Raw genomic sequence first — 56,834 nt, 5'->3', positions numbered from 1 at the left:
TGGCGAGCATCGGGTGGCTGACCGTGTGGGCGCCGACGGTGACGGCCGGGTCGGCGGCGAGGTCGCGCAGCTCTGCCCAGGACAGGCACAGATCGGCGGCGAGGCGCCCGGGCTGGAAGCCGGCCTGCCTGCAGAGGGCGGCGATCCGGTCGAGGAGGTCGGCCTCGTCCCCGCGGCGCAGGTCGCGGTACAGGGCTTCGAAGGCCAGCGCCTTCTCCTGCGGGCTGCGCGCCGGAAGGTCGAGACTCCGCGCGCCGACGTCGATGCGCACCCGGTCCAGGCGCGCGATCGCCTGCTCCAGCTCGATCCACCAGAGCCGCCCGGCCTGGTCGGCGAAGCCGCTGGTGACGAACAGGGTCCACGGTGCGCCGTGGCGGGCCAGCACGGGACGCGCGTGCTCGACGTTATCGCGGTAGCCGTCGTCGAAGGTCAGGACCGCGAAGGGCGGCCCGTAATCCGGTGCGGACAGCCGCTCCGGCACCGAATCGAGACCGATGATCTCGAAGCCGCGGGCATCGAGCTCGCGCAGGGTCAGGTCGAGGAACTCGGGGGTGATGCCGAGCAGGCGGTTCGGCGCGAAGGCCGGGACCGGGTCGGGGCTGACGTGGTGGAAGGTGAGGATCACGCCGAGGCCGCGCGCCGCGGGGCTGAGCCAGCGGTCCGCCCCGAGCGCCTGGATCGCGCGGAATCCGGACGCGAAGACCCGATGCTTGGCACGCGACGACAGCATGGCCCTGAACCGTTCGGGCCCGCGGCCCAGCTCGGCACAGCCTTGGCTTCCCCTGGTAAATAAAGCCGAAAGCATGCGTGGCGGCAGCGAAAGCAAGCTATCGTTAGCCACGACTGTTCTTTGGCGGACCGTCCGGCGCCGGGATCGCGCCATCAGCGATCGCAGTGACGGGCTGTTCAGCCGCTTGCCGTCAGGGTGCGCGCGGCACGGGATCGCGCGCGGTCCCCGGGAGATCGGGTCATGGCGGTCGGTGTCCACGTAGCGGGAACGGACATGGTCGATTCGCGCAGCGCCGGGAGCCTTGTCGCGGAGATCATCCCCGATCTGGCCGCCGCGGAGGCGCTGTGGCGGCGTCTGGAAGCCGATCCGGCGAGCCTCGGCACGCCCTACCAGCGGTTCGACTGGATCAGCGCCTACCTGCGGGCGACGGGACAGGCCGAGCACGCGCGCGTCGCGGTCCTGCGGGATGCCGACGGACGGCCGCGCATCCTCGTCCCGTTCACCCTGAGCCGGGAGCACGGGCTGCGCCTCGCGCGCACGGTCGGCGACACGCACGCCAACTATCACCTGCCGCTCTTCGCCACCCGCGACGCGGCGGCCATCGGGCCCGGCAGCATCGTCGCGGCGCTGATCCGCGCCGGCCGCGCGGACGGGATCGACGCCTTCGCGCTGAAGCATCAGCCGCGGATGTGGGAGGGGACGGCAAACCCGCTCGCCGCGACCGGCGAGGCGGAGGCCAGCGACGGCTACGGCCTCATGCTCGGGCCGGACCCGGAGGCGACCGTGCGCCGGGTTTTCAGCGCGGACGCCCGCAAGAAGCTGCGCTCCAAGGAGAAACGCCTCGTGGAGGCGCACGGCGCGATCGCCTACCGCCGCGCCGAGACCGCCGACGAGGCGGGGCGCCTGCTGGCGGCGTTCTTCGCGCAGAAATCGGCCCGCTTCGCCGGCATGGGCGTGGCCGACCCCTACGCCGATCCCGCGATCCGCTCCTTCCTGACGGCCGCGTCGACCGGCGCCGAGCCCGCCGTGGAGCTGTACGCCCTGTGTCTCGCCGAGAGCGGTCGCGTCCTCGCCACCTTCGGCGGGGCCGTCAGCGACCGGCGCTTCAGCGGCATGATGACGGCGTTCGACGCCGACCCCGAGGTCGCCCGTTACAGTCCCGGCGACCTTCTCCTGCAGCACCTGGTGCGCGACCAGACCGCCCGCGGCCGGCAGGGCTTCGACCTCGGCGTCGGCGAGGCGCGCTACAAGGCCAGTATCTGCGACGAGACGATCAGCCTCGTCGAGACGATCATCCCGGTCACCCTGCGGGGCCGGGCCTACGGCGCCCTGCGCCGCGGCCTGACGCGGACGAAACGGCGGATCAAGCGCGACCCGCGCCTCTACGCCGCCCTCAGGCGGCTCCGCACCCTGCGCCGGTCGTGACCGGCGCGCGGCCTAAGCGGCGTTGAGGCGCAGCTCCGCCCGAGCCTCCTCGACATTGGACGCGGCCGGGCGATCCTGCGCGACCAGGATCTGCCCCGCGCCGGCCTCCTCGGCGAGGGCGTAGAGGTCGGCCAGCGCCGGATCCTCGGCATCGGCGTTCGACGCGATGACGACGCTGTCCATGAAGCCGGCCACGAGCTCGAGGAGGTCGACGGCCCCCGGCGCGGCGTGGAGCCGGAAGACCACCCAGTCGTAGGCCTCGGCCATGGCCTCGAAGGTCAGGGCCAGGGCATCGGGCTCGTCGAACAGGACGGTCGACTCCAGCAGCCCCGCCTCGATCCGGTGCTGGCCGCCGTCCCGGCGTGCCTGGATCACGTCGAGGAACGCGGCCTCGCCGGCGATGAGATCGGCGAAGCCGAGCCGCGCCGTGCCGTCGTTCGGCAGGTTCAGGTCGACAGCGACGAGGCTTCCCTCGCGACCGAGGGCGCGGGTCAGGGCCTCGGGCAGCGTCGGGACGCCGCGACGGGCCTCGGTCTCGACGATCAGGACGCGGCGACCCGCCTGCGCCTCCGGTGCGCGGGGCGCCGCCGCGATGCGCGCGACGAGCGGCGCGAGATCGAACGTGTCGGGGGAGGGGATCGCCGCGACCGCGGCGGGCGCCGCCGACGCGGCGGCAGCCGCGCCCGACGCCTCGGACCAGCGGGAGGCCGGCGTCGCCTCCGGGAAGGTGAAGGACGGCCGATCCAGCACCGGCTCGCGGCGCCGCCGATCGTCTGCCGGATCGCCGTCGCGGTCGCCGGCGGCGCGGCCGGACTCGGCGAGCAACGCGCTGGCGATGACCCCGCCGATCGAGAGCATCAGCGTCAGCAGCGTCGCGAAGGCGACGATCGGCAGCTTCTTCGGGAAGGACGGAACCTCGGGCGTCACCGCGCGGGACACGATGCGGGCGTCGGCGGGGGTCGCGGCCTCGCCGTCGCGCGCCGCCGCCTCGCGGTAGCGGCCGAGATAGGATTCGAGCTGCTCGCGCTGCGCCTTCGCCTCGCGCTCCAGCGCGCGGAGCTGGATCTCGCTGGCGTTGCCGCGGACGACGACGTCCTGCTGGCCGTCGACGGCGGCCTGGAGGCTCTCGACCCGGGCGCCGGCGATCTTGGCGTCGTTCTCCATCGTGCGCACGACGCGCTCGGCCGAGGCCTTGATCTGGGCGTCGAGGTCCTCGAGCTGGGCGTGCAGCTCCTTGATCCGCGGGTGAGCCGGCAGGAGGGTCCGCGACTCGAGGGCGAGCTGGGCGCGCACGGAGATCCGGTTCTCGACGATCCGGCGGATGACCTCGTTGTTGGCGACGTCGGGAATCTCGAAGGCGCGCCCGTCCTTGATCAGGTCCTTGATGGCCTTCACCTTGCCGTCGAGGTCGGCCTTCAGGCTCCGCGCCGCGGAGAGCTGGCTCGACAGCTCGCCGAGCTGCTGGGCGTTGAGCGGCCGCCCGGCCAAGCCGGTGCTGCCCACGAGGCCGTTCTTGGCGCGGAACGCCTCGACCTTGGCCTCCGCCTCGGCGACGCGCTTGCGCAACCCGTCGATGTTGCCGCCGAGCCAGGTGGAGGCGTAGCGGGCGGTGTCGACCTTATCGGCCTCCAGCGAGCCGATGTAGAGCTTGGCGATGGTGTTGGCGGCCTCGGCCGCAAGCTTCGGGTCCTTGGCGCGGAACTCGATCGTCAGGATGCGCGACTTCCCGGCGGGGAAGACCAGGAGGTGGTCGAAGTAGGCGTCGAGCACCCGGTCCTCGGCGGGGCGGTCCAGGGGATTGGGACCGATGCCGAGCATCATCAGCACGCGCTGCACGGCGCCGATGCTGCCCGCGCCGGGATCGAACTCGGCGTTGCCGACGAGCTTGAGCCGACGGATCGCCTCGCGGGCGAGATCGCGGGACATCACGACCTGCACCTGGCTCGCCACCGCCTGCTCGTCGATCGGCGCGAGCTGGTCGCCGCGCTCCTGCGCGGTGCGGGCGAAGGGCGGGTCGCGGCTCTCGAGGAGCACCTTCGCCTCGCCGGTGTAGCGGGGGCTGACCACGTTGACGAAGACGCTCGCGCCCAGGGCGACCACCAGGGTCGGCCCGACGATCCAGCCGATCGAGCGCCGCAGGATCCGCGGCAGCTGCGCGAGGCCGAGGCCTTCCTCGGCGCGCGGCTGGGATCCGGGCACGGCGTAGGTCGAGCGTTGACGGATCGTGGACATGCGGACGCTCTGAACGCGGAGACAGGCCGGGCGGGCATTACTGCCGTCCCGCCGCCATTAGTGGATGTTAAGGTTGCTCAAGAGTTAAGGGCCGCGCGGACCGGTGACGGCGCCGCCTCCGTCGGGCGGTGATCAAGTTTCATTAACCTTAACGGCCTACATCACCCCGCAACTGCATCCATGACGGCGATGGTGATGAACCGGCGCGCTCTGCTCCTCGCACTCGGCTCGACTCTGGCGCTCGGCGGCTGCCTGCGGCCGAGCTTCCGCACCGACCAGCTCGATGCCACCGGCACCGGCTCGATCGCCGCGCGGTACACGCTGGCGGCGGGCGACAAGCTGCGGGTGATCGTGTTCGGCCAGGACAACCTGTCCAACATATACGCGGTCGACGGCGCGGGGCGCATCGCCATGCCGCTGATCGGGACCGTGCAGGTCGGCGGCCAGACGACCGCGCAGGCGGCCAAGGCGATCGAGGCCAAGCTGGCCTCCGGATACGTGCGCGAGCCGCACGTGACCGTGGAGGTGGACGCTTACCGACCGTTCTACATCCTCGGCGAGGTCACCACGTCCGGCCAGTACCCGTTCGTCAACGGCATGACCGTCGAGACGGCGGTGGCGATCGCGGCCGGCTTCGGCCCGAGGGCAGCGCGCGACTACGCCGTCCTGACCCGCGACGCCGGCGGCTCGCTGATCTCCGGGATCGTGCCGATGACCTACGCGGTCCGGCCGGGCGACACGATCGTCATCAAGGAACGCTTCTTCTGAGCGGCGCCGCGCCGGTCACTGCCCGCCCTGCCACGGGTTGATTACCCGCATGGCGGTCTTCTGCGCGGGGATCGGCGTCGCGACCTCCGGCATCGGCTGCCGGGCGCGGGCCATCATCCGCCGCGCCTCCTGCGCGGGCACGGCGCCGACCGGCGTGAACAGACCGGCCAGGACCTTCCGCGTGCCCCGGCTCACGAAGCGCGAGTTCTGGACCGGCTCGAAATCCCGGATCGCGTGGCGCTTGTCGGGACTGCCGGTGAAGACCCGGGCGCCGGAATTCAGCACCACGATGTCGCCCGGCCGCAGCGTCTCGTCCTTGAGCAGCGCCGCCGTCGCGCCGCCCTTCATGTCGATGGGGGTCTGGCGCTCGCTGATCTCTCGCTCCTTGACGCGGATCTTGAGCGGGAGCGCTGCGTAGCGGGTCTGGAAGCGGCGGCGCGCTGCCCCGAGCCGCGGGGTCGCGTGGCGGCCGAAGGTGCGGCCGTCGAAGGCGGGGGCCGGGGCAGGGGCCGGCTGAGCCTGCTGCGGGGCCGGCCGGGCGCCGAACAGCATCTCGAGGAAACCGACCTCGGCGGCCTGGGCGCGCAGCGCCGACCCGGCGAGGAGACCGCCGGCCGCCATGACGGCCAGCAAGCTGCTCGTGCGAAGCCTCATGGCACCCTCCGGAAGCGACGCCCGACGTGAGCATCCGACCCTCAACCGCAAGGCGTACTGGAGGGTTCCGGATGATTTAGAGTCTGCTTAAGAACGCCCGGCGGCGATCCGCCGGCGCGGGATTCGACGTCCCCGCGGTGAGGAGCCCGGCGCGCCCGAGCGCGCAGGGACGCGTTCTAGCCCGGCGCCGACTGCTCGCCCTCGCCGATGCAGTCGAGGGCGCGCTCCACGGCACTGACGGCATCGAGCAGGTGCTGGACGGTGCGCTCGACCTCGATCGCCGGACGCCCCATCGCGGCGGCGCGGGCGCTCACATCCTCGAGCTGCTCCAGCAGCGCGAGGAGATCACCGGCCACGGTCACAACTTCGCAGCGAGCGAGGCGGGTGACGGTCGGGCGCGGACGGAAGGGCAAGACGTTGCTCATCGCGGAGGGTTGTCGCCCGAAACGACCGGGATTCGCCAGGGGGAGGGGGCCGAACTCAACACGATTGGCCGGCCCTATCCGCCGCAATCCCGGTCTGTGGTGGATTTTCCGTGGCCGGCGCGCATCGGAGGCGGCAGAACGGATTTACATCTTGCGCGCGACCTTGACGGAGGCGCCTCCGCGCTGACCATGCCGCGAGACGTCCCGTGAGGGCCGCTCCGGCCGTGGCCGGTCGCGGCCCGGCCACGGCCCGCTTTCAGGATACGCGATGCGCTTGACCCTTCTCGCCCTCTCCGCGCTGACCCTCGGCGGCCTCTGCGCGTGCAGCACCAGCGACGGCCCGGATTCCCGCAGCGGCCTCGCCGAGACCTTCAACCTCGACAACTATCGGGCCTCGGGCAACACCAACGGCACGCAGACCCGCCGCGACGTGAACCGCGCCTACACCCAGCCGACGCTGCCGACGATCGGCAACCGCGGGATGTGAGGCGCGCGTGACGCGTCACCGCTTGGTGAGTGCGTCCGCGAAGGTGGCGATCCGGTTGCGGGCGTAGATCGGCAGGCCGGCGCTGATCGAGTTGCCGGTGTTGAAGCTGGAATTGCCCATCAGCACCTGCGCGGGCAGCAAATTCTTGAGTACCGGCACCCGGGCGTACTCGGCTTTGCGGTCGAGGACGTCGCCCTTGATCGCCAGCGCCATGTAGGTGGTGACCACCGTCTTGGTCGGGTCGTTCGGCATCGGCTGAAACACGGCCAGGAACTTGCCGAAGCGCAGGATCTGGTTGACCCAGAAGATCGTCTGCTCGAGGCCGCCGGTCACCGCGGTGTCGATCTTGGTCAGCGCCTTGAGCCGGTCGCCCTGGTCCGGCCCGAGCACCCGCAGCTCGCTCTGGAACGAAACGAACTCGGCGATCTTCTTGGCCGAGCCTTCCTCGAGCTTGTTGGCGAGCTTCACGCCGAGCGGCAGCTTGCCCTCGAGGTCGTAGCGCGACTCGATGCAGGCGCCCGCGCCCTCGCACCACGGACGGTCGGGACGCTTGGCGAAGGCGGCGGCCGGATCCTTGTTGGGCGTCACGTCGGCGACCGCGAGGGTACGGTGCTTGATCGCCGGATCCATCTTCTGGACGAAGGCGAGGTTGGCGAAGGCCTGGAGGTCGATCGCCTCGGGCGGACGCGGGACGACGAAGCGCCCCTCGGCGACGTAGACCTTCAGGGTCTCGTGCCGCGGCTTGGTCACGCCGTTCACCGTGACCGTGTAGTCCGGCTCCTTGTAGCCCGGATAGGGGGCGAGCGCCGCCGCCTCGGCCGGCCGCGCCTTCAGCCAGTCGAGATACGAGATCAGGCCGTTCTCCGGCGCCGACGGGTTGTCGCGATGGTCGGTGAACAGGATCTGGCCGGGCTTGATCGTGGCCGGATCGACGGCCGTGACCGAGGGCACCTCCTTGATCCGCTCGGGCCCCGGCGCCGGGGCAGTGTTGGCGGCGGGTGTCTGGGCGCGTGCCGGGAGGGCCGGGAGCGCGGCCGTGAGGGCGGCCGCCAGGGCCGCGGGAAGCTGCTGGCGCAACGGGATCCTCGTCTGTCGGAGAGGGCTGTCAGTAACCGGGGTCTTCGCCGAACAGGTAGTCGGGATCGCGGCGGCGCGGGCGGCGCGCGTCGTCGTCCCCGCCGAAGGGCGAGCGATTCGTCTGGCCCGGCCAGGGCTTGTAGGGATCCTGCCCGTAGAGATCCACGTCGCCCTGCGCGCGGCGGCTGCGCGGCGCGGGACGCTCGCCGAACGGGTCGAGGAAGTCGGATCGCGGCCGCTCGCCGGTCATGTTGCCGTAGTAGTCGCCCGCGACGCTCGCGCCGTCGTCGCCGGCGAGATCGCCGTCCTGCGCGTCCGGCCGCATGGCGTAGAGCGTCTCGCGGGGCACGAGGCGGTACTGGGTGTCCGCCATGCGACCGTCGCCGCTGGTGCGGAAATGCTCGAGGAAGCCGCCGCCGGCGATCCGCACGCCGCTGCGCGGGTCGATCGGCAAATCGGCGATGAACGGGCGCGCCTCGGGGGAGGGGCCCCGCAGCGGCGTCTTGGCGACGCCGTTCGCCCAGGCCGCCTGCAGGATCGCCGAGGCGATCGGCACCGAGACGTGGCCGCCGGTCTGGCCGCGGCCGAGCGTCTTGCGGGTGCCGTCGGCGTTGTCGTAGCCGACCCAGACCACGACGCTGATCTCGTTTGTCAGGCCGGCGAACCACGCGTCGTTCTCGTTCTCCGAGGTGCCGGTCTTGCCCGCGACGTAGGCCGAGACCTTCGCGAGCGCCGCGGCCGTGCCGTGCTGCGTCACGCCCTGCAGCATGGTCTTGAGCTGGTAGAAGGCCACGCGGTCCGCCGAGGCGATCCGCACCGGCTCCTTGGCGGCGTGCGTGTAGAGCGGCTTGCCGTCCCGCTCGACCGATTCGAGCGCGTAGGGCGCCGGGCGGGCGCCCTCGTTGGCCACCGCCGCGTAGAAGCCCGCGAGGTCGAGCATCCGCACCGGCTGCGCGCCGAGGACGAAGGGGTAGTAGGGCTCGCACTCGGCGTAGATCTGCGCCTCGAGGGCGATGTCGCAGACCCGCTTCAGGCTCGCCGGCGCCTTCGGGGCAATCCCGCCCTGGAGGAGCCTGGCGGTGACGAGGTTCTTGGAGAATTCGAGACCGCGCCGCAGGGTCGTCGGTCCCGAGCCGCCGCCCTCGTAGTTCTTCGGCGACCAGGAATCGCCGGCCCCGCCGATGGGCGGCAGGGTCACGGCGGAATCCATCACAAGGGTGTTCGGCTGCAGGCCGGCGTTGAGCGCGGCGAGGTAGGTCAGCGGCTTCAGCGTCGAGCCGGGCTGGCGCACCGTCTGGGTGACCCGGTTGAGCTGGCTCAGCGGGTAGGAGAAGCCGCCGGCCATCGCGAGGATCCGGCCGGTCTGGTTCTCTAGCACCAGGGCCGCGCCCTGGACGGTCGGCCGGACGCGGAGCTGCGCGCGCGGGGCGCCCTTGCCGGCGCTGACCTTCACACGGATCACGTCGTAGAGCTGCAGCTTGCCGCGGGCGATGCCGGGGTCGAGGGAGGCGGTGCGGCCGTCGGCGAGGCCGACCTTCATGCCGCCGCGCCCGGTCTCCAGCACCACGGCCATCGGCCAGTGGACGTCGTAGAGGACCGGGCGGGCGCTCTCGAGCGCCAGCAGCCACGCCGGCTTCTTCTGCGGCACGGCCGCGACCCTCTCGCCGCGGCGCGGCTTCGCGGCCGGCCCGGCCTCCGGCCTGGCGTCGGGTTTCGCGGCCTCCGGCCGCGCGCCGGGGGGGGGGGGGGCGGGCGGGGGGGGGGCCCCCCGGGGGCGCCGGGCCCTCGGGCCGGGCGGGGGGTTCCGCGCCCTCCGGCCGCGCGCCGGTGACGGCGGGCGCGGCCGAGGCGGAGCCCTCCGGTGCCGGCGTCGCCGCCTGGATCCGCCGGACGCTATCGGCGAGGTTGAGTTCCGGCCCCGTGAAGGTCTGACGGCCGGTGCCGCGCTCGTAATTGGCGAGGCCGTCCTGCAGGGCGTCCTCGACGGCGCGCTGGAGCCCGGCGTTGATCGTCGAACGGACGGTCAGCGAGCCGGAGGTCAGCGAATCCACGCCCGCGAAGGTGCGGGCCTCGCGATTGAGGAAATCCACGACGTAGAAGCCGGAATCGCGCCGCGCGGTCTCGATCGGCTTCAGCCCGAGATCGGACTTGATCGCCGCGCCCATCTCGGCCTCGGTGATCGTGCCCTCTTCCTTGAGGCGCGCGAGCACGTAGGCGCGCCGCTCCCGCGCGCGGTCGGGGTACTTGTCCGGGCTGTAGAAGTTCGGGCCCTTGGGCATGCCGGCGAGGAGCGCCGCTTCCGGCAGGGTCAGCTGCCCCACCGGCTTCCCGAAATAGCTCTGCGCGGCCATCTCGATGCCGTAGGCGCCGCGGCCGAGATAGATGCCGTTGAGGTAGAGCCCCAGGATCTGCGGCTTCGTCAGGATGCGCTCCAGACGCGACGCGACGATCATCTCGCGGATCTTGCGCTCGTAGGTGACGTCGTCGCCGACCGAGAGGTTCTTGACCACCTGCTGGGTGATGGTCGAGCCGCCCGCGGGGCGCCCCGGCGAGGCGAGGTTGGCGATGAAGGCCCGGATCACCCCGCGCTCGTCGATGCCGTGATGGGTCTCGAAGCGCTTGTCCTCGGCGGCGATGAAGGCCTTCTGGACGAGGTTCGGAACCGCCGTGATCGGCACCACGATGCGGCGGCCGTTCGGCTCCGATGCCTCGGCGAAGGGCTTGCCGGCGCCGTCGAGGATCCGGGTCATCCCCGGCAGGGCCTTGTCGCGCAGGGCCTCGGCGCTGGGCAGATCCTTGGTGGCGTTGTCGTAGAACTCGATCACCGCCTTCGCGTCGAAGGGCGAGTTCGCCGGGTTCTCGCCCTTGCAGAACTGCTTGTAGCTCGTGTTCAGCTCGGTCAGGTCGAGACCGTGCAGGATCTTCGGCGCGGCCGGACCGGCGACCGTGGACGGATCCTCCATCGCGGTGGTGATCAACTCGTCGAGATTGATGTCCTCGATGTCGAAGGCCTTGCGCATGTGGGCGCAGCCGTCGCGCAGCAGGCGCACCACCTCCGGGCCGTCCGTCGCGGGATCGAACTGCGTCCGGACCGCGTCCGGCCGGGTCGTGACCTGGCTGAGCGTCAGGGCGGTCGCGAACAGCTTGATCAGGATGGCGTTCATACGGGCCGGGTTCGGGGGACGCGACGGGGCGAGCGCGGACCTTTCGGGAGCGCGCCTGAACAGGGCGTGCACAACGCGGCTGATTTAAGGAGACGCCGCACGGCAACGCTTTGGCCGACTCCCACGTTCGTGAGGCGCGACGACGCCGGGGGGCCCATGATCAACGACCTGTGGTACAAGAACGCGATCATCTACTGCCTGTCCGTCGGCACGTTCATGGACGCCAACGGCGACGGCATCGGCGACTTCGCCGGGCTGGAGCGCCGGCTGGACTACATCCAGGGCCTGGGCGCCACCGCGGTCTGGCTGATGCCGTTCCAGCCCTCGCCCAAGAAGGACGGCGGCTACGACATCGCCGACTATTACGGCGTCGATCCGGATTACGGCTCGCTCGGGGACTTCGTCGCCTTCACGCACGCCGCCAAGCAGCGGGGCCTGCGCGTCCTCATCGACCTCGTCGTCAACCACACCTCGGACCAGCACCCGTGGTTCCAGTCGGCACGGTCCGACCCCAAATCGCCCTACCGCGACTGGTACGTCTGGTCGAAGGAGCGCCCCGCGACCGCCGACGAGGGCATGGTCTTCCCGGGCGTTCAGGAGACCACCTGGACCTACGATACCAAGGCGAAGGCCTGGTACTTCCACCGCTTCTTCAACTTCCAGCCGGATCTCAACACCGCCAATCCGGAGGTGCTGGCCGAGATTTTGAAGATCATGGGCTTCTGGATCCAGCTCGGCGTCTCCGGCTTCCGCATGGACGCGGTGCCCTTCGTCATCGCCGAGAAAGGCGCCGATGTCGGCGGCAAGCCCCGCGAGCAGTTCGAGATGCTGCGCGACCTGCGCGAGTTCCTGCAGTGGCGCCAGGGCGACGCGATCATCCTGGCCGAGGCCAACATCCTGCCGAAGCAGGACCTCGACTATTTCGGCGACGACGCCGACCGCATGCACATGATGTTCAACTTCCAAGTCAATCAGGCGACCTTCTACGCCCTGGCGGCCCACGATGCGCGGCCCCTCGTCAAGGCGATCGAGCGGACGAAGCCGCGCCCGCTCTCCTGCCAGTGGGGCATCTTCCTGCGGAACCACGACGAGCTCGACCTGGGACGCCTCACCGACAAGCAGCGCCAGAGCGTGTTCGACGCCTTCGGACCCGAGAAGGGGATGCAGCTCTACGACCGCGGCATCCGCCGCCGCTTCGCGCCGATGCTGGCCGGCGATCCCCGCCGGATCCGCCTCGCCTACTCGCTGATGTTCACCCTCCCGGGAACGCCGGTGCTGCGCTACGGCGACGAGATCGGCATGGGCGATGAGCTGGCTCTGCCGGAGCGCGACTGCGCCCGCACGCCGATGCAGTGGACGAGCGAGCACCAGGGCGGATTCTCGACGGCCGAGCGCACCGTGCTGCCGCTGATCGACCACGGCCCCTACGGCTACGCGCACGTGAACGTCGCCGACCAGCGCCACGAGGAGGGCTCGCTGCTCAACTGGATGCAGAGCATGATCCGGCAGCGCAAGGAGGCGCCGGAGATCGGCTGGGGCGACGTCGTCGCGATGGAGACCGGGCGCCCGTCGGTCCTGGCGCTGCGCTACGCGTGGCGCGGCAACGCCATCCTGTGCGTCCACAATCTCGCGCCGGAGCCCGTCGAGGTCGCGATAGCGTCGGGATCCGAGGATCGCGAGCACGACATCCTCGTCGACCTGCTCACCGGCGCCCGCAGCGAAGTGAAGGACGACGGCCGCCACTGCCTGTTCCTGGAGGGATACGGCTACCACTGGTTCCGCGTCGGCGGGCTCGACGCGCTGCTGAAGCGGCGGCCGACGTGAGGAACACCGGGGCCCGGCTCGCCCTCGGCCGGCCGACACGGTAGGACAGGCCGGAGCGAGGTGGGACATGGCCCGGACGAAGCATCATCCCCCGGACGCGACGATCGCCGACGTCCTGCCCGATCTCGCCGACGGCGAGGCCTACCTGCGCCAGGTCCTGAGCACCATGCGGATGTGCCAGAAGCATCACGGCGACGCCTCGGTTCGGATCGGCGTGACCGGCCGCTCCCCGACGCCGTCCTACCGGATCGACCGGCCGGACGAGACGGCGCCCGGCGACGGTGCCGTCGAGGCGGGCAGGGCCCTGTTCGGCGCCTATGGCGGGCGGTCCCACGACCGGTTCACCCAGGTCAACGCCGCTGAGACCCGCTGGAGTTCGCGGGCGCTCGGCATGGCGGAGATGCTGGCGCTTCACGACAGCCTGCGCCGCCCCAGGGGCGACGCGGCCTGAGCGTGCCGCGCAGCGTGCCGCACAGGGTGCCGCCCACCCGCGTTCTACGCTAAACTGGGGCGGAGGGCGTCCGGAGCGGCGCCACCAACACGCGGGACGACATGCCAGGTACGCCACGCGCCGGGATCATCCCGGTCACGCCCTTCCAGCAGAATTGCACCCTGATCTGGGATGACGCCACCAAGGTCGGCGCCGTCGTCGATCCCGGCGGCGACCTCGACCGGATCGAGGCGGCGATCCGCGAGCAGGGCGTCACCGTCGAGAAGATCCTGCTGACCCACGGGCACGTCGACCACGCCGCCGGCGCCGACGAACTGCGCGAGCGCCTCGGCGTGCCGATCGAGGGCCCGCACCAGGCCGACAAGTTCCTGCTCGATTCCCTGCCCGAGACGGCGGCCAATTACGGCCTCGGCGCCGCCCGGCCCGTCACGCCCGACCGGTGGCTCGACGAGGGCGACGCCGTGACGGTCGGCGGGCTCGGCTTCGACATCCTCCACTGCCCCGGCCACTCGCCCGGCAGCGTCGTGTTCGTGAGCCGGGACGCGCGCTTCGCCCTCGTCGGCGACGTGGTGTTCAAGGGCTCGGTCGGCCGCACCGACCTGCCCGGCGGCAACCACGAGCAGCTCATCCGCGCCATCAAGGACAAGGTCCTGCCGCTAGGCGACGACGTCGCCTTCATCCCCGGCCACGGACCGACCAGCACCCTCGGCGCGGAGCGCGTGTCCAACCCCTTCCTGCAGGATTGACGCGCATGGACAGGCGCCGCATCGGCCGCTCCGACCTGACGGTCGCGCCGTTCTGCCTCGGCGGCAACGTCTTCGGCTGGACGGCCGACGAGGCCGCGTCCTTCGCGATCCTCGACCGGTTCGTCGAGAGCGGCTTCGACTTCATCGACACCGCCGACGTCTACTCGCGCTGGGCCCCCGGCCACGTCGGCGGGGAGTCCGAGACGGTGATCGGCAAGTGGCTCGCGGCCCGTCCGGGCGCGCGCGACCGGATCGTCCTGGCGACCAAGGTCGGCATGGACCTGGGCGAGGCCGGCAAGGGCCTCTCGGCGGCCCATATCGAGCGGGCCTGTGAGGCCTCGCTGCGGCGCCTCGGGGTCGAGCGGATCGACCTGTACCAGTCGCATCTCGACGACGCGGCGGTGCCCCTCGAGGAGACCCTGCGGGCCCACGAGCGCCTGATCGCGGCCGGCAAGGTGCGGGCGATCGGCGCCTCGAACTACACCGCGACCCGGCTCGCGGAAGCGCTGGCGGTCTCGGCCTCCGCGGGGCTGACGCGCTACGAGTGCCTGCAGCCCGATTACAGCCTCGCCCAGCGCGGCTACGAGGCCGAGCTCGAGCCGCTCTGCCGGGCCGAGCAGATCGGCGTGATCGGCTACTTCTCCCTGGCGGCCGGCTTCCTGACCGGCAAGTACCGCAGTGCCGACGACGCGGCGGGGCGCCCGCGGGAGAACCGGGTCGCCAAGTACCTGAACCCCCGCGGCCTCGCGCTGCTCGACGTCCTCGATTCGGTCGCGCAGGCCCACGGCGCGAGTCCGGCCCAGGTCGCGCTCGCCTGGATCATCGCACGCCCCGGCATCACCGCGCCCATCGCGAGCGCCACCTCTGTGGCGCAGCTCGACGAGCTGCTCGGCGCCGTCCGGCTGACGCTCGCGCCCGGGGCGATCGACCGGCTGGATGCGGCGAGCGCGGGCGGCATCGAGGGCTAACGCAGCGTTAAGCGACGGGCGTCACAAAAGCGACGGGACGGGCCCGCCGCAGACCCGTAAAATCGTGCAATCTCAACGCGGAACCCCTATATCAGGCGGACCAAGCGAGAGTTCAGGCGCGGGCGCCCGAGGGCGCATCTGCCACCGACGCGATCAGGCCCGCCTGCCGAGGAAGTTCATGGCCGACACCCCCCAGACCGAGCCCGCCGATTACGGCGCGGAATCCATCCGCGTGCTGAAGGGCCTCGACGCCGTCCGCAAGCGGCCCGGCATGTATATCGGCGACACCGACGACGGCTCCGGCCTCCACCACATGGTGTACGAGGTCGTGGACAACGCCATCGACGAGGCCCTGGCCGGCCACGCAGACCTCGTCACCGTGACCCTCAACGCCGACGGCTCCTGCACGGTCTCCGACAACGGGCGCGGCATCCCGGTGGACATCCACAAGGAGGAGGGCGTCTCGGCGGCCGAGGTCATCATGACCCAGCTGCACGCCGGCGGTAAGTTCGACCAGAACTCCTACAAGGTCTCCGGCGGCCTGCACGGCGTCGGCGTCTCGGTGGTGAACGCCCTGTCGTCCTGGCTGCGCCTGCGCATCTGGCGCAACGACAACGAGCACGCGATGGAGTTCCGCCACGGCGACGCCGTGGCGCCCCTGGAGATCATCGGGCCCGGGAACGGAAGGCGCGGCACGGAGGTCACCTTCCTGCCGTCGACCGACACCTTCACGATGATTGAGTTCGACTACGGCACGCTGGAGAAGCGCCTGCGCGAGCTCGCCTTCCTCAATTCCGGCGTCCGCATCGTCCTGACCGACGCCCGCCACGCCGAGAAGAAGCGCGAAGAGCTGTACTACGAGGGCGGCATCGAGGCCTTCGTCCGGTACCTCGATCGATTCCGCAAGCCGATCGACGGGATGACGAGCCCCGTCGTCGTCAGCTCCGAGCGGGACGGGATCCGCGTCGAGGTCGCGTTCTGGTGGAACGACTCGTTCAACGAGACGGTCCTGCCCTTCACCAACAACATCCCGCAGCGCGACGGCGGCACGCACATGGCCGGCTTCCGCGCGGCCCTGACCCGGCAGGTCACCGGCTACGCCGAGTCGTCGGGCATCGCCAAGAAGGAGAAGGTCTCGCTCACCGGCGAGGATTGCCGCGAGGGCCTCACCGCGGTCATCTCGGTGCAGGTGCCGGACCCGAAATTCTCGTCGCAGACCAAGGACAAGCTCGTCTCGTCCGAGGTGCGCCCGGCCGTGGAGAACGTGCTCAACGAGGGCCTGTCCACGTGGCTCGAGGAGAATCCGAGCCAGGCCCGGTCGGTGATGGGCAAGGTCGTGCTGGCGGCCTCAGCCCGCGAGGCCGCCCGCAAGGCGCGCGAGACCGTGACCCGCAAGGGCGCGCTCGACATCGCCTCGCTGCCCGGCAAGCTCGCCGACTGCCAGGAGCGGGACCCGACCAAGTGCGAGATCCTGCTGGTGGAGGGCGATTCCGCCGGCGGCTCGGCCAAGCAGGGCCGCGACCGGACGTTCCAGGCCGTGCTGCCCCTGCGCGGCAAGATCCTCAACGTCGAGCGCGTGCGCGCCGACCGGATGCTGTCCTCGGCCGAGATCGGCACCCTGATCACGGCGCTCGGCGCCGGGATCGGGCGCTCCTCCACGGACCGGGAGGGCTTCAACCCGGAGAAGCTGCGCTACCACCGCATCATCATCATGACCGACGCGGACGTGGACGGTTCGCACATCCGCACGCTGCTGCTCACCTTCTTCTTCCGACAGATGCCGGAGCTGATCGAGCGCGGCCACCTCTACATCGCGCAGCCGCCGCTCTACAAAGCCGAGCGCGGCCGCCGGGCGATCTACTTGAAGGACGAGCGCGCCCTCGAGGATTACCTGATCGATCAGGGCACCGACGGCGCGGTGCTGCGACTCTCCACCGGCGCGGAATTCGCCGGGGCGCAGCTCAAGAGCCTCGTCGAGGAGGCCCGGACGTTCCGGAGCATCCTGCAGGGCCTGCACACGCGCTACGACCGCTCGGTGGTCGAGCAGGCGGTGCTGGCCGGCGCCTTCGATGCCGAGGCGGCGTCGCGGGCGGGTGAGGCCGAGGTCCTGGCCGACATGACCGCCCGCAGGCTCGACGCCATCGCCGACGAGATCGAGCGGGGCTGGCAGGGCGAGTCGTTCGAGGGCGGCTATCGCCTCAGCCGGACGCTCCGGGGCGTTCGCCAAGTCTCGACCCTCGACGCCGGCCTGATCACCTCGCAGGAGGCCCGGCGCCTCTCCGAGCGGGCCGACGCCTTCCGGGAAATCTACGGCGAGCCGGCCACGCTGATGCGGAAATCCGACGAGACGGTGCTGCACGGGCCCGTGGCGCTCTTCGAGGCCGTGATGGCCTTCGGCCGCAAGGGCCTTCAGCTCCAGCGGTACAAGGGCCTCGGCGAGATGACCGCCCAGCAGCTCTGGGAGACCACGCTCGACCGCGACGTGCGCTCGCTGCTGCAGGTCAAGGTCAAGGACGTCACCGATGCCGACGACCTGTTCGTGAAGCTGATGGGCGACGTGGTCGAGCCGCGGCGCGAGTTCATTCAAGAGAACGCGCTGAGCGTCGCGAACCTGGACGTGTGACGCGCACCGCCGCGGGCTGCGCGCCCGCGAGTCCTAGCTTGCTCCGACGACCGCGAAGGGATCGATCAGCCCGCACCGGATGCAGCAGTAGACGAGCTCCACGTCCGAGCTGACGCCGAGCTTCGATTTGATGGCGTAGTGATAGTTCGCGACGGTCTTGGGCGAGAGGCTGAGATCGGCCGCGATCGCGTCCGTGTGCCGCGCGTCGAGGATCATCCGCAGGATCTCAAATTCCCGAGGCGACAGCTGGTCGATCGGGGACGTCTCCTCCGCCAGCCGGCTCGCGGCCAGCAGGTGTGAGATCTCCGCGCACAGGGTCAGCTTGTTGTTGAACACGCTCCGCACCGCATCGATCAGGAGATTTGAAGCGCTGCTCTTGGTGATGTAACCGCGGGCGCCGGCGCGTATGGCCTGGAGCGCGTAGCTCACCGCGGCATGCACGCTGAAGACGAGGATGCGGGCGCTCGGATCCACCTGCCGGATCTGACGGATGGCGTCGATCCCCCCGCGGCCGGGCATGCTGATGTCCATGATGACGACGTCCGGCTGAACCATGCGGTAGGCGCGATAGGCCTCCGCGCCGTCCCCGGCCTCGGCGGCGACCTCCATGTCGGGCTGCCGCTCCAGGAGCCGCCGATAGCCCTCCCGCACGACGGCGTGATCGTCGACGAGCATCACGCGTATGCGCCGTTTGGTCATGACACCTCTTCGCTCGCGAGCGCGGCGTGAAAGCGGACCCGCAGGCGGAACCCGCCGCCCGGGGACGTTTCCGTCACGATCTGCCCTCCGAGCGCGTGGACGCGATCGCGCATGCCGAGCAGGCCGAGACCGGAATGCGGGCGCTCCAGCGCCTCCACGGGGGCGCCGCTCCCGTCGTCCGTGAGGATCAGCTGGACCTCGGCGCCGCCGGCGGTCTCCGCGACGTTCAGCGCGATCGCGACGGTGCGCGCGGCCGCGTGGCGGACGGCGTTGGTGAGGCCTTCCTGGACGATCCGGTAGATATGGGCCGCCGCGTCGGAGGGCAGGCGATCGGCCTGCGCGTCGGCCGCGAGCGTGACGTGGATCCGGCCCCCGGCGCGTTGCGCCTGGGCGGCGATCAAGCTCCGGAGCGCGACCCGCAGCCCGAGATCGTCGATCTCCGGCGGCCTGAGTGCGGACAGGGTGCTCCGGAGCGCGCGCACGGCGTCCGACGCCATGGTGGCGAGTTCGGCACTCTCGGCCGCGACCGAGGGTGACGAAGAGCGCGCGCCCTCCTGGATCGACCGGGCGAGAAGGCTCAACGCCGTCAGACGCTGGGCCACGTCGTCGTGCAGTTCGAGCGACAGCCACCGCCGCTCCTGCTCCTGGGCATCGATCAGCCGGCGCGCCAGCTCGGCACGTTCCCGCGTGGCGATTTGGAGATGGTCGGCGAGCTGATTGAAGACCGTCGCGATGCGTCGGAGCTCGCGCAGGCGGAGGCTCGGCAGACGCCACGCGAGGTCGCCCTTCGCGACGCGATCGATACCGACCAGGATCTCGTTGGCGGGACGCAGCGCGTGCGCCACCGCGCCGTAGACCAGCACGCACAGGACGACGGTCATGGCCGCGAGTGCGCCGGACACCTGCTTCAGCACGATCCACGCCGACCCGACGACCGCGTCGGGATCGATGTCCGCCTCGACGATCCCGATCCGCGACCCCTGATGCTCGAGCGGCAGGCTGACGGTGGATCCGGCGAAGAAGAGGAACCGGTAGAGGGTCGCGAACCAGTCGGGTGCGGCGCGCGCGTGCGCCTCGACGCCCACGCAGCTCGACCGCGTCGGACCGGCCTCCGCCGGGATCAGCTGCACGCACTGGCCCGGTTGCAGAGCGTACCGGGTGACGATCTCCCAATCCGGGAAGCGTTGGGGAATGTCGGCCGCCCGTTCGATTCGCAGGAGCTGGAGGCGGAGCTGCTTGTGCACCTCATCGGCCGTCTCGGCGTTCCGCTGTCGGGTCTTCGCCGCGACGTCGTGCATCGCGTAGGCGGCCGCTCCGGCAGCGCAGAGGATCGCGATCAGCGCGATGCGGCCGACGAGGGCCCATTTGAGATCCAGCTCGCGCGCGTCCCAGACGGCCAGGACCTGCTTGAGCCCGAAGGGTGTCACCCGTGTTCTCCCGAAAGGCCGAGAGTACGCGAGCCCGCGACCGTGTTGGAAGGGTCCGCGGCAAGGTCGTGCGATTTGCCCAGGTCGGTACGGGCGTTCTGCCGTAGCGGGTCCGAAGGCGCGCGGTCTAACAGGACGGACCCTGTCGCGAGCGCCGCCGACAGTAACGGCAGGTCGGCGTCAGCGGACAGGTTCGATCCGGGCTCGCCCCAGCGCCGATCTGGAGATTGTCGATGCGTTTGCGCCAGAGCTGCTGTCTCGTCCTCTTCCTCGCATGCCTCGCGCCGGACGCGCGCGCGGGCGAGATGGTCATGGTCACCGGTGAAGACGCCGTCCAGTGGCGCGCCGCGCCGCCCTCCCTCCTGAAGGGCAGCGAGATCAGCATCATCGCCGGCGATCCGGACAAGCCCGGACCGTTCACGCTCAGGCTCCGGTTCCCGCCGAACTACGTCATCGCTCCGCACACGCACGCGACCGACGAGAGCGTGACCTTGCTGTCCGGCACACTCGTCCACGACATGGGGAAGACGATCGACGCGAGCCGGGGTCAGTCTTTCCGGCAGGGTGCCTTCCTGTATCTGCCGGCCAAGATGCCCCACGCGCTCTGGACGACGCGCGACCCGGCCGTGATCCAGGTCTCGGGAACAGGGCCCTTCGGGCTCGACTACGTCAATGCCTCCGACGATCCGAGGAAAACGCGCTCGGACAAGTGATCGCCGACGGGGGTTCGATCCGCGCGCGACCGTCGCTCCGACCCGCCGCAGACGCCCTCGAGAGGCCAGATCGCGCGCGGCGCGCCGACATGGCGACGCCGCCGGTCATCGAGGCGACCGCCCTGTCCCACCCGGCCGACGTGACGGCGACCGCGGCCTGCGTCGACCTCTGCCGCGCCCGAGGCAGCGCGCGGGCGTTCCGCCCGTCCGTGCGCGCCGAGGACGGACTGGATCCGCGCCGCCGCCGTCACCGACCGGCGCCAGGACTGCACAGCCCGAACGGGCCGCGACGCTCAGAGGGTCGTGGAGGCCTCGATCCTAAGCCCCGCGACCACCAGCAACAGCCGGGCGCCGTGCGCGGCGATCCGCGAACGGGCCACCGGTAAGCTGGAGCGGGCGCGCGACCTGTAACAATCGTCGCCGCCGCGAGCACGCGCGCGGGCCGAGCGCATGATCATCCTCGGCTCTCGCAGTGTAAGCCTTGCTAATCGACCCTCGACACGCGCATAAGCCCCAGCTCGACGGCCGGAGAGATGCAGTCGTGAGCACGCCGCACACGCTCGTTCGGTTTCTGAAGGCCAACGCGTTCTTCGCTGAGCTTGGTCCGGAAGCGATCGAGACCATCGCCGGGCTCTGCACGACGCGCAGCCTCGCGCGACACGAGATCCTCTTCCAGAAGGGCGATCCGGGCGATGCCCTCTACGCGGTGCGGCGCGGGCAGATCCGGATCGGGGCCGGCTCCGACGACGGGCGCGCGGTCACCCTCAACCTGCTCGGGCCGGGCGACGTCTTCGGCGAGATCGCCTTCCTCGACGGCCATCCACGGACCGCCGAGGCCGTGGCGCTCGAGCCGGCCGACCTGTTCGTCGTCGAGGGGCGGGCCTTCCTCAAGCTCCTCCACGGCGATCCCGCCCTGGCGGTCCGGATCATCGGCCTGCTGTGCCAGCGCCTGCGCTGGATGAGCGCGCGCATGGAGGAGGCGACGCTGCTGCCGCTCGACATGCGCCTGGCCCGGCGCCTGATCATGCTGTCGGAGGATTACGGCGCGGAGATCCAGGTGACGCAGCAGGAACTCGCGGCCTTCGTCGGCGCGGCGCGGGAGAGCGTGAACCGCGTCCTGCAGGACTGGCAGAGATCCGGCCTCATCGATCTCGGCCGCGCGCGCGTCACCGTGCGGGCCTCACACCGACTCGTCGCGCTCGGCGCGCGGGCGCAGACATGATCGGAGCGACAGGGCTTCACCGCATGAGAACGACAGCGCGCCTGGCGGCCATAGCCGCCCTCACCCTCGCGGCGTCGAGCGCCGCGGCGCAGACGCGATGCACGGAGACGACGCGCTTCGATCCGCCCTTGCGGATCCTGCACTGCGCCGACGGCCTGACGCTCGAAACCGAGCGCGCGGGCAGCCTGCGCCCCGTGGGGCCGGACGGTGACGGACATCTCAAGGGCGCCGAGATCGGCGGCAACGCGGTCTTCGTCACCATCCCGGCGAGCCGCCGCGTCCGCCGCGACGGCTTCCAGATCCTCACCCCCCACGCGGTGGCCTCGGTGCGGGGCACGGTCTACGCCGTCGACGTGACGCGGGCGCGCACCTCCGTCTTCGTGGCGCAGGGACGGGTCGACGTCGCCCGGCGCAGCACCCCGCAGGTCGCCGTCACGCTCGGGCCGGGCGAGGGGGTCGACGTCGATGACGGCCGCGACCGTCTGGAGGTCCGGCGCTGGCCCCAGGAGCGCGTCAGGAGCCTGCTCGAGCGGTTCGGGCGTTGAGCGAGGCCGGTCGGCCGGCGGCTCCGACGCCCGACCGGACCTTCCGGCTGGCGCGGCGCTTCTTCCTGCTCGCCGCGTCGCTCGGCGCGCTCGCCTGGGGCGCCTGGCTCGGCCATCTCCATCTCGCCGGGCGCGCGACGCCCCTCGATCGCCTGGAATCCGCCCTCACGGACCTGCGCCTGCGGCTCGCCGGCCCGCGCACGCCCCCGGCCAACCTCACGGTGGTGGCGATCGACGACGCGACGGTGCGGCGCGAAGGCGGCTTCCCGGTCTCGCGGACCACGATGGCGCGGCTCGTCGAGCGGGTGGCGGAGGCCCGCCCGCGCGTGATCGCCGTCGACGTGCTCTTCCTCGAGGCGGGGCGGCAGCCGGAGGCGGACAGCGCGCTCGCCGTCGCCCTCGGGAAGACCACAGCGATCCTGGCTTCGGCTGCGGTCTTCGACGGGAGCGCCAGCGAGGACGGCATCCCGATCGCCACCGCGCTCCACCGACCGACGCCGAAGCTCGGCGAAGAGGTCGCGTCGGGCGTCGTCAACGTCGCCGAGGACGCCTCGGGCGTGCCCCGCCATCTCCCCCTGGTCGTGCGCACAGCCGACGGCGTCGCCGCGTCCTTCGTGCTGCGCGCGGCCGCCCTGGCGGCGCGCAGCGACCCCGTGCTCAGCAAGGGGCGGGTCCAGATCGGCGACCGCGCCCTGTCGCTGGACCTCGGCTACCACCTCCCGCTGCGCCCCTACGGTCCGCGACGCACGATCGCGACGGTGAGCGCGGCCGCCCTCCTCGACGGGACGGCGCCGGTCGCGGCGCTGTCGGAAGGCATCGTCGTGATCGGCGTCACCGCGCTCGGCGGCGGCGACACCTTCGCCACCGCGTTCGATCCCGTCTTGCCCGGCGTCGAGCTCCTCGCTACCGGCATCGCCCACCTCACCACGGGGGACGCCCTCGTCCGGGACGCCGGCGTGCGGCAGTGGGACGCCGCGGCTTCCGTCTTCTTGGCAGTCGGGTCCGCGCTCGCCATCGCGCTCCTGCCGCCGGGCCCGGGCCTGATCCTGGTCCTGCTCGCGACGGCAGGATGGCTCGCCGCGGGCGCCGTCGCATTCGCCCACGGCATCTGGCTGAGCGCCGCCCTGCCGCTCGCGGCGGTGGGGCTGCCGGCGCTGGTCTGCGCGGTCGGTCGCCAGACGCTCGAGCGCCGCCAGAGCGCGCGCGTGGCGCGGTCCGAGCAGGTGCTGCGGCGGATGCAGCCTGCCGCCCTGGCCGAGCGGCTCGCGCGCGAGCCGGGTTACCTCGCCGAGCCGGTCGCGCGCGACATCCCCGTGCTGTTCGTCGATCTCACCGGCTTCACGCGCCGGAGCGAGCAGCTCGGCCCGGCGCGGACGCGGGCGATGCTCAAGACGTTCCACGATCTCGTGGACGAAGCGGTGACCCTGCGCGGGGGCGTCGTGGTGAACTTCATGGGCGACGGCGCCATGATCCTGTTCGGCGCCCTCGATCCGGATCCGGACCAGGCGGCGCACGCCGTCCAGGCCGCGGAGGAGCTCATCGTCCGCACGCGCGCCTGGATCGCGGACAGCCCGGTCCTGCACGGGGCTGGGCCGGCCCTCGATCTGCGCATCGGCGCGCATTACGGGCCGGTGATCCTCTCGCGCCTCGGCAGCGACACCAACCAGCACATCACCGCGACGGGCGACACGGTCAACGTGGCGAGCCGCCTGCTGGCGGTCGCGGCAGACGCCCACGCCCGCCTGGCACTCAGCGCCGAGCTGGCGCACGCGGCCGGGATCGACCGTTCGGAGGACGCGTTCGAGAGCCGGACCGCGGCGATCCGCGGCCGCAGCCAGCCCCTCGAGGTCTGGCTGCGACACCCGCGCGCGACGACGTCCTAGCCGCTCCCCCCAGAGCGTCGCCGGCCGACCGGAGGATCACTCCGAAACTGTGACCCGGGTCACAGTCCACCCCGGGCTCTCCGGTGCATCGTCCCCGCATCGCAACGGAGACAACGCATGACGATCACCTCGACGAAGACCGCGATCCTGTCCTGTCTCGCCCTCGCCGCCCTGGGGACCGTGCCCGGACGAGCCGAGGCGCGCGGGTTCGGGCACGGAAGCTTCGGGCACCATGGCGGCTTCCATCACGGCTTCCACCACGGGGGCTTCCATTACGGCTTCCATCACCGCTTCGGCGGCCATGGCTGGTGGAGCCCGGCGGGCGGCTACGCCGCGAGCAGCTACTTCGGCGACTGTCACCTGTTCTTCAGCCCGGTGTGGGGCCGCTACGAGCGGGTCTGCCGCTGAGCCGTCACGCCGCGGGAGCAGCGGCCAGGCTGATCGGCAGGCGAGGGGATAACGACGCGCTTCCGGCCGCCCCGGGCGGCCGGACACCCTCGGGCCGCTGCTCCGCCGATCGCGCCAGTCGGGACCTCCGAGGAGCATCGCCCATGCATCGCCACGGTCTGCGCATTCTGCTCATCGACGATGACGCGGAGGTTCAGCGTGTCGTCTCCGGATACCTCGACGCGCACGGGATCGACGTGGTCCAGGCGTCGACGCGGGCCGAGGCGCGCGGAGCGCTCGCGGATCCGTCGCAGTTCAACCTCGTGGTGCTCAATCTCCGCCCGGGCGCGGAGAACGGCCTCGACCTGCTGCGGGCCCTGCGCGCGGTGAGCGATGTTCCCGTCATCCTGACGACGGCCCATCGCTGCGAGGAATTCGACCGCGTGCTCGGCCTCGAACTCGGCGCCGACGACTACATCGTCAAACCCTACGGCCTGCGCGAATTCCTGGCGCGCGTGCGCGTCGTCATCCGCCGCGTCGCGGCGCAGGCCTCGTCCCGACCGGCGGAGGCGCCGTGCCGGCGCTTCGACGGCTGGGTCCTGAACCGCCGACGCCGGCGTCTGATCAATCCCGACGGGGAAGAGGTCGTCCTGGGCAAGCGCGACTACGCGCTCCTGGCGGCGTTCCTCGACGCGCCACAGCGTCCGCTCAGCCGCGAGTACCTGCTCCAGGTCACCCGCGTCCACGACGACGTCTTCGATCGCTGCATCGACGTGCAGATCCTGCGGCTGCGCCGGAAGATCGAGCGCAGGCCCAGCGACCCGAAGCTCATCGTGACCGAACGCGGGGTCGGCTACGTCTTCGCCGCCGCGGTCGAGAGCACGTCCCACTAGGGCCGTCGCGAGCGGCGACCCCGGTCGAGAGAGGGGTGCGCGGCTCGCGCTCCCCCGTGGGCGACGGGCCGCGAAGGCGCGCGTCAGCCCTTCACCAGCTTGCACGTGCTCTCGGAGAGCGGCTGGAACGCCTGGTCGCCCGGGATCGTCTTCAGGATCTTGTAGAAGTCCCAGGGCCCCGTCGATTCCGCCGGGGACTTCACCTGGGCGAGGTACATGTCGTGCACCATGCGGCCGTCCGGGCGCAGCGTGGCGTTGCGGGCGAAGAAGTCCTGGATCGGCAGCTCGCCCATCTTGGCCATCACCTTCAGGCCGTCATCCGTGCCGGCGGCTTCGGCCGCCTTCAGGAAGTGGAGCACCGCCGAGTAATCGCCGGCCTGGACCATGATCGGCATCCGGCCGCCCATCCGGTCGCCGAAGCGCCGCGCGAAGGCGCGCGTCTGGTCGTCCATGTCCCAGTAGAAGCCCGTCGTGAGGATCATGCCCTGCGCCGCCGGCAATCCGACGGAGTAGATGTCGGTCAGGAAGATGTTGAGCCCGCCCAGCCTCTGGCCACCCTGCAGGATGCCGAACTCGCTCGCCTGCTTGATGGTGTTGATCGTGTCGGCGCCAGCGTTGGCCATGCCGATGATCTTCGCGCCCGACGCCTGTGCCTGCAGCAGGTAGGATGAGAAATCCGGATTGGGGAACGGGTGCTTGACCGACCCGAGCACCGTGCCGCCCTTGGCCTTCACGACCCGGGTGACCTGCGCCTCAAGATCGTGCCCGAAGGTGTAGTCGGCCGTGATGAAGAACCATGTGTTCTTCGGATCATCCGCCAGCGCCGCGGCGGTGCCGGCCGCGAGCGAGTGGGTATCCCACGACCAGTGGGCGCCGGTCGGCGAGCACGCGGCGTTGGTCAGCGCCATGGAGCCGGCGCCGGAGTTGATGTCGATCTTGCCCTTGCTGCGCGCGACCTCGCGCACCGCCAGCCCGGCGACCGAGGAATTGGTGTCGAAGATCGCGTCGACGCCCTCGGTATCGAACCACCGGCGCGCGATCGACGAGGCGATGTCCGCCTTGTTCTGGTGATCGGCGAAGACGAGCTCGACCTTCCGACCGTTGATCGGCCGTCCGAAATCCTCGACCGCGAGCTGCGCCGCCGTCACCGAGCCGCGGCCGGCCAGATCCGAGTAGCCGCCGGACATGTCGGTCAGGATGCCGATCTTGATGCCGCCATCCGCGTACTGCGCGGAGGCGGGCAGGGCGGTGAGGGCAGCGGCGCCGAACGCGGCGGCCGCCACCCAAGGACGACGGATCATTGTTTCCTCCCAATCTCTTGTTCTTCAGCGGCTGCCCCGTACCGGAAGGCCGCCTGTCCTTCGAAACCGCGTTCCCTCGGTCTCAGAGATAGCTGCGGCCGTCCAGGTAGGCCTTGCGCCAGCGCCGGATCTCGACGCGCTCGAAGAGCCCGACCTTGTAGAACGGGTCCGCGTGGATGAGCGCCTCGGCCTCCGCGCGGGTCTCGACGTCGACGACGTAGAGGCCGCCGCCGGCGTCGCTCCCGTCGTCGTTCAGCTTCGCGCCGCAGGCCAGGAGCCGGTCCTTGATCCGGTCGAGGTAGACGAGATGCTCCGCGCGGTTCGCCCTGCGGACGTCCAGGCTCCCGGCCTTGTCGAAGGTCTCGATCATGTAAGGCATGGCGGTGGTCCGGTCAGTTGGCCGCGATCGCGGAGGGATGCTGCGCCAGCGGCGTCACGCTGATCGCCATATACGGGTAGAGCGGTAGCGAACTCAGGACTTCGTGAAGTTCATCATTTCCCGCCACGTCGAAGACACTGTAATTGGCGTACTGCCCGGCGATGCGCCAGAGATGCCGCCATCGGCCATCTTGCTGGAGCTTCTGGGCGTAGGCCTTCTCCTCGGCCTTCAGGCGAGCCGCCTCCTCCTTCGGGAGGGACGCCGGAATGTTGACCTGCATGTGGACCATGTAGAGCATGACGTCGAACCTCTGCCGCCGGTCGTGCCGGGGCGTTTGACCTGCGGTCTGCTGCGTCGCGAAGCGCCGGACGACGCCGACACGACGCCGAGACGCGGCCTAGACGCGGCCGAGACCGGCGCGGGGCTGCCGTACGCGCCGCGGCGCCCGATGGCCAGACCGGATCAGGCATCGGCCCGGATCAGGTCGGCGGCCTTCTCGGCGATCATGAACACCGCGGCCTGCGTGTTGCCGGAGACGATGCGCGGCATGATCGAGGCATCCGCCACCCGGAGGCCGGCCACGCCGCGCACGCGCAGGCCGGGATCCGTGACCGAATCCGGGTCGTCGCCCATGCGGCACGTGCCGCAGATGTGGTAGATCGTCTGGCCGTCGCGGCGGGCGAAATCGAGCCAGTCCGCGTCGGTCCGGCAGTCCGGGCCGGGGTTGAGCTCGGCCCCGCGGAAGCGCTCCATCGGCGCCTGCGCGACGATGGCGCGGGCGATCTTCATGCCCTCGACCATCGCCCGGCGATCCTCCGCGGTGGCGAGGAAGTTCGGGCGGATGGCGGGGGGCGCGAGCGGGTCGGGCGACGCGGCGTGGATCGTCCCGCGCGATTCCGGTCGCAACTGCGTGACGCCGATCGTCATGCCGGGTAGGCGGTCGAGCTTGCGCTCGGCGGCGTTGGCGTAGCTCGCGTGCATGAAGAAGTACTGCACGTCGGGCCCGTCGAGCCCCGGCCGGGTGCGCACGAAGCCGTGGGCGAGACCGGTCCCCAGCGCCAGGATGCCCTGCCGCGTCGCGAGGTAGCGCGCCGCCGCGAGGCCGAGGCGCAGGCCGCGGGTCTGCTCGTTCAGCGTCACCGGCAGGCGCACGCGCCAGTTCATGCGCGTGCAGTAATGGTCCATGTAGTTGGCACCGACGCCGGGGAGGGCGCGCCGCACGGCGACGCCGAGCCCTCCGAGGATCGCCGGATCGCCGAGGCCGGACAGTTCCAGGATCTGAGGGGTCTGGGCCGCCCCCGCGGCGAGGATCACTTCCCCGCGGCAGTGAAAGAGCCGCTCGCGGCCGCCGACCAGAACGGCGACGCCGCTCGCCCGGTCCGCGTCGAAGGTCAGCCGCAGGACGTGCGCGTCGGTCACGACGGCGAGGTTCGGGCGGGCCAGGGCCGGCCGCAGATAGGCATCGGCGGCGCTGACGCGCCGGCCGCGCCGCTGGTTCACCTGGTAGTAGCCGAAGCCGTCCTGGCTCTCCGCGTTGTAGTCGGGATTGCGCGGGTAGCCTGCCGCCTGCGCGGCGGCGATGAAGGCCTCCGCGATCGCCGGCCGCTCGGCCACTTCCGTCAGCGGCAGCGGACCGCCGCGGGCGCGCAACGGTTCGCGGCCGCCCTCGTAATCCTCGAGCCTGAGGAAATAGGGGAGCACGTCCGAGAATCCCCAGCCGCGGCACCCGGCCTGCGCCCAGGCATCGTAATCCTGCGGCTGTCCGCGCACGTAGATCATGCCGTTGATCAGCGTCGACCCGCCGAGGCCCTTGCCCCGCGGGACCGCGATCACCCGGCCGCCGGTCGCCGCCTCGGGCTCGGTCCGGAACCGCCAGTTGTAGGATGGGTGCTGGAGCAGGCGGCTGAAGCCGGCCGGGATCGCGACCCAGGGGCTGCGCGCCCGCCCCCCCGCCTCGAGGAGCAGGACCCGGTGCGTCCCGGACTCGGTCAGGCGGCTGGCCAGGACGCAGCCCGCGGTGCCGCCGCCCACGATCACGTAGTCGAACGCGCCGGCCGCGACGGCGTCGATGTCGGTCGGTCCCACGGTGCGCCCCAAGCTCAGTCCCCGGTTCCCGCCTCAGAGGGCGCCCATGTGGCGGGCCATCAGGGCGATCTGACACTCCAGCATCGGCAGGCCCTTCTGGACGCGGCAGCCCGCCGTCAGCGCGGCCGCGAGCAGGGGCGTGGTCTCCGGATCCATGATCGCCTCGGCGACGAACTGGCCGGCGTGGAGGACGGCCAGGTCGAAGGGGGCGGCGTCCTGCGGGCGCATCCCGAGCGACGTGCCGTTGACGAGGAGATCGTGCTCCGCCTGGCCGCCTTCGGCCGCGATCGCCAGCCCGGGATAGGCGGCGCGCAGGCGCTCCGCCAGCGCTCGGGCGCGGTCGGCGGTGCGGTTCAGGATCGTCAGGCGGGCGACACCGGCCTCGGCGAGCGCGAAGGCGATGGCGCTCGCCGCGCCGCCGGCCCCCGCCAGCGCCGCGCTCCGGCCGCGCGGCTCCAGGCCCGAGGCGCGCAGCGCCTCGACGAAGCCGATCCCGTCGAGCATCGTGCCGACCATGCGCCCGTCCGCCTCCCGCCGGACGCAGTTGACCGCCCCGATCTGCTCGGCTTCGCGGGTGAGGGCGTCGCACAGGCCGGTCATCGCGGTCTTGTGCGGGACCGTGGCGATGAAGCCGCCGAAATTGCGCAGCTGCCGCAGCCCGTCCATCACGGCGGCGAGGCCGTCCGCCGCCACGTGCAGCGGGACGAGGACGCCGTCCACGCCGTGGCGGGCGAAGAGCGCCCCCATCACCTCGGGCGCCTTCACGTGATAGATCGGGTCCGCCAGGATCCCGTAGACCCGGGTCCGCCCGGTGATCCCGGTCGCGGTGACCGCGCTGCTCATGGCCGTCCTCCCGTCCATCGCCTGTCCCGACCGGTCCCGGCTCACGTCATGTAGAGGCCGCCGGCGACGTCGACGGTCTGGCCGGTGACGAAGCTGGCCTCGGCGGAGGTCAGGTAGAGGGCGAGATCGGCGACTTCCTCGGGAGCGCCGAGCCGGCCCATCGGGGTCAGGCGGACCTGCTCGTCGTTGACGGCGCGGCCCACCGCCCGGACCATCGGGGTCTCGATCCGCCCCGGCGCGATCGCGTTGACGCGGATGCCGAACGGACCGAGCTCGGCCGCGAGGTGCTTGGTGAGCCCGATCAGCCCGGCCTTCGAGGCCGCGTAGTGGCAGGCGACGATCGGCGAGTGGGTCTTGCCCGCCACCGACGACATGTTGACGATCCAGCCGCGCCCGGCCGCGCACATCGCGGGCGCCAGCGCGCGGACGGTGTTGAACGCCCCCGTCAGGTTGACCCCGACGACGCGGTTCCACTCCGCCGGATCCATCTCCCAGACCCGGTGGGCCGCCCCGTCGTGCTTGGGCGAGATGCCGGCGTTGTTGACCACCGTGTCGAACGCGCCGCCCATCGCGGCGGCGGCCTCCGACAGGGCCGCCTCGACCGCCGCGTAGTCGGCGACGTCGAGGCGCAGCGGCAGGGCGCGACCGCCCCCGCCCTCGATCGCCGCGACGGTCGCCGCGACGTCGTCCGGGTTCACGTCGGCCACGCCCACCAGGGCGCCCCGCGCGCCGAACCCCTCCGCGATCGCCCGGCCGATCCCGCGGCCGGCCCCCGTGACGAGGACGCGCCGTCCGGCGTGGCTCGGGCGCCGCGCGATCGCCTCGGGGTTCGTCTGCCGCTCGGTCATCTCAGATCCCCAGATAGGCGCGTCGGACGTGGTCGTTGTCGAGCAGGGCCGCGGACGCGTCGGCGAGGACGATCTCGCCGTTCTCCAGAACGTAGCCCCGGTCGGCCACCTGCAGCGTGTGGAACACGTTCTGCTCGACGATCAGGACGGTGGCGCCGGTCTTCACGATCCGGTCGACCACCGCGAAGACCTGCGCCACCACGATCGGCGCGAGGCCCAGCGAGGGCTCGTCGAACATCAGGAGCCTGGGACGGGCCATCATCCCGCGGGCGATGGCCACCATCTGCTGCTCGCCGCCCGAGAGGGAGCCGGCGTTCTGGTCGAGGCGCTCGCGCACCCGCGGGAACAGGTCGAGCACGTCCGCGAGCGTCTCCGACTGGCGCTCGCGCGCCGCGCGGCGGTAGGCGCCCATCAGCAGGTTCTCCCGCACCGTCATCTCGGGGAAGAGCTGGCGCCCCTCCGGGATCAGGGTGACGCCGCGCGCCACCATCTCGTGGCCCGAAAGCCGGGTGACGTCCTCGTCCTCGAACAGGATCCGGCCGCGGGTGGGCTTCACCAGGCCCGCGATGGTCCGCAGCGTCGTCGTCTTGCCGGCCCCGTTCGCGCCGACGATCGTCACCACCTCGCCGGCGCGCACCTCGAGCGAGACGGCGTGCAAAATGCTGGTCGCGCCGTAACCGGCATCCACGCGCTCAAGCGTGAGCATGGGCGAACTCCTTGCCGAGATACGCCTCGATCACGGCGGGGTCGCGCACCACGTCCTGCGGGCTGCCCTGGGCGATGATCTGCCCGGAACTCAGGACGATCACCCGGTCGGAGAGCGCCATCACCGCCTGCATGACATGCTCGATCGCGATGATGCTGACGCCGGTGTCGCGGATCGACAGCATCAGGTCGATGGCGCGGCGCACGTCGGTCTGGTTGATGCCGGCCATGACCTCGTCGAGCAGCAGCACGCGCGGGCGCATCGCCATCACGCGGGCGACCTCGAGCCGCTTGAGGCCCCCGATGGTGAGGCCGCGCGCCTCGCTCCCGAGCCAGGGCGCGAGCCCCATCCGCTCGGCGGTCTCGCGCGCGACCGCCCGGGCCTCGCGGACGTCGCTGTGGCGGTGGAACGCGCCGACCATGATGTTCTCCTCGACCGTCATGGCCGCGAAGGGCTGCACGATCTGGAAGGTGCGGCCGACGCCGAGCGTCGCGAAATCCGACGGCCGGCCCGGCCGGTGCCACGTCCCATCCGGCGCTCGGACGCTCACCGTGCCGGCATCGGGCTTGAGGAAGCCCGAGATCATGTTGAAGACGGTGGTCTTGCCCGCGCCGTTCGGGCCGATCAGGCCGAGGATCTCGCCCTCCCGGAGCGTGAAGCCGACATCGTTGGTGACGTGCAGGCCGCCGAATCGCTTCTGCAGGCCCTCGACCCGGATCAGGTCCGCGCCGACCGGCGGCCGCTCCGGGGCCCGCGGAACGGCCGGAACCGACGCCGCCTGCGCGCCGCGGCCGCCCGCGCGGGCCCGCGCGAAGCGGGACACGAGACCCATCAGCCCGTTGGGCAGGAACAGGACGACGAGCACCAGAACGAGGCCGTAGACGAGTCCGTGGAGACCCAGGGCCTTCGCCCCGAGCCAGCCGCGGGCCAGCTCGGTGATCGGCACGAGGAGCAGCGCGCCGAGGAGCGGCCCGAACACCGTGCCGAGTCCGCCGATCAGCGCGAACATCGCGATCTGGATCGACAGGGTCAGCGAGAACATCGCCGCCGGCTCGATGAAGGTCAGGTACATGGCGTGGAAGGTGCCGACCATCGCGGTGAGCGCCCCCGACACCGCCACGGCGACGAGCCGCACCCGCACCGTGCGCACGCCCGCGGCGCGCGCGGCCGATTCCCGCTCGCGGGTGGCGACGAGGTAGAAGCCGATCCGGTGGCTGCGCATCCACCACGCGACCGCCAGGGTCAGCAGGAGGAGACCGAAGGCGATGGCCAGCGGCGGCCAGCGGTCCCGGAACACCATCCACGTCCAGCCGAACTTCAGCGGGATCATCAGACCGGTGGCGCCGCCGGTCAGGTCCCGGAAATGCAGTGCCAGGACGCGGAAGACCTCGAGGAAGGCGATGGTCGCCAGCGAGAAGAACGGTCCGTGCAGCCGGAAGCACGGGTAGCTGATCGCCAGCGCCACCAGCACGGCGAGGCCGGCGCCGGCCACCATGCCGATCCACGGGCTGATCCCGGCGCCGACGAGCAGCATCCCGCAATAGGCGCCGAGGCCGTAGAAGATGCCGTGGCCCAGGGAGAGCTGGCCGGCGTAGCCACCGACGATGTTCCAGGCGGTCGAGAGTGAGGCGAAGACGCAGATCGTGATGAAGACGTGGTAGATGAACGGGTTGCCGACCGCGACCGGCACCGCCACCAGGGCCGCGAGGACGAGCGCCAGCGCCGCCGCGCTCCTGCGCGGGAAGGCGGACGATGCGGCGGACGGTGCGGCTGTCGGGGCCGCGGACGGTGCTGCGGCGAGCGGGATATCGGTCATCGCGGGCTCCCTCACGGCGAGACGTGGGACAGCCGGAGCTGCCGCCCGAAGAGGCCCGAGGGCTTCAGGATCAGGATCGCCAGGAACACGCCGAAGACCGCGACCTCGCGCATGTCGGCGCCGACGTAGAAGCCCGTGACGCTGTCGATCAGGCCGATCAGGATCGCCCCGACGAAGGCGCCGTGGATGGAGCCGAGGCCGCCGAGCACGACGACCACGAAGGCGATCAGCACGAAGTAGGTGCCGCTGTTGGGCGAGGTCGGGTAGAGCGGCGCGATCAGCACCGCCGCCACCCCGACGCAGGCCGCGCCGATGCCGAAGGTCAGGGCGTAGATCCGGTCGACGTCGATGCCCATCAGCTCGGCCGCGGCGCGGTTCTGGGCGACCGCGCGGATCGCCCGGCCGGTGCGGGTGCGCGCCAGGAACATCTGGAGCCCCGCCACCAGCACGATCGCGGACCCGAGGATCACCACCTGCCCCAGCAGCACCCGGACCGGGCCGATCTCCAGCGGCTGGCGCAGACCCGACGGCGGCGTGTTGGCGATGTCGGCCCCGAAGACGAGGAGGGCGAGGTTGATCAGTACCGTCGACAGGCCGACCGTGGCGAAGATCTGGATGTGATGGTCGCCCGCGGCGAGCAGCGGCTGGATCAGGAACCGCTGGGTCAGGGCGCCCAGCAGGAACAGGACCGGCACGACGAGGATCACCGCCGCGAAGGGGTGCAGCCCGAGCCCGGACACCGCGAGATAGGTCAGGTACATCCCGACCATCAGGAACTCGCCGTGGGCGAAGTTCACGACCTTCACGATGCCGAAGATCAGGGTCAGCCCGACGCTGACGATCGCGAACAGGCCGCCGAGCATCACCCCGTTGGCGAGCACTTGGAGGAAGACGTCCATCCCCGATCTCCGTGGACCTGCGTGACGGCGGCGCTGTTACCTTCGGAGACCTGCGGTTACTTGCGCATCTCCATCGGCGCGACGGCGGCGCTGTCGGGATAGACCGTGACGAGCTTGCCGCCCTGCCACTGCATGCCCATCATCGCGGCGCGCTCGTTCTGGTTGTTCTTGCCGAACTTGAACCCGTAGCCGACCGCGGTGACGCCGTCCTTCACGTCGATGGCCTGGACGGCCTTGACGATGGTGTCGGGCTCGAAGCCCTTGGCCTTGCCGATGGCCTCGAGGATGAGCTTGGCGCCGACGTAGTTGTTCAGGGAGTGCCCGGAGCGGGGGGCGCTCCCGTACTTCTTCTGGTAGGCCGCGACGAAGTTCTCGATGCCGGGCGTGTACTTCGTGTTGACGAGGTACTGTGTGAAATCCGTGTCGAGCACGCCCTCGATGACCTTGTGGCCGACCGCGTCGGCGGTGGGCTGCATCGAGTACCCGCCGCCGCCGCCGATGATGGCGCCCGGCTTGAAGCCCGCCTCGTTGGCCTGCTGCAGGAACAGCACGGAATCGTTCTGGTAGGACGTCTGGAGCAGGACGTCGATGCCGCGCCCCTTCAGGTCGAGGACGAGGGAGGACATGTCGACCGTCGAGGCCGGGTAGCCCTGCGCGGTCACGACGTTGAGCTTGGCCTGAGCGGCGAACTTCTTCTGGAAGCCCGCCACCGAGGTGCCGTAGCTCGAATCCTCGTAGATGATGCCGATCTTCAGGTCCTCGGGCTTCTTGCCGAGCCCGGCGGCGACCTTGTTGACGATCATCTCCACCGCGAGCTTGGCCATGTCCTCGGCCGTCGGGTTGGTGCGGTAGAGGTACTGCAGCCCGCGCCCGGTGACCTCCTCGGCCACCGCGCCGAGCTCGAAATACGGGATGCCGGACAGCTCGGCCACCTGGCTCGCGGCGATGGAGCGGGCGGACGAGTAGGAGCCGAAGATCGCCGCCACCTTCTCCAGGGAGATCAGGCGGCGCGCCTCGCCGATCGCCTGGTTGTTGTCGACGGCGTCGCCGCGGGCGAGCACCACCTTCTGCCCCTGGACGCCGCCGGCGGCGTTGATCTCGTCGACGGCGATCTCGACGCCCCGGGCGCTCTCCTCGCCGAGCAGGGCGAGCTGCCCGCTGAACGGGAAGAGCGCGCCGAACTTCACGTCGGCGGCCCGGGCCGTCGTCGGTCCCGCCGCCTGGGCCGCGGCGCCCAGCACGAGGGCGGCGGCGAGTGCACGCGCCAGAACTCTCATCGTTTCCTCCCGTGTCAGTCGTCGACCCGGCGCTTCGCGCGCCTTCCGGTCGGGTCAATCGTCGGCGTCAGTAGGCGAGGGCGTCCTTGCCCTCGAAGCTGGTGATCGGCGGGTAGGCGCGCTGGTCGGTGATCACGTCGATCACCGTCACGGCGCCGCCCGCGAGCGCGTCGCGCAGCGCCGGTGCGAGATCCTCGGGGCGCTCGACCCGCGTCCCGGCACAGCCGCAGGCCCGCGCGATGGCGGCGTGGTCGACCGCCTCGAAGTCGCAGACGTCGGTGAAGTCGCCGAACAGGCTCAGCTCCGCGTGCTTCTGGTAGCCGAGGATCTGGTTGTTCAGGACGACGACGATGACCGGCAGCCGCATGCGCCGCGCCGTCTCCAGCTCCGACCAGACGTGGCCGAAGCCGCCGTCGCCGGTCACGCAGATCACGGGCGCGTCCGGGCGGGCGGCCTTGGCGCCGAGGGCGAAGGGCAGGCCCCAGCCGAGGCCCGCGATGCCGCGCGGCGTCAGGAACCGCTGGCCGGCCTTCCGCGCCGTCAGGAAATTGGCGATCCAGATCGAGGCGTAGCTCGCGTCGGCGACGACGACGGTCTCGGCGGTCGTGACCGCGTCGATCTCCGCCATGATCCGCTCCGGGCGGATCGGCGCGGCCTCCATGTCGACGAGGCGGGCCATGTCGCCGGCCTGGGCCTCGCGGGCGCGGGCGATCGTGTCGGCGAGCGGCGCGCGGCGGCCCTCCAAGCCCGCGAGGTCGCGCTGCCGGAGCGCCCCGGCGAGGGCGGCGAGGGTCAGCTTGGCGTCGCCGACGAGGCGCAGGGCCTCGTAGTTGCGGCCGACCTCGCCCCCGTCGACGTCGAGATGGATGAAGCGGGCGTCCGCCGGGTAGAGCGACCAGCTGTCGGTGCCGTTCTGGTTGGTGCGGTTGCCGACGAGGAGGACGACGTCGGCCTCCGTGACGAGGCTGCGCAGGTGGGACGAGCGCGCCCGCGGCGCCATGAAGTACCCGACGACGCCGACGGAGAGCGGGTCGGTCTCGGCGACGGCGCCCTTGCCCATCACCGTCGTGGCGACCGGCAGCCCGAGACCCTGCAGGGCGGCGAGTTCCGGGTAGGCCCCGGAGGAATGGACGCCGCCGCCCGCGATCACGAGGGGACGCCGCGCGGCGGCGATCAGGTCCGCGGCCTCGGCGATCCGGGCCGGGTCGGCGACCGTGCGGTCGAGGGGATAAGTGCCCAGGCTCGCCGACCGGCGCGGCGCGGCGGCCTCGAGGTCCGGCCGCTCGTCGAGGAGGTCCAGGGGCACCAGCAGCACCGCCGGCCCGGGCCGCCCGGAGGCCGCGGCCGCGAAGGCCATGTCGACGTAGTCGTCGATGCGCTCGGCGATCGCGACCCGGCGGACCCACTTGGCGACGCCCGCGAACAGGGCGAGATGGTCCAGTTCCTGGAAGGCGTTCCGGTCGGTGAAGCGGCGGTGGACGTCCTGGACGATCGCCACGACCGGGATCGAGGCCTTCAGGGCTTCCGCGAGGCCCGGCACCAGAAGGGTCGCGGCGGGACCGTTCTGGGCCGCGACCACCGCGACCCGGCCGGAGATCCGCGCGTAGGCGTCGGCCATGGCGGCGCCCGCGTTCTCGGTGCGGTAGCCGATCTGGCGGATGCCGTGATGCGGCGCGGCCAGGAACAGCGCCGAGGGGATGCTCTGGCCGAACACGTCGCGGACGCCGTGCCGGTGGAGCGCGGCCGCGAGGGCGTGGGCGCCGGTCATGTTGGCGCGCTCGGACATCTCGGACATCAGCGGCTCCCCTGCGCGGCGTCGCCCATCGACAGGACGATCTTCCCGATATGCTGACCCGCATCCATGCGGGCATGGGCCTCCGCGACCCGCTCGAACGGGAACACGGAATCGATCGGCGGCCGCGCCCGGCCCGCCGCGAGCAGCGGCAGGACGTGCTCGGCGAGGGCCTCGGCGAGGCGCGCCTTCAGGGCCACCGGCCGGGCGCGCAGCGTCGAGCCCGTGAGCGTCACCCGCTTCATCAGCAGCGGCTGGAAGTCGATCTCCGCCACCCGCGAGCCCTGCTGGAAGGCGATCTGCGCGATGCGCCCGTCGACCGCCACGGCGTCGAGGTTGCGGGCGATGTAGGGGCCGCCGACCATGTCGAGGATCACGTCGGGCCCGCTCCCGCCGGTGGCGGCCTTGGCGGCGGCGACGAAATCCTCCCGCCGGTACTCGATGGCGGTGTCCGCGCCGAGCGCCAGGCAGGCCGCGCATTTCTCGGGCGAGCCCGCGGTGACGATCACCCGGGCGCCCCGCGCCTTCGCTAGCAGGATCGCCGTGGTGCCGATGCCCGAGGAGCCGCCGTGGATCAGGAGGCTCTCGCCCGCTTGCAACCGGGCGCGCTCGAAGACGTTGCTCCAGACGGTGAAGTAGGTCTCGGGGATCGCCCCCGCCTCGACCGCCGGGAGGCCCTCCGGCACGGGCAGCGCGACCGCCTCGTCGACCACGGCCCACTCGGCGTAGGCGCCGCTATGGACCAGCGCCATCACCCGGTCCCCCGTCCGGAAGCGCCCCGCGCCGGGCCCGAGCGCCTCGACGATCCCGGCGAGTTCGAGCCCGAGCACGTCCGAGGCGCCGGGCGGCGGCGGGTAGCGGCCCTCGCGCTGCATCACGTCCGGACGGTTGATGCCCGCGGCCTCGACGCGCACGAGCACCTGGCCCTGGCCCGGCTCCGGGCGCGGACGCTCGACGATCCGGAGGACCTCGGGACCGCCCTGTCCGTCGGCGATCACGGCCCGCATGCCCCTGCTCATCGCTCCGCCTCCCGGCTCGCCGCCGCTTCCGGGAGAAGCAGCACCTTCATGGCCTGCCGGCTGCGCGCCAGCTCGAACGCCGCCCCGGCTTCCGCGAGGGGGCGGCGGTGGGTGATCAGCGCCTCCAGCGTCCCGGCATGCGCCGAGAGGAGCGCGAGCGCGGCGTCGAAGGCGCGCGCCGTCGTGTCGTGCGCCGCGCGCAGCTGCTTCTTGCTGCGCACGAAACTCGTCAGGTCGAGGTCGAGGGAGCCGGAATGGATGCCGGCCACCACCATCACGCCGCCCGAGCGCAGGACGGCCATCCCGTCACCGACCGACCGGGCGGAACCGGTCGCCTCGATCACCCGGTCGGCCTCCCCGTCGAAGGCGCGCCGGACGGCGTCGTCCAGGCCGATGCCGGCGAGATCGACCGTGTCGCGGATGCCGATCCGCCGGGCGAGGTCGAGGCGCGCGGCGTCGTCGAGCCCGGCGAGCAGCACGTCCGCGCCCCGCTGCTGCGCCACGAAGGCGATGCAGAGGCCGATCGGGCCCGGCCCGAGCACCGCCACGCGGTCGCCGGGACCGACCTCCGCGACGTCCACCGCGTTGACCGCGACCGCCAGCGGCTCGGCCAGGGCCGCGACGGTCAGCGGCAACCCGTCCGGCAGGCGGCGGCAATTGTCGGCCGGGACGACGACCTGCTCGGCGAAGGCCCCGTCGGCGTGCAGGCCGACGACGCGTCGGCCCTGGCAATCCTGCGGCCGCGCGGCGGCGCAGGCCGCGCAGGCGCCGCACGGCACCGTCGGCCAGCAGGTGACCCGGTCGCCGACCGCGAGCGCGGTCACGCCGTCCCCCACCGCCCGGACCGTCCCGGCGAACTCGTGACCGAGAGTGACCGGCATGAAGGCGGTCATGAACCCGTAGCCCGGCGTCCACTCGAACGCGTGGACGTCGCTGCCGCAGATGCCGGCCGCGGCGACCGCGACGGTCACGCGTCCCGCGCCCGGAGCAGCGGGCGCATCGACGTGGACGAGGTCCGCCCCGAAGGCGGCGGTCGCCTTGCGCAACGCAAGCATTTCCGTCCCCTGTCTCCCGCCGAGCCTGTTGGCCCGGCGGCCTGCCCCGCGGCATCGGCCGTCGACGCAAGGCGTAATTTGTTATAACAAAAATCGGACGAAGGGGAGGAATATGTCAAGCGCTTCGGCGTCCGAACCGGAAACAGGCGATATCGTGCCGGACTGGGTCCGTCCGATCGTCAAGGAGAGCCTGAGCGAGCGGGCCTACCGCGAGCTGCGCGTGGCGCTGATGCGCGGGCAGTTGCGACCCGACACGCGCCTGCGGCTCCGGCCGATGTCGGCCCGGTTCGGCATCAGCGCGACCCCCATGCGCGAGGCCCTTCTCAGGCTCGTCGCCGAGAAGGCCCTCGCCCTCGACGCGCGCGGCAGCGTCGTCGTGCCCCGCCTGACCCTGGATCAGCTCCTGGAGATCCGGGCGATCCGCACCGATCTCGAGGGTCGTGCCGCCGCCGCTGGGGCAGCCAGGCGCGCGGCCGAGGTCGACGACCTCGAGGCGATCCACGCGCAGATCTCGCACTGTCACGCGAGCCGCGACTTCGCGCGGGCGGTGAACCTCAACACCGAGTTTCACCTGACGCTGTGCAGGCTCGGGCAGATGCCGATCCTGTACGAGATCGTGGAGTTGCTGTGGGTGCGCTGCGGCCCGATCCTGTCGCACCTCTACGATGACGGCGTCCCCGACTGGGAGCCGCACCCCCATCGCCGCATCATCGACGCCCTGCGCCGCGGTGACCCGGAGGCGGCCCGGGATGCCGTGCGCGAGGACATCGAGCGCGGCGGGAGCGGCCTGTTCGCGCATGTCCGCGCGACCGCCACAGGGTGATGACCGGCTCGCGGAGAGTCCACGAGCGATCGATCGATGGCCGAAGCACGAGCCGACCTCGGCGGCCACGGCCCCGAAGACGCCGGCGTCGATTGGCCCGCGGTTGCGGAACGCCGGAGCTCGATTATCGTGCGCCCATGCGCGCCGATCTCGCCGTCCTCGCTCTGGTCTTCGCCGCCACGGGCGCGCGCGCCCAGCAGCAGCTTCCGACCGTCCCGGAATTGCTGACGGCCGAGGCGAACGCCGCACGCGCCTGCGAGAGCACCGGCGATCCCGCCATCACGCGTGAGCAGTGTCGGCTGCGCGATCGGCTGAGCGGACGCCTGGCGCAGGCGGGCTATTGCTGGGGCCGCAAGGGGCAGGCGGACGAGAAGAAGGAATGGCACGCCTGCCAGCCGGACTCGATCTACGAGGATGATATCGAGGCCGTGCAGCGCTGAGCGGCAGGCTTCGTCGTCGAACGCGGCCCGCCAACCGAAGGTCTGTACGCCGGGCCACAGCAGGACACCGTTCCGCAGAACTGACGGCGTTGTGCGCGAGTCGTAGCCGTGGTGCTGCGCGGCGTTCACGGAGCCGCCGGCATCGAGCTGGACGCATCACCTGAACGCCCGCGCTTCAACGTCCATCCGAGGAACAGAATTGGCATTGCTCGCACGAGCGAACCGATGTGCAAATCTTGATCTCAATGAAATTGTCGTTTTCCTCAAAACACTAGATCTTACGGCGTGAAATCTCCACGGTATCGCCGTCTCGAAGTACACGAAAATTCTTGAAACGCTCATGCAGAGTGTTAGACCGCCATCGTCGGTCGAGACTCCGACTACGATACGGTCGCCATCGATGATTCACACGATCAAAGGTAGGCTTTTCGCGCTTCTCGCGGTGCTGGGTACACTCCTCGTGGGATCAGCAGCGCTCAGCAATTACGCGCTCTACAGAAATTTCCGGGGCCTCGAATCGATCTACGCCGACAGGGTCATGCCGCTCAGCCAGTTTGGCGCGATGCGCGATGCCTTCGATGCCATGCTGACCGCGACGCGGGATTTCGAGTTCCACGCGATTCAGGCGCCCGAAGCCGTGACGATCCTCGATCGCCAGCTGGCCCGGGCGAAGGAAGCCTGGTCCGCCTACCTGACCACGTACCTCACGCCCGAGGAGGCACAGCTCGTCGCGAGCCTGACGACGCGATTCGATCGGGACGTGGCGATCGTCACCGACCTCGTCCGCGCCTTGACGAAGGGGGACCGCAACGCTGTGACCGCGACCCGGATCGATCTGCTCCGCGCGATGGGTCCGACGACGGCGGCCATCGGCGAGTTGTCCGACCTGCAGGTCCGCGAGGCCCGCGCCGAGTTCGAACGCGCGGACGCGATGGCGCGGCGCCTGCGAATCCTGCTCTTCGCGACACTCGCCGGGGCCGCGCTCGCGGTCGGGTACGGCATTCGCGTGATCCTCGTCCAAGTCATCCGCCCGATCGCGCGGACCACGGCGACGATGACCCGTCTCGCCGCGGGCGACCTCGACGTGCGGATCGACGGTGCGGACCGCGGCGACGAGATCGGCGCGATGCTCAAGGCTGTCCATGTCTTCAAGGACGCGCTCGTCGCGAAGCGCGCGACGGATGCCGCCGCCGCCAACGAGGCGGCCGCGAAGGCGCGCCGCGCCGAGACGTTGGACAGCGCCACCGCGGCGTTCCGTGCCCGGATGGATCGCCTGACCGAGGCGCTGTCCGCCAGCGCCTCGTCCATGGAAGCCGCCGCCGCGACGATGGACCGGAGCGCCGGCGAGACCGCGACGCAGCTGCTCCAGGTGTCCTCGGCGGCCGAGCAGACAGCGGTCAACGTTCAGACCGTCGCGGCGGCCGGCGAGGAACTGGCGACGTCGATCGGGTCCATCAACGGCCAGAGCACGCGCTCCTCGGACATGGCCCGGCGCGCGGCCACTGAGGCGTCGGAGACGAACACCCTCGTGATGAGCCTCGCTGACGGCGCCGAGCGGATCGGGACCGTGGTCAGCCTGATCGCCGGGATCGCCGCGCAGACGAACCTGCTCGCGCTGAATGCCACCATCGAGGCGGCCCGCGCCGGGGAGGCGGGACGGGGATTCGCCGTCGTCGCTACCGAGGTCAAGGAGCTGGCGGCGCAGACCGTCCGGGCGACCGAGACGATCTCCGAACAGGTCGCCACCATTCAGAAGGAGACCCACCGCGCGGTCGACGTCATCCAGGCGATCACCGCCGCTGTCCTGGACCTTCGGACCATCGCCACGAGCGTCGCGGCCGCGATGGAGGAGCAGGAGGCGGTGACGCAGGAGATCGTGCGGAACGTCAGCCAGGCCGCCGACGGCACACAGGCGGTCACAGTCACGATCGGGCGCATCACGCAGGCCGCGGGCGAGACCGGCCGGACGGCGGCCGCGGCCCTGGACGCGGCCACCGCCCTGTCGTGACAGTCGGAGACCCTGAACGCGGCGGTCGCGGAGTACCTGGCAGCGGTGCGGGCCGCCTGAGGCGATACGCTCAGCGGCCAGGCGATCCGGGGAGCGGGGGCAGCCGCATCAGGGGCTCGCCGACCCGCAGGATCGATCCGACGGCGAGCCCGGGGCAGAGCGTGAAGCCCGGAGGCGTCAGCACCACGATGGTGGAGCCGTGCTCGAACCAGCCCATCTCGGCGCCCTTCGCGAGGCGCGCCGCGGTGGGCAGGGTCCGTCCGCCCGTCTCGCGCAGGGCGAGACCCTCGGGCAGGAAGCCGAGGCGCAGCCCGGCAACGAGGATGGCCGCCACCGGCACCAGCGTCACGGCGTGGCCGCTCTCCGCGAGGCGCAGGCGCAGGACGGCGCGCTCGTTCCGGCAGAACAGCGCCTCGACGCGTTTCAGGGCGATCGGGTTCACGTTCCAGGTGTCGCCCCAGATATGCCGCACCGACTCGACCCGCAGGTCGTGCGGCGCGTGGAATCGATGGTACATCCCGGCCGTCAGGCGCAGGGTGGCGTAGCTGCCGCCCTCGTGGGCGCGCGCCAGCGCGACGTCCCCACCGAGCAGGTCGGCGAGCGGGTAGGACAGGCCCTTGATCTGGAGGAGGCGGCCGGCCTCGATGCGACCGTGGGCCCCCAGGATCGCGTCGCTGGGGCTCGTCAGCAGCGCCGGATCGGCCGCGATGGGCCGGGCTCCGGGACGCAGGGCGCGCACGAAGGCGGCGTGGAGGCTGGGGAAGCGCGTCTCCCGTGCGTCGCGGAGGTCGACGTCGCAGAACAGCCGCCAGGTCGATATCGAGAGGTCGCGGATCAGCGGCTGCTCGATCCGGCTGAACCAGCCCATGAAGCGGGTGGCGAGACGGCGCGGCAGCCGGTTCGTCAGCAGGAAGTTGAGATCTTCCTGCGCGCCGACACGCGCCAGGACCGTCCGCAGCCGGGATCCGGAAACCGTCATCATGCCGTGAACCGCCTCCGGTAGGGCGCGGGGCGATGTCCGCGCTCCTCGTCACCCTGTCCGCCACCACCGTCGCCGCGGTGCTCGCCCTGCCACGGGCGGCCGAGCGCCTGCAGCTGTCGCGGGCGAAGCATCGCTCGCTCACCGGCCACGCCCGTATGGCCCGGCGCGTCGCCGGGCTGATCCCGAACTACGCCTACTCGGAGCGCGCCTTCTTCCGGTCGGACGATCCGGACGAGGCGGTGGCGCGCCGGCGCGAGGCCGGCTTCGCGCGGCTCTCCGACCTGTTCCGGGCGCGCTTCGCCCGGACGCGCGCGGAGACCGAGGCGGTCCGCGACGGGCTCTCGGATCTCCAGTTCACCGGGCTCTACCGGGTGCCGTTCCAGTACGCCCGGCACGTGCGCGCCCATCTCGGCACCGGCGCCTTCGCGGCCGCCGCCGCCGGCGTCACCGTCACAGACCTCGACGGCAACGTCTTCTACGACCTCGCCGGCTCCTACGGCGTGAACCTGTTCGGCGTCGATTTCTATCGGGCCTGCCTGGAGGAGGGCGCGGCGCGCGTCTCCGCCCTCGGTCCCGTGCTCGGGCCGCTCCACCCGGTCGTCACCGGCAACGTCGCGCGGCTGAAGGCGATCTCGGGCCTCGACGAGGTCTCGTTCCACATGTCGGGGACCGAGGCGGTGATGCAGGCCGTGCGGCTCGCCCGCTACCACACCGGCCGCCGCCGGATCGTCCGCCTGTGCGGCGCCTATCACGGCTGGTGGGGCGAGGTGCAGCCGGGCATCGGCAACCCGGTCCCGACCCGCGACACGCTCACCCTGGCCGACATGTCCGAGCGGACGCTGCGGGTGCTCGCCGGCCGCCGCGACGTCGCCTGCGTCCTGGTCAACCCGCTCCAGGCGATGCACCCGAATGCCGGCGCGCCGGCCGATTCCGCGCTGGTCGACAGCGGCCGCAGGGCGTCCTTCGACCGCGCCGCCTACACCAAGTGGCTCCACGACCTCCGGGCGGTGTGCACCGCCCGCGGCATCGTGCTGATCCTCGACGAGGTCTTCCTCGGCTTCCGGCTGGCCCGCGGCGGCGCGCAGGCGTATTTCGGCCTGCGCGCCGACATGGTCACCTACGGCAAGACCCTGGGGGGCGGCCTGCCGGTCGGCGTCCTCTGCGGGCGCGCCGACCTGATGCGCCGGTACAGGGAGGACCGGCCCGTCGACATCTGCTTCGCGCGGGGCACCTTCAACGCCCATCCCTACGTGATGGGAGCGATGGGCGCGTTCCTCGACCGGCTGGACAGCCCGGCTGTGGCCGCACTCTACGCCGACCTCGACGCGACCTGGGACGCGCGCGCGCGTCACCTGAACGCCCGGCTGGCGGAGGCCGGCCTGCCGGTGCGGGTCGCCAACATGTCGACGGTGTGGACGGTCCTGTACACCGAGCCGTCGCGCTACAACTGGATGCTGCAATTCTACCTGCGCGCCGAGGGGCTGGCCCTGTCGTGGGTCGGGACCGGCCGGATGATCTTCAGCCTCGCGTACGACGACGCGGCCTTCGAGGCCGTGGCGACGCGCTTCGAGGCGGCGGCGCGGGCCATGCGGGCGGACGGCTGGTGGGACGGCGGCGCGCCGAGCGACAGGGCGATCCGCCGGTCGATCCTGCGGGAGGTCGCGGCCATCCGCCTGGGCGGCCTCGGGACCCGCCTGGGCCTGCGCGCGCCGGATCAGGGCTGATCCGGCGCGCGACCCGCGCTCAGGCGCCGCGCTCGTGCGGCTCCCGCTCCTCGACCAGCTCGCCGTGCAGCAGGGCCAGCGGCGCCTTGTGGTAGAGCTTGATGTCGTGGAACGGGTCGGTGAGGATCTTGGTCACCCAGACGAGGCCGGTCTGGACGTCGCGTTGCACGAAGAGCTGCACCATCCGGAACAGCAGGCCGGCGAGCGCCAGCCACAGCCAGATCCAGCCGACGTTGCGGATCAGGTCCGCGGTGCTCTGGTGCGGCGCGATCAGGCCGAACAGGCTCGGGTCGAAGTAGAGCGGCAGGGGCGACAGGGCCCAGATCGCCAGGAGCACGACCTTCCGCTGCAGGTTGTAGCCGACCTTGATCTCCTCCTTGTGCTCGTGGGTCGCGTCGTTGACGTGGTCGTAGCCCTTGGGCTCGAAGAACAGGTGGCCGGCCTGGCGCGAGGTCATCGCCACCAGCCAGCCGATCAGGGCCGCCGTGGCCGGATCCTTGAACGCCAGGGCGTAGGCGACCAGGAAGCTGATCGCGCTCACCACGTGCAAGCTCTGATTGACGCGGTTGTGGTGATAGTAGCGGTGGTCGTCCCAGCGCTGGACGCGCAGCGCCTCCCGAAAACTCGCCATGATGTGGGTCCCCGATCGCTTGTGGTGGGTTGGTCGAAGCTGATGCGCGTTCAGGCGGCGCGCTTGCGCAGGCGCAGCAGGGAGAAGTGGCCGAGCGGCGGGAGCGCGCGGCGCTCGACGATCTCCACCGGCGCGCCGGCGGCCCAGGCCGCGTAGCGCTCCCAGGCGAACTCGGTCCGCCATCCGAGGCGGCTCGTCACCGGAGCGAGGGTGCGCTCCACCGCGCGCCGCAGGCCGGCCTCGGCGCCGATCCGCGTCGTGATCACGATCTCGCCGCCGGGGCGCAGCACCCGGGCGAACTCGTCCAGCGCCGCCTCGGGATTGGGGACGGCCGTGACGACGTACTGCGCCACGACCACGTCGAAGGCGGCGTCCGGGAAGTCGAGCTGCTCTGCGTCCATGACGGCGAGGCGCTCGACGTTGCGCAGACGCAGCCGCGCCACGCGCTGGCGCGCCTTCTCGAGCATGGGGGCCGAGATATCGATGCCGACGATGCTGCGGGCGCGCCTGTAGGCCGGCAGCGAGAGGCCGGTGCCGACGCCGACTTCCAGGATGCGGCCGCCGATCCGTTCGGCGGCCGCCGCCGCCAGGGTCCGGCCCTGCGCGAAGACGGGCCCGAAGACCAGATCGTAGACCGGGGCCCAGCGGCCGTAGGCCTTGGCGACGCCGTCGCGGTCGAGATCGGGCCCGAGCGTGCCCGCGCGCGAGGAACCGGTGTCGTGCATTCCGAGGGCCATGGGCGTCCTGTCTCGTTGTCGGCTAGGTCGGCGCGGCGGCTCGCCTCGACCGGCGGCTGCAGGTCTGAGGCAGGCGTTCAACAGCTCAGTTCGCGTCACCGCGCGTCCGCTTGGTCAGACTGTGATCCGGCCGAGGGCGCGCGCTTGATGGCCCCGAGCACCCCGAGAGCGCCGAGCGGCGTCGCGAAAAGGCAGGGAGCGGTTAGGACGGGCGAGGGAGGCGGGATCTCGATCATGCCACGCCGCCCGGATCATCAACGACCCCACGCCGCCTCTCCGCAGAAGTCTTTCCGCCGGCAAAGCTATGTCGATCGTTTGACAAGCTTGTGACACATCCGTCAAACCCACCAACGCGTATTCGATTTGCTGGCAAAGTACTGATGTGCCACGCATCACAACTATGCACGAGCGGCGATATGCGATCCTTTCAGCGACCTGATCTTGTCCGGCGCGGAAGGCCTCGGCCGCGCGTCGGCCCCTCTTCGGCTTTTCGCACACGCGGTGTTCACGATGCTCCGAACACCCTGACGTTGCGGCCTCGTCGCAGATCCCGAGATGCGCGATGATTTGAGGGCGGGAAGCCTGCAGGTCGCGCCTTCGACATCTTCTCGCCCTGATATCGACGAGATGTGACCCGGTATCCCCAGCAGGACAGGGCGCGACGACGCGCCGAAGGAGTGTTTCGCGTGATCGAGAATTTGCGGCGTCAGACCATCGCGGTCGCGGCCATCGCCGGGATCGCTCTCAGCGCCGGGCAGGCGCAGGCCGCGCAGTGCGGCAACACCGCGGCCGGCTTCGATGCGTGGAAGCGGCAATTCGCCGAGGAGGCGCGCGGCCGGGCCAGCGCGGCCAGCCTCGCGGCGCTGCAGAACACCACCTACTCGACCGCCACCATCTCGGCGGACCGGGGGCAGCACAGCTTCAAGCTGTCGCTGGAGCAGTTCCTCGCCAAGCGCGGCGGCCCGACCATCGTCAAGCGGGGCCGCGCCCTTAAGCAGCAGAACGCGGCCCTCTTCGACTCGATCGAGCAGCGCTACGGCGTGCCGCCGGGCCCGCTCCTGGCGATCTGGGGCATGGAGACCGGCTTCGGCGCGGTGCGCGGCAACGTCAACACGCTCTCCGCGGTGGCGACGCTCGCCTACGATTGCCGGCGTTCCGAATACTTCACGGACCAGCTCTACGCTGCACTGACCCTGGTCGATCGCGGGCTCCTGACACCGAATACCCGCGGCGCGGCGCACGGCGAGGTCGGGCACACCCAGTTCCTGCCGAAGAACGTGCTGGCCTACGGCACCGGCGACCTCAACAACGTCGGCGCCGCCCTGTCGTCCACGGCCAATTTCCTCAAGGCGCACGGCTGGCGGGCCGGCGCCGGCTACCAGCCCGGCGAGCCGAACTTCGCGGCGATCCAGGGCTGGAACGCGGCGCCGGTCTACGAGAAGGCGATCGCCATTCTCGGGCGCCAGATCGACAACAATTAGCAGTATCTCGGCCTCGAATAGACCGAGAGGTATTGCGAGAACTGCGGCGGCGCGCCCGAAAATGGTCCCGATCGAGCCAAGATCGACCATCGCATCGCCCCAGAAAAGCCGGCCCGACCCCGCTGTCTCACGCTGAGCGGGGCCGGTCCGCCCGCCGCGGATCCGCAGTCTTTGCGGAGTGCGGCAGCCGGCAAGCCCCGCCTCGCGACGAGGAGCATGGGCAACCGCGATGGCTGTCGAATCCGTGCCGCTGGACGGCCTCAAGACCCGGAACGCGCGCAGCACGTGGCTCGCGCCCCTAACGGTGCTCGCCGGCGCGGTGACGCTCGCCGCCCTCGGGGGCAGCGTCCTGCATCGAGCCCCGGTCCCGGTAACCGGCATCGAGAACGCCCGGACGGAAGCGCCGATGCCTTCGCCGTCCGCGGAGGACAGGGCCGAGACCGCCGCCGCCGAGCCGGAGGCCGCCGAATCGCCCGAGCCCGGTCGCGACGCCCTCGGCAATTCGCAGTCACGATGGGCCTGGAATCAGATCGCCCCACCCTCGCTGACGCCCGAACCCGTCCCCGAAGGCGCCGATGCCGGCGCCGACGCGCAGCCCGGAACGCAGGTCGCCGAGACACCGCTCAGCGCGATGGTGGTCCCGCTGCCGATCCCCCGTCCGCCCGAGTTCCGCGGGCCCGCGGGCACCGCACTCGCCCGGCGGTCCGACCGGCGCATGGCGCGCCGCGAGGTGCCGCCGGCGGCTCAGCCCATCCCCCAACCCGAAGAGCGCTCGTTCATCGAGAAGCTGTTCGGCATCGAGCGCGGACCGGCGCTGGCCTACACGGCGCTCGAGAGCAAGCCGGCCGACGTCGCGCCGCCGCAGCAGCGCGTCTCGCCGCCGCTGGCCCCGGCCCGGGATCCGGGCCCCTCGGCCGGCATCGCGGTCTACAACATCGCAGCCCGGACCGTGACCCTTCCGAACGGCGAGCGCCTGGAGGCGCATTCCGGCCTGGGCGAGGGGCTGGACGAGCCGCGCCTCGTCAACGTCCGGATGCGCGGCCCGACTCCGCCCGGCACCTACGATCTCACCGAGCGCGAACGGCCCTTCCACGGCGTGCGGGCGATCCGCCTCACGCCGGTCGGCGGCAACGAGGCGGTCTACGGCCGTGTCGGCCTGCTGGCACACACCTATATGCTGGGCCCGCGCGGCGACTCGAACGGCTGCGTGTCGTTCCGCGACTACGACCGGTTCCTCCAGGCCTTCCTGCGCGGCGAGGTTCAGCGGCTGGTGGTCGTCAGCGGCACGCAGGACCCGCTGCCGAGCCTCGCCGCCGGCACGGTCACGACCCGCATGGCCCGCAACGGCGGCTGACAACGGCTCGCCCGCGGCGACGGCCGCAAGCGCGCAGACGGTCTACCAGCACTGCTCGCGCGGCGCTTGGAACGCGCCGTGCCGGCCCGCAGAACGCGGTGGCGGCGCGTTCCGGCGCCGCGACACGCGAGTTCCCGGTCCAGACCATGCCCGCACAACGATCGGCCGCCGCGGCCGTCCGCACCCTCCTGGCGCTCTCCGGTGTCCTGGCGGCCGACTTGGCCTGGAGCGCCTCCGCGCCGGACCGCGTCGGCGCGGCGGTGGTCGGGGCGCGCTTGGCGGACCGGATCGTCGGCACCTGGGAACTCGTCTCCTACAAGGTCGAGGACAAGGAGACCGGCACGCTCGTCGACGCCATGGGCGGCACGCCGCGCGGTCGCGTCATCTTCACCAAGGACGGCTGGGTCGCCTTCAACCTCGAGGGCACCGCGCGCACGCCGGCGACCACCGACGCCGAGCGGGCCGCGCTGATGAAGACCCTCGTCGCCTATATCGGCCGCTACCGGATCGAGGGTGACCAGTGGGTCACGAGCGTGCAGACCGCCTGGGCGCCCGAATGGGTCGGCACCGAGCAGCACCGCACCATCCATATCGAGGGCGACTACGCCGACGTCACGACCCCCTGGCGCGTGATGCCCAACTGGGATGACGGCCGCCTGTCGCGCAGCATCATCCGGTTCAAGCACATCCCGTAGTGCCGCTCCTTCGCCACGCCGTCGCGTCGAGCACGGATCGAGCGGTTGATCGGGCGACCGATCGCGGCCAGTCTATCGACGGGTCTCCGCCATGCGCGCCGGTCGTCGCGAGGGACTGACAGGATGGCGGCGATTGCAACCCTGGCAGTGATTGTCCTTTCGGGCCCCGTCCTCTATGAGGCCACCATCAATCTGCTGAGCCAAGCCAGCCAGCATCTTCCCGCCCACCCGGCAATCGCGCCACCGCGCGAGCGAGGTCTTGAACCGAAGATCCGTTCTCCGGCGAGAGCGCGCGCCTAGGCGGAGGGAAGGCCTCTGCGTCGCGCAGGCGCGCCCCGTCCTCCCACGATCCGTGCGGCTCGGGGACGACGGACGCGATGCGGGCCAGGGCAGGACCGTCGTGCCGGGTCGAGCGAGACCGCGAGCGTGCCGCGACGGGAACGGGGAAACGATCCGGAAGGCCGGACGGGCGGGATTCGCGCCCGTCGCATCGAGTGTCTTCCGTACGCGCGGCGGCCGATCGGGCCGTCCGGTACGCAAAAGCGGGATCTGCCCATGCGTGGCGACGACGAGACCCAACACCAGCGCGACCGCCGGACCGCGGACGTGCTGTCCCTGAGCCGGCGGCGGCTCCTCGGCACGGCCGCCACCGGCCTGGCGCTGGCGGCCCTTCCGGGCGCGCTGGCCCTGGCCGACGGCGCGGACAGCAAGGTCGACGTGCTGCTGATCGGCGGCGGGATCATGAGCGCGACGCTGGGCGTCTGGCTGAACGCGCTGGAGCCGAACTGGTCGATCCAGATGGTCGAACGGCTGGATCAAGTCGCCCTCGAGAGCTCGAACGGCTGGAACAACGCCGGCACCGGACACTCGGCCCTGGCGGAGCTGAACTACACGCCCGAGAAGAAGAACGGGCAGATCGAGATCGCCAAGGCGGTGGAGATCAACGAGGCGTTCCAGGTGACCCGGCAATTCCTGGCCCATCAGGTCAAGACCGGCGTGATGACGGACCCGCGGACCTTCATCAACTACACGCCCCACATGAGCTTCGTCTGGGGTGACGACAACATCGCCTACCTGAAGAAGCGCTGGGAGGCCCTGAAGGCGAGCCCGCTCTTCGCCGGCATGGAGTACTCGGAGGATCCCGAGCAGCTCCGCAAGTGGGTGCCCCTGATGATGGAGGGCCGCGACCCGAAGCAGAAGGTCGCCGCGACCTGGTCGCCGCTCGGGACCGACTGCGAGTGGGGCGAGGTGACCCGCCAGTACGTCGCCCACCTGAAGAAGCAGCCGAGCTTCAACCTCCGGCTCTCCACCGAGGTCGAGAGCATCACCAAGAACGGCGACGGCTCGTGGCGGGTGACCGCCAAGAACCTGAAGGACGGGACGCGCCGGACGACCGACGCCAAGTTCGTGTTCATCGGCGCGGGCGGTGGTGCCCTGCACCTCCTGCAGAAATCCGGCATCCCCGAGGGCGACGAGTATGCCGGTTTCCCGGTGGGCGGCTCGTTCCTGATCAACGACAATCCCGACGTCGCCACGCTCCATCTCGCCAAGGCGTACGGCAAGGCGTCCGTCGGCTCCCCGCCGATGTCGGTGCCGCATCTCGACACCCGCGTGATCAACGGCAAGCGCGTGATCCTGTTCGGGCCGTTCGCGACCTTCTCGACCAAGTTCCTGAAGGAGGGCTCGTACTTCGATCTCCTCAGCTCCACGACCACCAGCAACATCTGGCCGATGATGAAGGTCGGCGTCGACGAGTTCCCGCTGGTCGAGTACCTGGCGGGGCAGCTGATGCTGTCGGACGATGACCGGATCGCGGCGCTGCGCGAGTACTTCCCGAAGGCCAGGAAGGAGGAGTGGCGCCTCTGGCAGGCGGGGCAGCGGGTGCAGATCATCAAGCGCGACCCGAACAAGGGTGGCGTGCTGAAGCTCGGCACCGAGATCGTCAACGCCAGGGACGGCAGCATCGCGGCGCTCCTCGGCGCCTCGCCCGGCGCCTCCACGGCGGCGCCGATCATGCTGCAGGTGCTGGAGAAGGTCTTCGCCCAGAAGGTCGCCACGCCGGAATGGCAGGCGAAGATCCGGGAGATCGTGCCGAGCTACGGCACGAAGCTCAACGACGATCCCGACCGCGTCGCGCGCGAGTGGGCCGACACGAGCGCGCAGCTCCAGCTCCCGACCCCGCCGCAGATCGACCGGGCCGTGCTGAAGCCGGTCTCGACCGGCAGCACCGTGCTGAACAGCAGCGCCACGCCGGTGAAGGAGCCGGTCCACGACCTCGCGCCGTGAGCGGCGCGTCCCGGGGCGCCGACGGTCGCGCGCCCCGGGACCGCGTCGGCGCTCAGAGCCCGACTCGTCCCAGGGCCGGCAGCTTGAGACCGGGCCGGCGCAGGTCGATCCCGGCGACGCCGCCGAGCAGGTTCAGCTCCAGGCCCTCCACCCAGCCGAGGGTCACCCCGGCATAGCCGCCGAGGTTGATGCGGATCCCGGTCCGCGACGGCGTCAGGCCGATCCAGCGCCCGTCATAGGGGAAGTCCTTGCCGATCGCGGTGGTGGGCAGGCTCTCGCGGATCTCCGGAACCGCCGTCATGACGGCGGCCACGAAGGTGTTCGAGTTCGGGCCGGGCCACACGACGTAGTCGCCGGGCCGGCTGAACCGGTACTCGGCCACGGCCTGCCGGATCCGCGGAAGCATCGCCTCCGCCTCGGCGCCGTCGGCCGCGAACACCACCGTCGGCGGGTTCCCGAACCAGCGCCCGTCCGGCACGAACCGGTCGACCCAGATCGGCTGGCCCCAGGCCGTGTAGTCGAACCGGCTGTAGGCGCGGGCGCCGCGCTCCTTGACGACGATCCAGCTGTGCGTGGCCACGATGCCGCGCCAGCTCACGGTCCGCGCCGAGAAGATGCGCAGCACGGCGCCGGGATGCGCGTCCGCGCGCGGCAGCAGGCCGGCGCTGGACCGATCCGCCAGACGCCAGTCGCCGCTCGCCCGCGTCGCGTAGAGCAGGGCGGAGATCGCCACCGGCACGAGGAAGAGCGCGGCGAGCGCGAGGAGGGCGATCCTGAACAGGGTCACGGGCGGTCCGGCGGGGAGGGCGGGATAGAGTCCGCATGTAGGTAGCGCCCGCATCCGCGAAACTGCGACCGACGCGCCCCGGGGCTGCGCGCGCGTCAGGGTGGGGAGGCGAGGGCGTCCAGCAGCAGCGTCGCGGCGAGGAGATCGGCGCAGCCGCCCGGGCTGAGGCGCGCGGCCACGAAGGCGCGGTGGATGGCCGCCGCGCGCGCGCGCCAATCGGGGGCCGCGATGCCTCCGGCGTCGAGAAAGGTCGCGGCGGCCGCGCGCGCGCCGACGAGGCCGTCGGCACCGCCGCGGTGCAGGAGGTTCGTGTCGTCGACGACCGCCAGGAGGGCGAAGAAGCAGTGCACGCGGGCCGCCTCGGCATCGTCGGGGGCGCACGATCGGCCGAAGTGGAGAGCGGGCAGGGCGACGGCGCGGATGGTCGGAAAGCCCGCCGCGGCCTCGGCGCTGGCGCCACCGACGCCGAAGCGCCGCGCCGCGCGGCCGCCGTGGCTGACGGCCGAGACCGGCGCCCGGGTGATCGCTGTCCCCCAGAGATGACCGACCGCCTCCGCCAGCCCTTCGGCGCTCGCGCGCTCCGCACCGGGCCCCACGCCCCGCGCTCCCGCCGCGGCACAGATCAGCCCCAGCGAGAAGATGGCGCCCCGATGCGCGTTGACGCCGCCGGTCGCCCGCATCATCGCGGCCTCGGCGGCGAGACCGATTGCCCGGAGTTCCGCCATGCCCGCATCGCGGGCGCCCGCCGCGACCAGTTCCGCGAAGAACGGCCGGAGCGCCGCCGCGCTGCGGCGGAGCGTCTCCGCATCCATGTCGTCGTGGCTGCCGGAATCGACCGGGCTCACGAGGCCGGGCTTGGGCCAGGTCTCCAGTTCGCCGATGAGCGCCGCGTGCGCGAGATCCGCGACGCGTCCGGCCCAGGGCGCGGCGGCGCTGCTCCGGTCCGCGCCCGGCGCGATGAGGCTCTGATCGTCGCGCAGGGTCGAAGCTCCCCAAGGGTTCGCCGGCGTGGCCGGAGCGGCGTCGGGCGGCCCGAGATATACCGGATGTCCGTGCCGGTACAGCCGCGGCGTTCTCCGAGCCGCCTCGACCGTCCTGCCCTAGAAGGATCCGACGAAGCGTTCGGGCAGCGTCCAGAGGTCGGGCGCCTGAATCGCGCTCTTGCGCTCGATCGCGTCGGCGAACAGCCGCTTCGTGGTCTCGAAATGGGCCTCACCCGGACGCATCTGAACGGGACGACGCGGGACGCGGCCGATATCGGCCTTCACGAAGGTCAGGAACTCCGTCGGGTCGATGGCGTGGTGGGAGTTCGGGATGCCGATCGGTGCGGCCGCATTCCGCTTCTGCTGGCGCCTGAAGAGGATGTCGTGGTCCAGATACGCCAGGTGGAACAGGAACAGGTCGCGGAAATCGGGGCGGTGATCCTGGATCAGGCAGTGGAAGCCGACATGCCAGTCGACCCGCTCCGACACGATGGTCGCCTTGCACAGGGTCGATATCGGCCGGATGTATCTCCGCTGGCCGGAGATCGGCGCCGCGACGTCGATGGGGGCCTCGTCCCCGACGTGCATGACGTCGGCCCCGAACAGATCGAGGATGGGGGGCAGCGGCCGCGCGGCGATGTACTCGGAGAGCGTTGGCGATACGTCCGGATCGGGAAGGATCAGCTCGTCGCTATCCGCATAGAGAACATATTTGAAGCCGATGAACAGCGATGCGCAGAAATCCCTGACGGTGTGGGCGCGCTCCCACTCGTTCAGGGGCAACCGCGGCAACCGGACGACGTTCGCGCGCAGTCCGGTCGTCGAGCCGTCGTCGGAACCGTGGTCGAGGATATAACAGTTTTCAGCCCCAACTTGTCGCTCGTAGTGCTTCAGCCAGAGCGGAAGCATGGTCTTTTCGTTGTAGGCCATGGTGACGGCGGCGAGCGGCCTCTTGTGCAACGGTGTTCCTTCCCGCCAACGCGGCCTTCACCGCGCTTTCACAGCGCATTCGCGAAGCGTTTGATCGGAGCTTAGTGGCAATGGATCGTGCGCAGCAACTCCTGAGGTCGCTGACCAAGGATTCCCGCATCGTGGAGATCGGCCCGAGCTTCAGCCCGCTCGCGCCGAAGCGCGACGGCTGGAACACGTTCGTCATCGATCACGCGCCGCGCTCGGAGCTCATCGAGAAGTATCACGACCAGACGGTCGACCGCATCGAGGAGGTCGATTTCGTCTGGACAGGCGGCTCGATCGCGGACGCGGTCCCGGTCGACCAGCACGGCACCTTCGACGCGTTCATCGCCAGCCACGTCATCGAGCACACGACCGACATCGTGACCTTCCTGCGCGCCGCCGAGACGCTGCTTCGGCCGGACGGCGTGGTGATCCTGGCCGTGCCCGACAAGCGCAAATGCTTCGATTTCTACCGTTCCATCACCGGGACGGCGGACGCGGTCGCGGCGTTCCTGGAGAAGCGGAACCGGCACACGGTCCGGACCCACATCGACTACGCCCTGAACATGGCGCTGAAGGACAACGGCACGGTCGGCGCCTGGTCGGGCCAGGATACGCGGCCGGCCATTCCGGCGAATCCGCTCACCGACGAGCCGCAGTGGCTCGGCGCCGCGCAGCTGCCGCACTACGCGGACGCGCATGCCTGGGTGTTCGTGCCGGCGAGCTTCAATCTGATGATCCTGGAGCTGGCGCAGCTCGGCTACATCGATCTGCGCGTCGAGGATTTCCTCGACCGGGACGCGACGGAATTCTTCGTGTGGCTCCGCAAGGGACGCCAGCGGCTGGCGCCGGACGAGATCCGCGAGCAGCGCACCGCGCTGATGCAGCGCGCCATCGTCGAGCTGGCGGAACAGGTGCAGCAATTGCCCGAGACAGCTTTCGTCGAGATGGCCTCGGCGGGGGCGCTGCGGGATCAGCTCCTCAAGGCGACCTACCGGACCGAGGCGCTCCGCACCGTGCTGGCGGCGCTGCGGGCCAGCATCGGCCGTTTCGGGCTGGATCGGGCCAAGTTCAAGCGCCTGATCGGCGCGGCGAGCCAGAAGGTTCCGGGGAACCTCTCGGCGGCGGTCCAGCACAAGATCCTGCTGACCGAGGCGACCAAGATCCTCGACGGCATCACGGATTCTGCGGTCGAGGCCGACGACCGGGATCCCGCCGTCATCGACGGCGCCGTCTTGGTGGCGCCTCTCGGCGCGGCCCAGTTCGGGGATCCGCTGCTCGCCGCCGAACTGGAGCGCGAGCGCCAGCGCGCCCGGGCCGTCCGCATGGTGCTGGACGCCGTGCTCGGAAGCCTGCGCGGTCGCGCCCTCGACAAGAAGCGGTTCCGGGACCTCGTCACGCAGGCCGCCGCGCGGACGCCGAACGACGGCCCCGAATCGGCCCGCCACGCGGTGCTGTCCGAGGAATCGCGGCGGGTCCTCGGCCTGCCGGTCGCCTGAGGCGGGCCGCGGCACCGACCGCGCCGTGGCGCGAGCGGGGCCCGGCGCGCCCGGAGCGCGCGCGGGCCCGGCCGGCCGTCACGCCGC

49 protein-coding genes and 1 pseudogene (1 of these 50 running past the window's edge) are annotated in these 56,834 nt (G+C 71.3%); 23 read left to right on the top strand and 27 right to left on the bottom strand.

Annotation, left to right across the window (positions count from 1 at the left end; translation table 11 throughout):
* Positions 1–730, bottom strand: partial view of a polysaccharide deacetylase family protein gene (locus tag ACLBYE_RS06790; protein ID WP_447693564.1) — the 5' portion only. The gene continues 332 nt to the left of window position 1, outside the view; the window shows 730 of its 1,062 coding nt (coding positions 1–730); the start codon lies at positions 728–730; the stop codon falls past the left edge of the window.
* 240 nt (positions 731–970) lie between these two features.
* Between ACLBYE_RS06790 and ACLBYE_RS06785 the strand changes: the two genes are divergently transcribed.
* Positions 971–2,155, top strand: coding sequence for a GNAT family N-acetyltransferase (locus ACLBYE_RS06785; RefSeq protein ID WP_447693563.1), 1,185 nt, complete (start codon positions 971–973; stop codon positions 2,153–2,155).
* A gap of 12 nt (positions 2,156–2,167) precedes the next feature.
* On the opposite strand, the gene ACLBYE_RS06780 is transcribed toward ACLBYE_RS06785, so the two are convergent.
* Complete coding sequence (locus ACLBYE_RS06780) at positions 2,168–4,387, bottom strand: GumC family protein (protein ID WP_447693562.1); 2,220 nt, start codon at positions 4,385–4,387, stop codon at positions 2,168–2,170.
* 189 nt (positions 4,388–4,576) lie between these two features.
* Between ACLBYE_RS06780 and ACLBYE_RS06775 the strand changes: the two genes are divergently transcribed.
* Positions 4,577–5,155, top strand: coding sequence for a polysaccharide biosynthesis/export family protein (locus ACLBYE_RS06775; protein WP_020091671.1), 579 nt, complete (start codon positions 4,577–4,579; stop codon positions 5,153–5,155).
* 15 nt (positions 5,156–5,170) lie between these two features.
* Here the strand turns inward: ACLBYE_RS06775 and ACLBYE_RS06770 are convergent, their stop codons facing one another.
* Positions 5,171–5,809: a hypothetical protein gene (locus tag ACLBYE_RS06770; protein ID WP_447693561.1), complete on the bottom strand. Its 639-nt coding sequence runs from the start codon at positions 5,807–5,809 to the stop codon at positions 5,171–5,173.
* A 176-nt stretch (positions 5,810–5,985) separates the two neighbouring features.
* Positions 5,986–6,234: a hypothetical protein gene (locus ACLBYE_RS06765; protein WP_012317333.1), complete on the bottom strand. Its 249-nt coding sequence runs from the start codon at positions 6,232–6,234 to the stop codon at positions 5,986–5,988.
* Between the two features lie 268 nt (positions 6,235–6,502).
* On the opposite strand from ACLBYE_RS06765, the gene ACLBYE_RS06760 reads away from it, so the two are divergent.
* On the top strand, positions 6,503–6,721 hold the full coding sequence (locus tag ACLBYE_RS06760) for a hypothetical protein (protein ID WP_020091673.1): 219 nt from the start codon (positions 6,503–6,505) through the stop codon (positions 6,719–6,721).
* A 15-nt stretch (positions 6,722–6,736) separates the two neighbouring features.
* On the opposite strand, the gene ACLBYE_RS06755 is transcribed toward ACLBYE_RS06760, so the two are convergent.
* Positions 6,737–7,798 carry a hypothetical protein gene (locus ACLBYE_RS06755; protein ID WP_447693560.1) on the bottom strand — a complete coding sequence of 354 codons (1,062 nt, stop codon included), beginning with the start codon at positions 7,796–7,798 and terminating at the stop codon, positions 6,737–6,739.
* A 28-nt stretch (positions 7,799–7,826) separates the two neighbouring features.
* A pseudogene (locus tag ACLBYE_RS06750) lies at positions 7,827–10,962 on the bottom strand (penicillin-binding protein 1A).
* A gap of 156 nt (positions 10,963–11,118) precedes the next feature.
* On the opposite strand from ACLBYE_RS06750, the gene ACLBYE_RS06745 reads away from it, so the two are divergent.
* From ACLBYE_RS06745 to gyrB, 5 genes are all read left to right on the top strand, one after another.
* Positions 11,119–12,786 (top strand): alpha-amylase family protein, encoded by a 1,668-nt coding sequence (locus ACLBYE_RS06745; protein WP_447693559.1) that lies wholly within the window; start codon positions 11,119–11,121, stop codon positions 12,784–12,786.
* A 67-nt stretch (positions 12,787–12,853) separates the two neighbouring features.
* Positions 12,854–13,237, top strand: coding sequence for a hypothetical protein (locus tag ACLBYE_RS06740; protein ID WP_447693558.1), 384 nt, complete (start codon positions 12,854–12,856; stop codon positions 13,235–13,237).
* 101 nt (positions 13,238–13,338) lie between these two features.
* Positions 13,339–13,983, top strand: coding sequence for an MBL fold metallo-hydrolase (locus tag ACLBYE_RS06735; protein ID WP_020091678.1), 645 nt, complete (start codon positions 13,339–13,341; stop codon positions 13,981–13,983).
* Between the two features lie 5 nt (positions 13,984–13,988).
* The gene (locus tag ACLBYE_RS06730) at positions 13,989–14,951 is read left to right on the top strand and encodes an aldo/keto reductase (RefSeq protein WP_447693557.1); all 963 of its coding nucleotides are present in this window, start codon (positions 13,989–13,991) and stop codon (positions 14,949–14,951) included.
* A gap of 178 nt (positions 14,952–15,129) precedes the next feature.
* Positions 15,130–17,574 (top strand): DNA topoisomerase (ATP-hydrolyzing) subunit B, encoded by a 2,445-nt coding sequence (gene gyrB, locus ACLBYE_RS06725; protein WP_447693556.1) that lies wholly within the window; start codon positions 15,130–15,132, stop codon positions 17,572–17,574.
* Between the two features lie 33 nt (positions 17,575–17,607).
* Here the strand turns inward: gyrB and ACLBYE_RS06720 are convergent, their stop codons facing one another.
* Both ACLBYE_RS06720 and ACLBYE_RS06715 read right to left on the bottom strand, forming a co-directional pair.
* Entirely contained in the window at positions 17,608–18,273 is a 666-nt protein-coding gene (locus tag ACLBYE_RS06720) for a response regulator (protein ID WP_447693555.1), read from the bottom strand.
* Positions 18,270–19,700: a HAMP domain-containing sensor histidine kinase gene (locus ACLBYE_RS06715; RefSeq protein ID WP_447693554.1), complete on the bottom strand. Its 1,431-nt coding sequence runs from the start codon at positions 19,698–19,700 to the stop codon at positions 18,270–18,272. The genes ACLBYE_RS06720 and ACLBYE_RS06715 overlap by 4 nt, the downstream gene beginning before the upstream one ends.
* Before the next feature lie 311 nt (positions 19,701–20,011).
* On the opposite strand from ACLBYE_RS06715, the gene ACLBYE_RS06710 reads away from it, so the two are divergent.
* From ACLBYE_RS06710 to ACLBYE_RS06685, 6 genes are all read left to right on the top strand, one after another.
* Entirely contained in the window at positions 20,012–20,413 is a 402-nt protein-coding gene (locus tag ACLBYE_RS06710; RefSeq protein WP_447693553.1) for a cupin domain-containing protein, read from the top strand.
* 541 nt (positions 20,414–20,954) lie between these two features.
* On the top strand, positions 20,955–21,635 hold the full coding sequence (locus ACLBYE_RS06705) for a Crp/Fnr family transcriptional regulator (RefSeq protein ID WP_020091685.1): 681 nt from the start codon (positions 20,955–20,957) through the stop codon (positions 21,633–21,635).
* A gap of 23 nt (positions 21,636–21,658) precedes the next feature.
* A complete protein-coding gene (locus ACLBYE_RS06700) occupies positions 21,659–22,180 on the top strand; it encodes a FecR domain-containing protein (protein ID WP_447693552.1) in 522 nt (173 codons plus the stop codon).
* Positions 22,177–24,063 (top strand): CHASE2 domain-containing protein, encoded by a 1,887-nt coding sequence (locus ACLBYE_RS06695; RefSeq protein WP_447693551.1) that lies wholly within the window; start codon positions 22,177–22,179, stop codon positions 24,061–24,063. Before ACLBYE_RS06700 ends, ACLBYE_RS06695 begins: the two co-directional genes overlap by 4 nt.
* A 117-nt stretch (positions 24,064–24,180) precedes the next feature.
* Positions 24,181–24,471, top strand: coding sequence for a hypothetical protein (locus ACLBYE_RS06690; RefSeq protein ID WP_447693550.1), 291 nt, complete (start codon positions 24,181–24,183; stop codon positions 24,469–24,471).
* A 143-nt stretch (positions 24,472–24,614) separates the two neighbouring features.
* Entirely contained in the window at positions 24,615–25,343 is a 729-nt protein-coding gene (locus ACLBYE_RS06685; protein ID WP_447693549.1) for a winged helix-turn-helix domain-containing protein, read from the top strand.
* An 83-nt stretch (positions 25,344–25,426) separates the two neighbouring features.
* Here ACLBYE_RS06685 and ACLBYE_RS06680 read toward each other — a convergent pair whose 3' ends face one another.
* The 13 genes from ACLBYE_RS06680 to ACLBYE_RS06620 form a co-directional block, all read right to left on the bottom strand.
* Complete coding sequence (locus ACLBYE_RS06680) at positions 25,427–26,644, bottom strand: ABC transporter substrate-binding protein (RefSeq protein ID WP_447693548.1); 1,218 nt, start codon at positions 26,642–26,644, stop codon at positions 25,427–25,429.
* 82 nt (positions 26,645–26,726) lie between these two features.
* Entirely contained in the window at positions 26,727–27,023 is a 297-nt protein-coding gene (locus ACLBYE_RS06675) for a YciI family protein (RefSeq protein ID WP_020091691.1), read from the bottom strand.
* A 13-nt stretch (positions 27,024–27,036) separates the two neighbouring features.
* Positions 27,037–27,321 carry a muconolactone Delta-isomerase gene (gene catC / locus ACLBYE_RS06670; RefSeq protein WP_020091692.1) on the bottom strand — a complete coding sequence of 95 codons (285 nt, stop codon included), beginning with the start codon at positions 27,319–27,321 and terminating at the stop codon, positions 27,037–27,039.
* 164 nt (positions 27,322–27,485) lie between these two features.
* Positions 27,486–29,108 carry a GMC family oxidoreductase gene (locus ACLBYE_RS06665; protein WP_447693569.1) on the bottom strand — a complete coding sequence of 541 codons (1,623 nt, stop codon included), beginning with the start codon at positions 29,106–29,108 and terminating at the stop codon, positions 27,486–27,488.
* A 33-nt stretch (positions 29,109–29,141) separates the two neighbouring features.
* Positions 29,142–29,951 (bottom strand): shikimate dehydrogenase family protein, encoded by an 810-nt coding sequence (locus ACLBYE_RS06660; protein ID WP_447693547.1) that lies wholly within the window; start codon positions 29,949–29,951, stop codon positions 29,142–29,144.
* A 41-nt stretch (positions 29,952–29,992) separates the two neighbouring features.
* The gene (gene fabG / locus ACLBYE_RS06655) at positions 29,993–30,799 is read right to left on the bottom strand and encodes a 3-oxoacyl-ACP reductase FabG (RefSeq protein ID WP_447693546.1); all 807 of its coding nucleotides are present in this window, start codon (positions 30,797–30,799) and stop codon (positions 29,993–29,995) included.
* Between the two features lies 1 nt (position 30,800).
* On the bottom strand, positions 30,801–31,505 hold the full coding sequence (locus tag ACLBYE_RS06650) for an ABC transporter ATP-binding protein (RefSeq protein ID WP_447693545.1): 705 nt from the start codon (positions 31,503–31,505) through the stop codon (positions 30,801–30,803).
* Positions 31,492–33,321 (bottom strand): branched-chain amino acid ABC transporter ATP-binding protein/permease, encoded by a 1,830-nt coding sequence (locus ACLBYE_RS06645; RefSeq protein WP_447693544.1) that lies wholly within the window; start codon positions 33,319–33,321, stop codon positions 31,492–31,494. Before ACLBYE_RS06645 ends, ACLBYE_RS06650 begins: the two co-directional genes overlap by 14 nt.
* Before the next feature lie 11 nt (positions 33,322–33,332).
* On the bottom strand, positions 33,333–34,220 hold the full coding sequence (locus tag ACLBYE_RS06640; protein ID WP_447693543.1) for a branched-chain amino acid ABC transporter permease: 888 nt from the start codon (positions 34,218–34,220) through the stop codon (positions 33,333–33,335).
* 56 nt (positions 34,221–34,276) lie between these two features.
* Positions 34,277–35,497, bottom strand: a complete 1,221-nt coding sequence (locus ACLBYE_RS06635; protein WP_056521413.1) for an ABC transporter substrate-binding protein — start codon at positions 35,495–35,497, stop codon at positions 34,277–34,279.
* A 67-nt stretch (positions 35,498–35,564) separates the two neighbouring features.
* A complete protein-coding gene (locus ACLBYE_RS06630) occupies positions 35,565–37,292 on the bottom strand; it encodes an acetolactate synthase catalytic subunit (protein WP_447693542.1) in 1,728 nt (575 codons plus the stop codon).
* Positions 37,292–38,308 carry an NAD(P)H-quinone oxidoreductase gene (locus ACLBYE_RS06625; protein WP_447693541.1) on the bottom strand — a complete coding sequence of 339 codons (1,017 nt, stop codon included), beginning with the start codon at positions 38,306–38,308 and terminating at the stop codon, positions 37,292–37,294. Before ACLBYE_RS06625 ends, ACLBYE_RS06630 begins: the two co-directional genes overlap by 1 nt.
* Entirely contained in the window at positions 38,305–39,363 is a 1,059-nt protein-coding gene (locus ACLBYE_RS06620; RefSeq protein WP_447693540.1) for a zinc-dependent alcohol dehydrogenase, read from the bottom strand. The genes ACLBYE_RS06625 and ACLBYE_RS06620 overlap by 4 nt, the downstream gene beginning before the upstream one ends.
* Before the next feature lie 112 nt (positions 39,364–39,475).
* On the opposite strand from ACLBYE_RS06620, the gene ACLBYE_RS06615 reads away from it, so the two are divergent.
* The 3 genes from ACLBYE_RS06615 (at position 39,476) to ACLBYE_RS06605 (ending at position 42,634) form a co-directional block, all read left to right on the top strand.
* Entirely contained in the window at positions 39,476–40,186 is a 711-nt protein-coding gene (locus ACLBYE_RS06615) for a GntR family transcriptional regulator (protein ID WP_447693539.1), read from the top strand.
* A 137-nt stretch (positions 40,187–40,323) separates the two neighbouring features.
* Complete coding sequence (locus ACLBYE_RS06610) at positions 40,324–40,626, top strand: hypothetical protein (protein WP_020091704.1); 303 nt, start codon at positions 40,324–40,326, stop codon at positions 40,624–40,626.
* A gap of 400 nt (positions 40,627–41,026) precedes the next feature.
* On the top strand, positions 41,027–42,634 hold the full coding sequence (locus ACLBYE_RS06605) for a methyl-accepting chemotaxis protein (protein WP_447693538.1): 1,608 nt from the start codon (positions 41,027–41,029) through the stop codon (positions 42,632–42,634).
* Positions 42,635–42,704: 70 nt separating this feature from the next.
* On the opposite strand, the gene asd is transcribed toward ACLBYE_RS06605, so the two are convergent.
* On the bottom strand, positions 42,705–43,616 hold the full coding sequence (gene asd / locus ACLBYE_RS06600; RefSeq protein ID WP_447693537.1) for an archaetidylserine decarboxylase: 912 nt from the start codon (positions 43,614–43,616) through the stop codon (positions 42,705–42,707).
* A 32-nt stretch (positions 43,617–43,648) separates the two neighbouring features.
* Here asd and ACLBYE_RS06595 point away from each other — a divergent pair, with 32 nt between their 5' ends.
* Complete coding sequence (locus ACLBYE_RS06595) at positions 43,649–45,340, top strand: aminotransferase class III-fold pyridoxal phosphate-dependent enzyme (RefSeq protein ID WP_447693536.1); 1,692 nt, start codon at positions 43,649–43,651, stop codon at positions 45,338–45,340.
* A 19-nt stretch (positions 45,341–45,359) separates the two neighbouring features.
* Here the strand turns inward: ACLBYE_RS06595 and ACLBYE_RS06590 are convergent, their stop codons facing one another.
* Together ACLBYE_RS06590 and ACLBYE_RS06585 are read right to left on the bottom strand one after the other, a co-directional pair.
* Positions 45,360–45,971 (bottom strand): hypothetical protein, encoded by a 612-nt coding sequence (locus ACLBYE_RS06590; RefSeq protein ID WP_447693535.1) that lies wholly within the window; start codon positions 45,969–45,971, stop codon positions 45,360–45,362.
* Between the two features lie 50 nt (positions 45,972–46,021).
* Positions 46,022–46,708 carry a class I SAM-dependent methyltransferase gene (locus ACLBYE_RS06585; RefSeq protein WP_020091710.1) on the bottom strand — a complete coding sequence of 229 codons (687 nt, stop codon included), beginning with the start codon at positions 46,706–46,708 and terminating at the stop codon, positions 46,022–46,024.
* A gap of 686 nt (positions 46,709–47,394) precedes the next feature.
* Here ACLBYE_RS06585 and ACLBYE_RS06580 point away from each other — a divergent pair.
* The 4 genes from ACLBYE_RS06580 to mqo all read left to right on the top strand — a co-directional run bounded on the left by ACLBYE_RS06580 (position 47,395) and on the right by mqo (position 52,524).
* A complete protein-coding gene (locus ACLBYE_RS06580; RefSeq protein ID WP_056521389.1) occupies positions 47,395–48,189 on the top strand; it encodes a lytic murein transglycosylase in 795 nt (264 codons plus the stop codon).
* A 229-nt stretch (positions 48,190–48,418) separates the two neighbouring features.
* Entirely contained in the window at positions 48,419–49,543 is a 1,125-nt protein-coding gene (locus ACLBYE_RS06575; protein ID WP_447693534.1) for a DUF2778 domain-containing protein, read from the top strand.
* A gap of 98 nt (positions 49,544–49,641) precedes the next feature.
* Positions 49,642–50,238: a lipocalin-like domain-containing protein gene (locus tag ACLBYE_RS06570; RefSeq protein ID WP_447693533.1), complete on the top strand. Its 597-nt coding sequence runs from the start codon at positions 49,642–49,644 to the stop codon at positions 50,236–50,238.
* A gap of 555 nt (positions 50,239–50,793) precedes the next feature.
* The gene (gene mqo / locus ACLBYE_RS06565) at positions 50,794–52,524 is read left to right on the top strand and encodes a malate dehydrogenase (quinone) (protein ID WP_447693532.1); all 1,731 of its coding nucleotides are present in this window, start codon (positions 50,794–50,796) and stop codon (positions 52,522–52,524) included.
* A 52-nt stretch (positions 52,525–52,576) separates the two neighbouring features.
* Here the strand turns inward: mqo and ACLBYE_RS06560 are convergent, their stop codons facing one another.
* From ACLBYE_RS06560 to ACLBYE_RS06550, 3 genes are all read right to left on the bottom strand, one after another.
* On the bottom strand, positions 52,577–53,311 hold the full coding sequence (locus ACLBYE_RS06560; protein ID WP_447693531.1) for a DUF3750 domain-containing protein: 735 nt from the start codon (positions 53,309–53,311) through the stop codon (positions 52,577–52,579).
* 95 nt (positions 53,312–53,406) lie between these two features.
* Positions 53,407–54,270, bottom strand: coding sequence for a triphosphoribosyl-dephospho-CoA synthase MdcB (gene mdcB, locus ACLBYE_RS06555; protein WP_447693568.1), 864 nt, complete (start codon positions 54,268–54,270; stop codon positions 53,407–53,409).
* A 141-nt stretch (positions 54,271–54,411) separates the two neighbouring features.
* On the bottom strand, positions 54,412–55,254 hold the full coding sequence (locus ACLBYE_RS06550; RefSeq protein ID WP_447693530.1) for a glycosyltransferase family 2 protein: 843 nt from the start codon (positions 55,252–55,254) through the stop codon (positions 54,412–54,414).
* 80 nt (positions 55,255–55,334) lie between these two features.
* On the opposite strand from ACLBYE_RS06550, the gene ACLBYE_RS06545 reads away from it, so the two are divergent.
* Positions 55,335–56,747, top strand: coding sequence for a class I SAM-dependent methyltransferase (locus ACLBYE_RS06545; RefSeq protein WP_447693529.1), 1,413 nt, complete (start codon positions 55,335–55,337; stop codon positions 56,745–56,747).
* The last annotated feature ends 87 nt before the right edge of the window (positions 56,748–56,834 follow it).

It is taken from the genome of Methylobacterium sp. A52T (assembly GCF_053346095.1).
The sequence above is the reverse complement of the archived record's forward strand: the minus strand, read 5'-3'. Positions and strand labels throughout refer to the sequence as shown.

Coding starts and splice junctions, on each gene's coding strand:
- ACLBYE_RS06625 (WP_447693541.1), bottom strand. CDS start 38,308: ATGAGCAGGGGCATGCGGGCCGTGATCGCCGACGGACAGGGCGGTCCC.
- ACLBYE_RS06545 (WP_447693529.1), top strand. CDS start 55,335: ATGGATCGTGCGCAGCAACTCCTGAGGTCGCTGACCAAGGATTCCCGC.
- ACLBYE_RS06745 (WP_447693559.1), top strand. CDS start 11,119: ATGATCAACGACCTGTGGTACAAGAACGCGATCATCTACTGCCTGTCC.
- gyrB (WP_447693556.1), top strand. CDS start 15,130: ATGGCCGACACCCCCCAGACCGAGCCCGCCGATTACGGCGCGGAATCC.
- ACLBYE_RS06620 (WP_447693540.1), bottom strand. CDS start 39,363: ATGCTTGCGTTGCGCAAGGCGACCGCCGCCTTCGGGGCGGACCTCGTC.
- ACLBYE_RS06710 (WP_447693553.1), top strand. CDS start 20,012: ATGGTCACCGGTGAAGACGCCGTCCAGTGGCGCGCCGCGCCGCCCTCC.
- ACLBYE_RS06575 (WP_447693534.1), top strand. CDS start 48,419: ATGGCTGTCGAATCCGTGCCGCTGGACGGCCTCAAGACCCGGAACGCG.
- ACLBYE_RS06630 (WP_447693542.1), bottom strand. CDS start 37,292: ATGTCCGAGATGTCCGAGCGCGCCAACATGACCGGCGCCCACGCCCTC.
- fabG (WP_447693546.1), bottom strand. CDS start 30,799: ATGACCGAGCGGCAGACGAACCCCGAGGCGATCGCGCGGCGCCCGAGC.
- ACLBYE_RS06605 (WP_447693538.1), top strand. CDS start 41,027: ATGATTCACACGATCAAAGGTAGGCTTTTCGCGCTTCTCGCGGTGCTG.
- ACLBYE_RS06635 (WP_056521413.1), bottom strand. CDS start 35,497: ATGAGAGTTCTGGCGCGTGCACTCGCCGCCGCCCTCGTGCTGGGCGCC.
- ACLBYE_RS06660 (WP_447693547.1), bottom strand. CDS start 29,951: ATGAGCAGCGCGGTCACCGCGACCGGGATCACCGGGCGGACCCGGGTC.
- ACLBYE_RS06685 (WP_447693549.1), top strand. CDS start 24,615: ATGCATCGCCACGGTCTGCGCATTCTGCTCATCGACGATGACGCGGAG.
- ACLBYE_RS06650 (WP_447693545.1), bottom strand. CDS start 31,505: ATGCTCACGCTTGAGCGCGTGGATGCCGGTTACGGCGCGACCAGCATT.
- ACLBYE_RS06675 (WP_020091691.1), bottom strand. CDS start 27,023: ATGCCTTACATGATCGAGACCTTCGACAAGGCCGGGAGCCTGGACGTC.
- ACLBYE_RS06785 (WP_447693563.1), top strand. CDS start 971: ATGGCGGTCGGTGTCCACGTAGCGGGAACGGACATGGTCGATTCGCGC.
- ACLBYE_RS06760 (WP_020091673.1), top strand. CDS start 6,503: ATGCGCTTGACCCTTCTCGCCCTCTCCGCGCTGACCCTCGGCGGCCTC.
- ACLBYE_RS06595 (WP_447693536.1), top strand. CDS start 43,649: ATGTCCGCGCTCCTCGTCACCCTGTCCGCCACCACCGTCGCCGCGGTG.
- ACLBYE_RS06740 (WP_447693558.1), top strand. CDS start 12,854: ATGGCCCGGACGAAGCATCATCCCCCGGACGCGACGATCGCCGACGTC.
- ACLBYE_RS06765 (WP_012317333.1), bottom strand. CDS start 6,234: ATGAGCAACGTCTTGCCCTTCCGTCCGCGCCCGACCGTCACCCGCCTC.
- catC (WP_020091692.1), bottom strand. CDS start 27,321: ATGCTCTACATGGTCCACATGCAGGTCAACATTCCGGCGTCCCTCCCG.
- mqo (WP_447693532.1), top strand. CDS start 50,794: ATGCGTGGCGACGACGAGACCCAACACCAGCGCGACCGCCGGACCGCG.
- ACLBYE_RS06735 (WP_020091678.1), top strand. CDS start 13,339: ATGCCAGGTACGCCACGCGCCGGGATCATCCCGGTCACGCCCTTCCAG.
- asd (WP_447693537.1), bottom strand. CDS start 43,616: ATGATGACGGTTTCCGGATCCCGGCTGCGGACGGTCCTGGCGCGTGTC.
- ACLBYE_RS06780 (WP_447693562.1), bottom strand. CDS start 4,387: ATGTCCACGATCCGTCAACGCTCGACCTACGCCGTGCCCGGATCCCAG.
- ACLBYE_RS06615 (WP_447693539.1), top strand. CDS start 39,476: ATGTCAAGCGCTTCGGCGTCCGAACCGGAAACAGGCGATATCGTGCCG.
- ACLBYE_RS06610 (WP_020091704.1), top strand. CDS start 40,324: ATGCGCGCCGATCTCGCCGTCCTCGCTCTGGTCTTCGCCGCCACGGGC.
- ACLBYE_RS06720 (WP_447693555.1), bottom strand. CDS start 18,273: ATGACCAAACGGCGCATACGCGTGATGCTCGTCGACGATCACGCCGTC.
- ACLBYE_RS06590 (WP_447693535.1), bottom strand. CDS start 45,971: ATGGCGAGTTTTCGGGAGGCGCTGCGCGTCCAGCGCTGGGACGACCAC.
- ACLBYE_RS06775 (WP_020091671.1), top strand. CDS start 4,577: ATGGTGATGAACCGGCGCGCTCTGCTCCTCGCACTCGGCTCGACTCTG.
- ACLBYE_RS06680 (WP_447693548.1), bottom strand. CDS start 26,644: ATGATCCGTCGTCCTTGGGTGGCGGCCGCCGCGTTCGGCGCCGCTGCC.
- ACLBYE_RS06640 (WP_447693543.1), bottom strand. CDS start 34,220: ATGGACGTCTTCCTCCAAGTGCTCGCCAACGGGGTGATGCTCGGCGGC.
- ACLBYE_RS06585 (WP_020091710.1), bottom strand. CDS start 46,708: ATGGCCCTCGGAATGCACGACACCGGTTCCTCGCGCGCGGGCACGCTC.
- ACLBYE_RS06690 (WP_447693550.1), top strand. CDS start 24,181: ATGACGATCACCTCGACGAAGACCGCGATCCTGTCCTGTCTCGCCCTC.
- ACLBYE_RS06645 (WP_447693544.1), bottom strand. CDS start 33,321: ATGACCGATATCCCGCTCGCCGCAGCACCGTCCGCGGCCCCGACAGCC.
- ACLBYE_RS06700 (WP_447693552.1), top strand. CDS start 21,659: ATGAGAACGACAGCGCGCCTGGCGGCCATAGCCGCCCTCACCCTCGCG.
- ACLBYE_RS06730 (WP_447693557.1), top strand. CDS start 13,989: ATGGACAGGCGCCGCATCGGCCGCTCCGACCTGACGGTCGCGCCGTTC.
- ACLBYE_RS06770 (WP_447693561.1), bottom strand. CDS start 5,809: ATGAGGCTTCGCACGAGCAGCTTGCTGGCCGTCATGGCGGCCGGCGGT.